Source organism: Pyxidicoccus trucidator, assembly GCF_010894435.1.
GTDB classification, from domain to species: domain Bacteria; phylum Myxococcota; class Myxococcia; order Myxococcales; family Myxococcaceae; genus Myxococcus; species Myxococcus trucidator.
Genome location: NZ_JAAIXZ010000028.1, coordinates 1 through 57,046, shown reverse-complemented (window position 1 = coordinate 57,046; position 57,046 = coordinate 1). Strand labels below are relative to the sequence as shown.

Sequence of the window (57,046 nt, the reverse complement as noted above, 5' to 3'; positions counted from 1 at the left end):
CGCCCCGCGCGCTCACTCGAACAGGAGGACGTGGGCGAGCCAGCGCGAGTTGCCCGGGTGCTCCTTCAGCCAGCGCGCACGGGCATCCCTCAGCGCCACCGAGGGCCGCGCCTTGCCGCGGATGAGCTCCCGCACCTCCTCGAAGAACTCGCCCGCCGTGTCGGGAATGTCCGTCGTGGAGGCCAGCACCACGCTCGCCCCTGCCTCGATGAAGGCCACCGGCAGGCTGAAGGGCTCGTGCAGGTAGGGCGCCGTCCGCGCGGCGCTACACGTGGCCAGCAACACCACCGGCGCGCGTGAAAGCCGGGCCTTCCGCACCCGGTCCGCGGTGAGCGCGTAGCGGCCGTCCAGGTCCGGCGACAGCACCACCAGCGAGGCGTCCGACACCGCGGAGCTGAACATCCCGTGCGCGTGCACCTCCACCTCGCTGGCGTCCGCCATGGCCGCCAGCACGCTCGACGGCGTGGCCTGGCTGCCCCGCAGCTCCGTGCGCCACGGGTCCGGTACCCGGGGCGGCTGCAGCACCTCGAGCGGCGGCAGCCTCAGCGACGCGGGGCCCGTCACGCCCGTCACCACGAGGTGGCGCGCGGGCGTCTGCGCCGGGGCCGCCCGCGGCGCCGCGCGACGGCCCACGCGGTAGCTCCAGGCCAGGTCCACGGGCAGCAGGCCGGTGAGGCCGTGCACGGGCGGCAGCGCCAGCACGTCCACGTGCTCGCAGCCGCGCAGCTCCGCCACCAGGTGCGGCGGCACCAGCCCGTCCGCCCCCCGCAGCGGCTCGGTGCGCGAGTCGCCATGCTGCCCCTGCAGCTTGCCACCAGGCCCCCGGGCGAGGACCACCGTGCGCTCGTGGTGCACGGACACCGCCAGCATGCACCGCTCCGGCACCAGCTCCATCCGGAGCTCGCGCCCCTGGAGTGCGAGCGCGTCGGACCAGTTCCCCGCCCTCGCCGCCTCGGCGATGAGGGCACCGTAGGCATAGGCCCGGGCCTTGCGCGCATCCACGTCGTCCGGCCGCCGCTCCGCCAGATCGATGGCGCTCCACAGCAGCACACTGCCCGCGGAACGGGAGCGGGCCAGCTCGAACTGTCCCTCGATGAAGAGCAGCAGCGCCTCGCGGCCGGGCGAGACGCCCGCGAGGCGCAGCTCGGCCAGCGCGCGACGCAGGTGGTCCCCATCCCGGGGCTCGGACCGGGAGCGCGCCAGGTCCGACAGCACGAAGGCCCCGGTCAGCCCCAGGGGCTGCTCACACGCCATGGCGCGGTCCAGCGCGCGGCGGGCGCTATCCGGGCGGAAGCCCTCCCACTCCACCGCGGCCAGGTTCCGGTGGATGTGCGTGCGCTGCACGCAGTCCTCCGGCATCCGCGCCAGCGACTCCTCCAGGTACGCGCGCGCGCTGGCGAAGGCGTGCTGGTAGCGGGCGATGTCCGCCAGCTGCAGGAGGAAGCCCTGCTCGGAGCGCCATTCGCGCGCCGCCTTCGCCCGGTTCCAGCCGCTCCACGCATGCGGGAGGGCCTCCGCCGGGCGGTGTTGCTCCAGGTACAGCTCCGTGAGCTCGCGCTCCAGGCGCAGGCAGCTGAAGACGAGCGCCGTGCCCTGGCAGGTGTCCAGGGCCGACTTCAGCCGCTGCTCCGCGTTCCACCACCGCCCCTCCCGTGCCTCGCTCGCGGCCCACTCACGCTCGGCCACGAGCTGCAGCCACGGGTCCCCCTGCGCCTCGGCCAGCCGAGCCAGCGCCTCCATGTCCACCGTGCGCCTCGCGACGCTCGCGAACACGAGCGCCCCGAAATAGATGTCCTCCTCGCCCGAGCGCCGGAGCGCCTCCAGCAGCGCCGCGTCGACGGGTACTTCCTCCCGGGCCACCTGCACATAGCGCCGCGCAGCAGGCTCCCGGCGGGTGAAGTCCCGCGCAGCCACGCGCCGCACGTAGTCGGACAGGACCTTGCCCGCGTACTCGCGGTCCAGCGCCTCCGCCAGCGGCGCCAGCCGCAGCACGTCCTCACGCGTGGGCGCCGCCCGCACCGCGTCGTAGAAGGCCAGCCGGACGATGCCCGGGTGCACGCGGGCCTCCGCCAGCGGCAGCCGCGCGCCCAGGTCCGTCATCAAGTCCCGCGTCGCGGCGTAGGTCTCCGTCCACTCGCGGCCGCGCGCCTGCGTGGCGTCGCGCAGCGTCCGCGCCTGCCCCCAGGCCTCCTCGCTCCAGCCCGGCTCCCCCTGCTTCGCCACCGCCTCGAACGCCTCCGCCGCCAGCAGCGTCAGCCCCATCTCCCTCAGCACCAGCGCCCGGTTCCACAGCGCCTGCGGATGCGCCGGCGCCTCGCGCAGCACGGCCTCCAGCAGCTCCAGCGCCTCATCCAGGTAGGTCTGCTTCAGCTGGGTGCCATCGGCCTTCGCGGGCTCGACGTCGCGGGCCCGCTCCAGCGCAATCACCGCCAGATCACAGGAGCGGTCCGCCGAGGGCGGCATCCGCTGCAGGAAGGCCCGGGCCTGCCAGGGCGCGCCATGCAGCAGGTACGCGGTGGCGATGCCATGGAAGTCCTTCCGGGCCTCCAGTCGCGACAGCGCGTGCAGGGGCAGCGCCGTCACGCGGGGCGCCCCGTCGGACTCGCTCCGGTCCGGCACGTAGCGCCGGTGGTTCCGGTCCACCACGCCGTACGTCAGCCGCGCCTCCAGGTGCCGGCCCTCCTCGGGGACCAGCCAGGTCACCTCTTCCGCGTCGCCCTGCCGCGGCCAGGGGAGCAGCAGCAGCGCCACCAGCCCCACCGCCAGCGCCCCGCTCCCGGACAGCCACACCCGCCAGTCCTTCCACCACCGCCTGCGCGGGGCCTGCTGCGCGCGGGCCTCCGGGGACGCGCGCAGCGGGCCCTCCTCCACCGTCGTCTGCCCCAGCAGCTCCAGTTGCAGCGTGTCGCGGAACTCCAGGGCGCACGGCTCACAGCCCGCCAGGTGCTCACGGAAGAGCACCTGCTCCTCGGAGGGCATCTCCCCATCCAGGAAGCGAGGCAGCTCGTTGCACCAGTCCATCGTCATCGTTTCCGCTCCTGCCTCCGCTGCTCCGCGGGCTCCTTCAGCAGCACTCGCAGCTCGCGGCGTGCACGGCTCAGCCGCGCGCCCACCGTGCCGGGCTTCTCCCCCGTGTCCCGGCCAATCTCCGCGTACGAGTGGCCTTGCAGGTACAGCTCGAACGTCCGGCGCAGCTTCGGGCTGCTGAGCTTGTCGATGGCCTGGAGCAGGTCGTCCGGGCCGACGAACTCCCACAGCTCCGGCTCCCACGTCTCATGGGGCTGCTCGAATTGCTCGTGGAGGTGCAGCAGCGCCGCCAACCGGTTGGACTCGCTTCCCTTCCGGCGGCACCTGTCCATGAAGCAGTTGTGGGCCACCCGCCCCGTCCACGCCCGCTGCGCATCCTCGTCCAGGTGCTTCACCTCCGACCAACGCAGCAGGGCCCGGAGCAACACATCATGCACCAGGTCCTCGAGGTCGTGCTCCATCCCGCCGCAATACCTGCCCAGCACAGAGAACAAGGTGGGTTGCACGCGCCAAGCGAAAGCCTCGAACCCACCCCCGGCTGGAGACTTCACCACCCACAGCCTTCTATTCGCTCTCACGGCCCCCTCCGTTTCAACCAACAGACGCGGCGGGTCTGGTTTCTTATCTTGAAACCAGCGCTCCCCCCGTACTCCTGTCGTAGTCATTATCGCGTGACGGGGCCGTGACCGGCTTCACAACGACTGTGTTTTTTTCGCGGGACCTGATGCGTCAGGAGACTGCGGCGGCAATGGAAACCGGCTGGGTGAAAGGCATTTCCAGCTCGAAGAGGGCTCCGCCGAGCGCTTCCGAGCGGCCCGCGCGAATGTTTCCTCCATGACGTTCGAGGATGCCGCGAGCAATCGCCAGCCCCAGGCCCGTGCCCGGCCGGGGCCCCTCCCGCTTGCGGCCCGTCACGAAGGGCTGAAACAGCCGTGGCAGCAGCTCCGGGGGAATGCCGGGCCCGCTGTCTTCCACGCGGACCCGGAGCGTGCGCTCCGCCCGCTCACAGCGCACCCGTAGCCGGGGGGTTGTCACATCTCTCAGCGCGAGCAGGGAATTCTCGATAAGAATGACAAACACCTGTGAGAGCTGTGCCTGGTCCGCCTCGACTTCCAATGACTCGCTTTCCGGCGGCTCGAACGAGACCTCCGGTGCGAGCGCACCCAACCCCTGACGTGCGGTGGAGTAGGACAGCGCGAGGGTGGCGGGAATGTCTACACGACGAAGGTCCAATGGCCGCGGGCGGCCGTAGCGGAGCAGCTCGTCGACGAAGTGGCTGGCCCGCTCAATCTGCTCGCGCATGGCGGCCACCGACTCCGGGTCTCCACCCCGGCGCTCCAGCAGCTTGAGGTGCGCGGCGAGCACGCCCAGCGGGTTGCGCACCTCGTGGGCTACCGCAGCGGTGAACTGGCCCAGCTCGGCCAGCCGCGCCGCCTGGTCCGCGCGGGCCTCCTGGGCGGCGAGCGCGGCGGCCAGCTCGCTGCCGCTGGCGCGGCCCTTGAGCAGCCGGCGGCCCAGCCACTCCTGGAGTCCCTGGCGCACCGGCTCGAAGGCGAGCGCCGCCAGGGCCAGCAGGAAGAAGGCGCCCGCGCGGTACTCGGCGAGGAAGGGCTGGCCGCTGCCCGCCATCAGCGTCAGCACGCCGAAGAGGAAGCCCGCGGACAGCACCGCGGCCATGGCCGAGTAGACGAGGCTGCGCTCCAGCAGCCGCCTGTCCCCGGGCGCCTGGTGCGCGTTGATGACGTGCACCAGCACCAGCAGCGCGGCCAGCACGAGGTACATGCCGAAGGGCAGCGCGTAGCCGGACGACAGCAGCAGGGCGTTGCCGATGGTGCCCGAGTACGCCAGCACGCCCGCGATGCCCAGGCTGCGAAGGATGGGTCGGCGCTCGGGGGCCTCGTGCCGGTACGAGCGCGCCAGGTGCACCAGGGGCACGGCGGCGGCGGCCACCGCCAGCAGCATGGACGGCCAGAACAGCGGCCCGCGCCCCAGCGCCACCGGGCCATAGAGGATGCTGGGGACGAAGACGCCCAGGCTCATCACCGCCACCGCCACCGCGTAGGCCAGCGCCACCAGCCGGTAGGAGCGCTGGCGCGTCACGTCATAGGCGGCATGCAGGTAGGTGGCGGAGATGAAGGCGCCAATGGTGACGAAGCGCTCGCCCACCCAGGCCAGGCGGGGGATGCAGAGCAGCAGCAGCGCGCCGCTCCACAGGGCGGTGGCCAGGCAGTAGAGCGCCAGGCCCCGGGCATTGCGACCCCGGAGCGCGGCGGTGAAGCACAGCAGCAGCGCCACGGACAGGACGGGCACGAGGCTGTAGGCGAACAGGGGCCCCATGCCCGCACTGTGACAGACCCGCCGCCCGGGCGCTCGAAGCACGAGGCCGGTGATTCCGTTGACGCCCGGCAGATGCCTGCATATACAGGCAATATGGGTCCAGCCTCCTCCGAAAGCCCGCTTCCGACGACGTGCCTCTGCGAGTCGCTGCGCCGTACCACGCGCATGGTGACGCGGCTGTACGACGATGCGTTGCGGCCCGTGAAGCTCCGCATCACCCAGTTCTCCATCCTGGCCCACCTCAACAGGAGGGGTGACGTGCGGGTGCGCGACCTGGCGGCGGGGCTGCAGCTCGAGGAGACGACGCTGACCCGCAACCTCCGCCTGCTCGAACAAGAGGGCCTGGTCGCCACCCGCGCCGGCGAGGACCGGCGTGAGAAGTACCTCTCCATCACCCGGGCCGGACAGGAGCTCCTCGCGAAGGCCATTCCCCACTGGCGCGCCGTCCAGGAGCGGCTCCAGGAGCGCATCTCCACGACGACCTGGGACGCGGCGTTTCGCACCCTGCCGAAGATTGCCGCGGGCGCCGCGCCAGACTGACAGCCCCCGAGGGCGGCCCGGCTTCACCCGGCCGCCCTCTTTTTTCGACTCAATACCTGCATCTACAGGCATTCCCCCACTTCAGCAGCAGCGCGGTTCCACAAGAAAGGACGCTTCCATGTCACGCATTCTGATCACAGGCAGTTCGAAGGGGCTGGGCAGGGCCACCGCCCTGGAGCTCGCGCGCCGCGGGCACGAGGTCATCGCGACGGCGCGCAAGGTGGAGACCCTCGCGGACCTGCCCGTCGCCGAGCGCCTGGCGCTCGATGTGACGAGCGAGACTTCGGTCCGGCGCGCCGTGGAGCAGGCCGGCCGGGTGGATGTCCTCATCAACAACGCGGCCGAAATCGCGGTGGCGCCGCTCGAGTCGATTCCCTTCGAGGAGGTCCGCAACCTCTATGAGATCAACGTCTTCGGGGCGCTTCGGATGATTCAGGCCTTCACCCCGGCGATGCGCGAGCGGCGCGCCGGCACGGTGCTCAACGTCTCGTCCGTGGTCGGCCGCATCTCGCTCCCCCTGACGGGCATCTACTGCTCCACCAAGTGGGCCCTGGAGGCGCTGAGCGAGTCGCTGCGCCTCGAACTGGGCCACTTCGGGGTCCGCGTCGTCGTCGTGGAGCCGGGGCAGATTGGCACCGGTGCGCTGGACGCCCCCCGCGCGTACTTCAGTGAGAAGGACCCGTATCTCCCGCTCGCGGCGTCGCGGAAGTACGGTCCCCGGGAGCAGATGACGCCGCCGGAGACCATCGCGCGCACCATCGCCGACGCGGTGGAGTCCCCCGAGCGCCAGTTCCGCTGGCCCGCCGGCCCGGACGCCGAGGCGCTCCTCGCCTCGCGCGCGAAGCTCGATGACCCGGCCTTCGACACCGCGCTCCGCTCGGCGCTCAATCTCCAATGGTAGCGGCCCAGCCCTCCGAGCCGACGGCCCATCCGGGCATCGTCCTCGCCATTCTCTGCTCCGCGGTGTTCATGGCCACCCTGGACATGTTCATCGTGAATGTCGCCCTCGGTGACATTGGCACCGACCTCGGGCAGTCCTCGCTGTCCCACCTGAGCTGGGTCCTCAACGGCTACACCATCTTCTACGGCGCGCTGCTGGTGCCCGCCGGCCGGCTGACGGACTCCTTCGGGCGGAAGGCCGGCTTCCAGGTCGGGCTCGCGCTGTTCACGCTCGCCAGCCTCGGCTGCGCGCTGAGCGGCAACCTCTGGGTGCTGGTCGCGTTCCGCTGCCTCCAGGCCGCTGGCGCGGCGGTGCTCACGCCCGCCAGCCTGGGCCTGGTCCTCACCGTCCTCCCCGCGGAGACGCGCACCCGCTCCACGCGAATCTGGGCCTCCAGCGGCGCGCTGGCGGGAGCGGCGGGGCCCGTGGTGGGAGGGCTGCTCGTCGACACCTCGTGGCGAGGCATCTTCCTCCTGAACCTGCCCATCGGCGTCGCGGCAATCCTGACGGCGGCGAGGTTCGTCCCCTCCGTGAAGCAGCAGCGGGCCCACCTGCCGGACTTCCTGGGCAGCGCGCTGCTCATCGTGGCCATCGCCACGCTCGCGCTCGGCCTCAGCGAGGCGCCCGGCTGGGGGTGGGGCTCGACGGCGGCCACGCTCTGCTGGGTCATCACCGTGGCCGCCCTGGGAGCCTTCGTCTTCAGCTCCGCGCGACACCCGAGTCCGGTGATTGAGCTGTCGCTGCTGAAGCACCGGACCTTCGCGTGGTCCAACCTGACGGTGCTGCTGCTCTCGGTGGCCTTCGCCGCCGAGCTGCTGTCGGGCATCCTGTTCATGCAGCAGCGGTGGCACTGGTCCGCGCTCCAGACAGGCCTCGCCGTGGCCCCCGGCCCCTGCATGGTTCCGCTCTTCGCCATGGTCGGCCAGCGCCTGGGCAGACGGTACTCGGTGGGCGTGGTCACCGGCCTGGGCGCGCTGATGATGGCGCTGGGCCCGGCCCTCATCCTCCTCGGCCTTGGCCCCGAGGCCGGGTACCTCACCGCCATTCTTCCGGGCTGGCTGCTGACGGGCGCCGGAGTCGGGCTGGCCTTTCCCACCGCCATCGCCTCGGCGACCGCGGAGCTGCCGCCACACCAGAGCTCCACCGGCAGCGCCGTGGTCAACATGGGCCGCCAGGTGGGAATGGCCCTCGGCACGAGCCTCCTCGTCGTCATCCTGGGCGAGGCCGGAGCGACAGGGCAGCTCGCCCCCTTCATCCATGGCTGGTGGTTCGCCATCCTCGTGGCGCTGGTCGCGGCCGTCAGCGCGCTCGGAATCACTCCCCGGCCACGGACGCGGGAGGTGCCGGGCGCGGCCGGGTGAGATGGACGCTCAGCGGACGGTGGCGAGGAACCCGTCCAGCAGGTCGTTCACCACGTCCGGAGCGTCGAGCTGCACCCAGTGGCCGGTGCCGTCCACCTTCCGGAACGGCAGCTCGGGGACGAGGCGCTGGTAGGAGCCGGGCTCCTCGTTGAACGCGGTGATGACGGAGAGGCGCGGCCCCGGGTAGCGCCGGAGCGCCGCGACGGGGTCGAAGGTCAGCAGCGCCCCCAGCCCCGCGCGCGCCCCCGCCTGGGACGTGGCCCGCATCTGCGAGAGCAGGCGCTCGCGCACCTCGGGCCGCGAGGCCGCGAGCATCGGCGTCCAGAACTCCTCGATGACCGCGCTCCACGCCTCCGTCGCCAGCACCTGCATGAGGCCCGCGGACTGCTCGGCCGGAATCGCGCGCGCGTCCGAGGCCGGGTCGAGCAGGAACAGGCCCGCGACACGGTCGGGATGTTGCCCCGCGTAGGCCGCGCAGATGGCCCCGCCCATGCTGTGCCCCACGAGCACGAAGCGCTGGAGCCCGAGCCCGTCCACCACCGCCGCGATGTCCCGGGCGAAGTCCTCCATGGTGATGTCCACGTCTTCCGGCGGCGCCGACTTCCCATGGCCGCGCAGGTCCAACGCCACCGCCCGCCGGTGCTTCCGGAGGTGCGCGAGCTGGGCCGCCCAGTGCGTCGTATTCCCGCAGCTCGAGTGGACGAACACCACCGGCACCCCACCCTTCCCTCCGTCGTCGACGTACAGCGCTCCAGCAGGTCCCTTCACCATGGCCGTCTCCTCTCGCTCTTGAAGATGCGCGCTCCCGCGCGTCATGACCCTTGGAGTACGGCCCATCCCTGTCAGAAACTGGCAGCAATGGCACGAGTCGAGCGGGTGATGCAGCTGCAGGACTTCCTCCGGGCCCACGAGGCCACCACCGTCGCGGAGATTGCCGCCGCGCTGGAGGTGAGCGTGCGCACGGTGCACAGAGACCTCGCCACGCTGAGGGACCAGGGCGTGCCCATCAGCAGCGACTCCGGGCCGGGAGGCGGCGTGCGGCTGGAGCGGGCCCGGGGGCTGACGGCGGTGCACCTCTCGCTGGAGGAGGTGGTGGCGCTGTGGCTCGCGGCGAACCTGTCGGCGACCGCCAGCTCGCTCCCCTGGGGGAGTGCCGCGCGCTCGGGGCTGGAGAAGCTCTTCGCCAGCGTCCCGAAAGAGCGGGCCCGGGGCATGCGCGAGCTCTGCCGCCGCGTGGTGGTGGGGCGGCCCGCCAGCGCCCGCGTCCTGGCGGAGGTGGGGACACCGCCCGAGGAGCTGCTCGCCGTGTTCGAGCGCGCCTTCCGCGAGCAGGTGTGCCTGTCCTTCGACTACCAGGACCGCCATGGCAAGGCGAGCCGGCGACTGGTCGAGCCCCATGGGCTGCTGGTGGAGGCGCCCGTCTGGTACGTGCTCGCGCGGGACGTGGAGAAGTCCGCCGCGCGCATCTTCCGCATGGACCGCATCCGCCGCGCCCGCGTCGTCCCCGAGCGCTCCTTCGTTCCCGACATGGAAGGGCTGAAGGCCCAGGCCGTCGCCCAGAAGCAGGAGGCCCAGAGCCCTTGATGTCCTTGGTGCCATGGCACGAACCGGGGTGACCGGCATGACACAACCATGACCAAGAGAAGGAGACGTCAAGGCCACGCACCGTGCCCGACTCCGTAGGTTGACCCTTGTAACTGCCCTTCCGACACAATGACTCTCAAGCCGCATGACAGCAGCGAGGCCCACGCCTCGCCGCGGATTGACACGCAGCTGCAAGGAGCTCCGATGACGACAGCAGGCAGCAGCAACGAAAGTGGGAGCATGACTCGCGGTCCGCAGGCGTTCCGGAGCCGGCTGCGCGAAGGCCTTGGGGCACTGTTGTGTGCCGCCGCCCTGCTCGTCTCGACCGCCTCCCCCGCCCAGATGGGGCGCGGCGCCGGCGAGCCGGTGGACGCCGCGATGCGCGCGAAGATCGTGGACCGTGTCTCGACGGCGCTGAATGAGACGTATGTCTTCCCGGACGTGGCCCGGAAGATGGAGGCGAACCTCCGCAAGAAGCTGAAGGCGGGCGCCTACGACAAGCTCGCCAACTCGGCCGAGCTCGCCGAAGCCCTGACCCGAGACCTTCAGGAGGTGAGCAAGGACAAGCACCTGAGCATCCACTACGCCCCCACGAGGCCCCCGGGCATGGGCCCCGATGGCCCCAGTCAGGAGGCCCGGGAGGAGCACCGCCGGGAGATGGCGTCGCGGAACTTCGGCTTCGAGAAGGTGGAGCGCCTCGCGGGGAATGTTGGCTACCTGGACCTGCGCGGCTTCATGGGAGCGGAGCTGGCGGGAGAGACCGCCATCGCCGCCATGGGATTCCTGGCCAACTCCGACGCGGTCATCATCGACCTGCGAAACAACGGCGGTGGGGATCCGTCGATGATTCAGCTCATCACCAGCTACTTCTTCGACGAGCCCAAGCACCTCAACAGCTTCTACATCCGCAAGGGCGACATCACCCAGCAGTTCTGGACCTCCGCCCATGTGGCCGGCAAGCGGATGACCGACGTGCCCATCTACATCCTCACCAGCCAGCGCACCTTCTCCGCGGCCGAGGAGTTCTCCTACAACCTGAAGAACCTCAAGCGGGCCACCCTCGTCGGCGAGACGACCGGCGGTGGCGCCCATCCGGTGAACGCCCAGTTCCTCGACGATGTGCACCTGCTGGTGCGCGTTCCCTTCGGCCGCGCGGTGAATCCCGTCACCGGCACCAACTGGGAAGGCACCGGCGTGGCGCCGGATATCAAGGTCCCCGCGGACAAGGCGCAGGAAACGGCCCACCTGGATGCGTTGAAGAAGCTGCGGGCCACGGTCAAGGACGACGGAAAGAAGAAGCGGCTCGAGTGGTCCATCCAGGGAGTGGAGGCACTCGCCAGGCCGGTGACACTGACCGCCGAGGTGCTGAAGAGCTTCGCGGGGAGCTATGGGCCTCGCACGCTCGTCTTCGAGAATGGCTCGCTCTGGTACGAGTGGCGGAAGGGCATCCCCAGGGTGCGGGCGGTTCCAATGACCGCGGACACCCTCACGCTCGACGGTGTGGAAGTCCTCCGCCTGCGCATCGAGAAGGATGCCTCGGGCAAGGTGACCGGGCTTACCCATCTGTACGAGGACGGCAACGTCGACAAGGCACCGCGCACCGGAAGCTGAGCAGCTCCACTGTGGACATCCGGCGGATGGGAGACGGGCGGGGAGCATCGTTGGACGCCTCGCCCGCGCTCAACTCAGGCCGGGACTCCGGCGTCGCCGGGGGGACGGCGAGCGAGGACGGCGTTGATCTCGGCACCCAGCATCAGCGCGAGCGACGAAATCCACATCCACAGCAGCAGGACGATGATGCCCCCCAGGGCGCCATAGGTGATGCCGAAGGTGCTGAAGTGGGAGACGTAGGCGGAGAAGCCCAGCGAGGCCGCGAGCCAGACGAGCACCCCCGCCACGGAGCCGGGCGTGAAGAACCTGAACTTCTGCCGCGCATCCGGGAGCACTGAATAGAGGGTCGCCCAGAGGACCATCATCAGCAGCGCCGCGAGGGGCAACCTCAGCCAGCCCGCGAGCATCGTCCAGGGCTGTCCGAGCCGGGTGGCAAGGGCTGGCGCGGCCACCGCGAGCAGCCCTGCGAGCAGGGCCAGGACGGCTCCCGCCAGCATCATCCCGAGTGCGACCCCGTAGACCTTCCAGCGCGGGCGGCTCTCCGTCACACCGTAGGCGGTGTTGAGGGCCGACATGAGACTCACCACCCCGGCGGTCGCGGACCACACCGCGGCCAGCGCGCTGATCGTGAGCAATTCCCTGCCTGGCCCGGAGGTGAGCTGCGCGAGCTGTGCATAGGGCAGCGCACCAAGCTCCGGAGGCACTTCGCGCCCCAGCGCACCGATGAGGGCCTGCACCTGCTCGGGTTGGACGACAACGCCCGCGAGGGCGACCATGAAGAGCAGGAAGGGAAAGAGGGCGAGGACTCCGTAGAACGTGAGGGCGGCCGCCGCGTCACTCAGCTTGTTGCGCTTCCACTCCTGGCGCAGCCTGCCCAGCAGCCCCTTCCACCGCGCCGCGCCGCCGGGCGTGCTTCTGTGTGCCACGACGGAGCCCTGGTCCGAACCAGGCGCTTCTCCGCCAACCCGTCCGCTGACCACGTCTCCCATGTTCACCTCTCATTCCCAAGGTAGCCTCGCCGCGCCTTTGGAGACTCCATAGATTGATGGAAGAGGCGGCTCGGGGCCTTCTCTCCGGGAGCTCCGCTCGCCGCCTCATACCGAGGAGACGAGCCATGGAACGCGTGGATGCTGACCGCTTGAAGGCAGTGCTCGCCAAGGTGATGGCCGTGCTGGTCATCATCGGCGCCATCAACTGGGGCCTGATTGGCTTCTTCAACTGGAACCTCGTGGACGCCATCTTCGGTGGCGGAGCGCGGGAGGAGACCAGCGCGGCGGGTCGCCTCGTCTATTCCGTCGTGGGGCTGGCGGGAGTGGCGCTCGCGCTCGTTTTCCCCTGGAGCCGGCCGGTGGATACGACGACCACGACCACGACGACCCGGACGACGGGGACTGGAGCCAACAGGCGCATCGACGTGCGGCCCTGACGCGGCAACAGGGTCCTCCCAGCGCCCCATGCGGCTGGACGGTGACTACCGTGATGCGTCGCGACGTGCGGCACGCGCAGCCGCGTTGAGTGGGAACGCGGACTGCGTGCGTCCCCGGAAGAACGTGTCCTGGCCGCGGGGGGAGCAGGCGGCAGCGCGCCGACGCGTCCGCCCCCACTGGTGTACGCTGCGCCCCCGCCGGAGCCTTGGGGCGCACCGGTGTCACCGGGAGTCAAAGCAGTGCGGTACTTCGCCATGGTCGCGGCCGGGGCCACCCTCTGGGGGTGCTGGGCCCTCTTCCTCCGGCCGGCGGGGCTGTCCGGGCCGCAGAATGCGCTGCTGGTGCTCACCGCCATGTCACTCCCCGCGCCCTTCCTGCTGCGGCGCGAAGCCCTGAGGGACAGGCGCGCCACGGCGGCGCTCGTCGTCATCGGCCTGGCGGACGCCGCCAACACGGCCCTCTTCTTCGCGGCGATACGGAACGGGCCGGTGTCAGTGGCGGTGCTGACGCACTACCTCGCCCCGCTGCTGCTCGCGCTGTCCGCACCGTGGGTGCTGCGCGAGCGCGTCTCCGCGCGGGCCCTGGTGGGCGTTCCCATCACCCTCTTCGGCCTGGCCCTGCTCATCATCCAGCCCGGCACCGCCTTCTCCGGGCTCACCGCGACGCTGGGCGCGGCGAGCGCCCTGTTCTACGCGGTCATCGTCCTGGGCTCGAAGGAAGCGGCGCGCGCCTACTCTCCACTCGCCGTCACCTCGCTGCACGCTCCCCTCTCCATGGCCGCGCTGCTGCTGTACTTCGGCGCCGAGGCCCTGCCCTCGGCGCTGGACGAAGCCACACTCCGAGTCCTCGTCGGCGGCGTGGCGTGTGGCCTCATTGGAAACATCCTCTTCAATGCCGGGCTGCGGCATGTGCCCACCGCGGCGGCGGGAGCCCTTACCTACCTGGAACCCCTTACTGCCTCGGTGGTGGGCATGGTCTTCTTCGCGGAGGCGCTGACGCCCGCTGGCATCGTAGGAGGACTGCTGGTGCTGGTGACGGGCGCCTGGGTGGCCGCCGAGCGCCGGGCCCCCGCGCGGCTCCTGCCGGAGCCGTCCGCCACACCCTGAACCCTCGTCCCAATTCCCCCCTTGCGTGTGCGGGGAGTCCTTTGGTCCTCTTGGGGCCCCGCACTCCGCGGACACCTTCTCTGTTCCTGGCGACGCCGTATGCCTATGGAAACCGCAGCCGACAGCCGTGAGTACCGCGTCGTCTTCTTCTGCCCCGCGTCGAGCGCCCGGCTCGAGCGGCTGGAGGCGCCCGTGCGGCGGCTGCTCTCTCGCATCCAGGCGCCGCCCGCGGAGCTGGCGCCGCTGCAGGAGGCGGGGCCCCTCACCGAGGCGGGCTGGCAGGTGTTCCTCGTCCGCTCGCTGACGGAGCGCTCCGCCGCCCAGGCCATGGCCGCCTACGTCAGCGAGGCCACCTGCGCGCTGGCCGCGGAGCTGGACGCGGAGGTGCTGGGCCTCTACGTGGACGTGTCGGGAGACTCGGCCCGCATCTGCCGCTGCGGCCCCGAGGACGGCCCGGAAACCTTCGCCGGTCGCCGGCAGGCCGCCCTCAACCGCACGGCCGAGTGGCTGGAAGTCACGCCCACGAGCCTGTCCGCCCTCTTCCACCTCGACCTGCCGGACGCCGACTACGAGCCGGACGCGGACGACCGCTTCGTCGAGGAGAAGCTGCGCGAGGCGCGCACCCTCATGGAGCGCTACCGTCAGGGGAAATGAGGTCTCGAACCCCGGAGGACCTCGCTGGCCGCTGCCCGCGTTGCTTCCTGCCCACCTACCTGTGTCTGTGCGCCGAGGTGCCGAGCATCGCCACGCGCACGGAGCTGCTTGTCATCCGCCACCACAAGGAGACGTTGAAGTCCACCAACACGGCGCGGATGGCGGCGCTCGCCCTGCCCCGCTGCCGCATCGTCTCCTATGGCTCGCCGGGCCAGCCCTTCGACACCTCCGTGCTGGAGGCGCCGGACACGTGGCTGCTCTTCCCGGACACGCAGCTGGAGACCACGCCGGACGCAACTCCGCCCGCGCGACTCATCGTCCTGGACGGAAGCTGGGGACAGGCGCGCCGCATGGTGCAGCGGGTGCCGGCGCTGCGACGGCTGCCGGGCCTGAAGCTGCCCCCACCGCTGCCGGACACACGCCGCCTGAGGCGGCCGCCGCACCCGGACGGCATGTCCACGCTGGAGGCCATCGCCGGAGCGCTGGCGCACCTGGAGGGCGAGCACGTGGCCAGCCCCCTCTACGCGCTGCACGAGGTGATGATCGACCGGGTGATGATGAGCCGTGGACGGCTGGCGACGCCCGGCTGTGACGCGGACGATGGGGACTGAAGTCCCCCGTCACGAGGCTCAGCAGGCGCCTTCGGACGAGCAGCGCGCCTTCTTCATCTCCTGGGCGAACGGGCTGGGCTCCAGGAAGCCGGTGATGCGCGGCTTCGTCAGCACCTCGCCTTGCGGCGACACGAAGGCCACGGTGGGCAGGCCCTCCACGCCGAAGCGCTCCAGCAGCGCATCCAGCGCGTCCTCGCTGTTCGTCGCATCAATCTTGATGTTGAGGAACTGGCCCTCCGACGACTGGGAGATGACCTCCGGCGCGGGGTACGTCTCGCGGTCCAGCTCCTTGCAGGCCGCGCACCAGTCCGCGAAGAAGTCGATGAGCACCGGGCGCCCGTCGGCCTTCGCCTGCGCGAGCACCTTCTCGAACTCCTCCGGGGAGAACGTCGCCTGCTTCGCGGGCATGACGTGGTGCCACCGCCAGGACGGCGCCACGGGCGGCTCGGCCAGGCCCAGGCTCACCCACAGCGTGCCCACCGGGCCCGCGTCCAGCGCGCCGCCGCGCAGCACCAGCGCCACCACCACCAGCGCCACGCCCAGCGCCTTCAGCGAGAAGTCGCGCGCGCCCTCCTTGAACGAGCGGTGCACCGCGCCCACCAGCACGCCCGCCACCGCCAGCACCGCGGCGATGGCCGCGCCCGGCAATTGCCCCACCTGCGCGCCCAGCCCCTTCACCACGTCACGCGCCCAGGGCATCGCGTCCTTGAGGTAGCTGAAGGCCAGCGCCACCAGCATGATGCCCAGCACGCTCTTCACCCACTCCATCCACACGCCGCCACGCGGCAGCCGCACGGTGAAGACGCCGATGAGGAAGAAGGGCACGCCGATGCCCAGCGCGTAGATGAACAGCAGCGTCGCGCCCAGCGTGGTGTTGGCCGTCTTCGCCACGAAGGCCAGCAGGCCCGTCAGCACCGGCCCGGTGCAGGGCGCCGCGAGGAAGCCCGACACGCTGCCCATGAGGAACGCGCCCGCCACGCCCGAGCCGCCCACCGACGTCAGCTTCGACTGCCAGTTGGACGGCAGCGCCAGCTCGAAGGCGCCGAACATGGACGTGGCCAGCAGCAGCAGGAACACCGCCAGCCCCGACACCACCGCCGGATGCCCCAGCAGCGCGCCGAAGGCCTGGCCCGTCTTCGCCGCCAGGATTCCCAGCGCGCTGAACACCACCCCCATGCCCACGATGTAGGCCGAGGTGAGGAGCAGCGCCTTGCCCCGCCCCTCCGCCTTCCGCGCACCGAAGACGGAGACGGTAATCGGGATGAGCGGGTAGACGCAGGGTGTCAGGGCGGTGAGCAGCCCGCCGGCGAACACCACCGCGGCGCCCACCGCCAGGCTGCCCGATTCGAGGAACCGGGCCGCGTCCAGGCCGGCAGTGGGGCCGGTGGGCAGCAGCCAGGGCACCACGGCCACCGCCACACCCGCCAGCACCGCCACCACTGCCAGTCTCTTCGCGTCCATGTGCGCTTCGCTCCGTCATTCCCCTGCGGGCCCACCCTCTATACGCAGGCCCGGGGAAACGGGCTACTGCGCCGGAGAGGCAGGCGAGGAGGCAGGCACCTTGAGGCCCGCGGAGCGCGCCAACCCCATGACACCTTCCACCGCGGCGGCGATGTAACCAAACGGGTTGGCCCCATCCACCGCCGTGACGTGCACCTCGCCCATCTTCTGCTGGAAGGCGGCGGCCACCTGCGGCAGCTGCTGCGCGAGCGTCATCTGGATGACCTCCGCGCTCACGCTGTTCTCGATGTCGCGCAGCGCCCGAGCCTTGACCAGCTCCAGCTCCTGGTGCGTCCGGTCCTTGCGCACGCGCAGCTCGGCGATGGCCACCTCCGTCTCGACGATGGACTTGCGCGCCTGCACCACCTGGAGCTCCGCGTGCAGCCGCTCCGCCTCCTGCTGGTGCTCGGCGAGCAGCGCCTCGTGCCGCGCCGTCGTCTGCTCCTGCTCGCGGCGCATGCGCTCCAGCACCAGGCGGCCCTTCTCGGCTTCCGCCTCCTGCTCGGCCCGAAGCCGCGCCAGCTCCACCTCCTGCTCGCGCTTCTGCTTCTGCAGCGACAGCTCCTGGTCGTGCTGCTGCGCCGCCAATTCGATTTCCTGCTCGCGCAGCTGCCGCGCCAGCTCCATGCGCGCCTTGGTGGACTCCGCCTCCTGCTCCCGCTGCAGCCGCGCCAGCTCCAGCTGCTGCTCGCGCTCCTGACGGGCCAGCTCCAGCTCCGCCTCGCGCTGCTGGCGGGCCAGCTCCAGCTGCGCCTTCGCGGCGTCCGCCTCCTGCACGCGCTGCAGGCGCACCAGCTCCACCTTCGCCTGCGCGGCCTCGGCCTCCTGCGCCAGCTTGAGCTTCTCCAGCTCCAGCTTCGCCTGGTGCACGTTCGTGTCCTGCTCGCGCTTGAGCGTCTCCAGCGCCATGCGCTGACGGGCGATTTCGTCCTCCTGCTCGCGCTGCAGCTTCTCCATCTCCACCTGCGCGCGGCTGATGGACAGCGTGCGCTCGGAGACAATCTTCGCCTCGGACAGGCGGGACTCTCCGGCCAGCGCCTCCAGCTTCGCCTGCTCGTCGGAGACCTGCTTCTTCTGGCGGACCTCCTGCTCGGCGGCCAGCCGGGTGAGCGCCACCTGACGCTCCACCGTGGCCTGCTCCTGCTTCAGCGTGCGCTCCTGGGCGAGCTTCGCCTCGGCGACGCGCGCCTCCACCGCCAGCGCATCCAGCCGGGCCTGCTCGTCGGCCACCTGCCGGCCCTGGCGCACCTCCTCCTCGGCCGCCAGCCGCTGCAGGCTGAGCTGCCGCTCGGCCTCCGTCTCCTCGCGGTGGACGAAGCGCTCCTTGGCCAGCTCCGCCTCGCGCGCCTGCCGCTCCTGCTCGCGGCGGAAGCGCGCCTGCATGTTCTCGAAGACGGTGGAGGACAGGACGCGCACGTCCTGGATTTCAATCGTGTCCAGGATGACGCCCCAGCCCGCGTCCACCTGGTCCTCCAGCTTGCCGTTGCCCGCCACCACCGGGGCAATCTCGCGCATCAGCTCCGCGGCGATGCCCTCCTTGCGCTTGGAGAAGCACTCCTCCACGGACATGTTCGCCACGAGTCGCCGCGCGGCGCCCACGAACATCTCCCGCAGCAGCTCCGCCAGCTTCTCCTGCGCCCGCTCCGGGAAGGAGAAGTTGAGCATCCGGAAGGCCACCAGCGGGTCCGCGATGCGGTACACCGCGAGGCCCGTCACCTGGACGCCCACCTTCTCGTTCGTCACCTGGTCCGCGGTGAACTGGAGCCGCTGGATGCTGGTGGGCACAATCGCCACCGAGTCGCCCGGCAGCTTGAAGCAGCTGGCGCCCTGGCCGCTGACGTCGCGCACCCGGCCGCGCCGCATGTGGACGAGGAACTCGCTGGGCCGCGCCGTGACGAGCCCCCAGCGCTTCATCTTCTCCGGGTCCTCCACCGGCTTGCCCGCGCGCCACCCTTCCGCATGGCGAATGTGGTGCTCTCCCCTCCCGCTGCCACCCCCGCCGCCGTCCACACGGACGAGCTGAGTCCTGCCACCTGCCTCACCGGACTCGGGGGACTCCTTCGCCTTGGCCGCCTGCTTCGTGTTCGCGCTCATGCCTGCCTCCCTTGCGACAGGGCCTCTGTGCAGGCAGTCGGCCAAGGCATGGCCTGCCGGGAAATCAGGCCTTTGGGCGAAGGGGCCGCGCCATTCCGGCGCACTCCGCTCCAGAACGGTGCACCCGGAGTGATCCACGGCGGCGCGGCGTTGAACCCGGACGGCGCAACTCCAGAGCCTGGGGCTGCGCCCGGGCGCCATTCCGGAGCACCTCCCACATCTCGCGTGCGCCTTATGTTCGCTTGACCCGGGGGCACTCCTTTTTATATTTGACCAGTCCGGTCCACATTCATGTGCGCTGGTGTAGGACCTCTGCGGCGCGCCACCTGCTGGCGCCGGGGCGCGGGGGCGGTAGAAGCCCCCTTACAGGAAGGTGTTGGAAGCAATGGTGAAGCTGCCGATCTACATGGACTACCACGCCACCACGCCGCTGGACCCGCGGGTGCTGGAGGTCATGCTGCCCTACCTGCGCGAGGACTTCGGCAACGCGGCCAGCCGCAACCACGTGTTCGGCTGGAAGGCCGAGGCAGCGGTGAAGAAGGCCCGCCAGCAGGTGGCCGAGCTCATCGGCGCGTCCGAGCAGGAAATCGTCTTCACCTCCGGCGCCACCGAGTCCGACAACCTGGCCATCAAGGGCGTCATCGAGTTCTACAAGTCCAAGGGTGACCACATCATCACCCTCAAGACGGAGCACAAGGCCGTCCTGGACACCTGCAAGCGCCTGGAGCGCATCCGCCAGGAGCGCCTGGACGAGCTGAAGGCGCTGCGCCTGGCGCAATTGGCCGAGCAGGACGTCACCGAGGACAACCTCGCCGAGCTGGCCGCGAAGTTCGACGTGGAGAACGACGCCACCTACAAGAAGTGGGCGGAGCTGCCCACCGGCGGCGCGCGCGTCACCTACCTGGACGTGGAGCAGGACGGCCGGGTGAGCCTGGAGAAGCTGGCCGCGGCGATGACGCCGAAGACGGTGCTGGTCTCCATCATGTTCGCCAACAACGAGATTGGCACCGTGCAGCCCGTCGCGGAGATTGGCGCCCTGTGCCGCTCCAAGAGCGTGCTCTTCCACTGCGACGCGGTGCAGGGCATCGGCAAGGTGCCCTTCGACGTGGAGGCCATGAAGGTGGACCTCGCGTCCATCACCGCGCACAAGATGTACGGCCCCAAGGGCGTCGGCGCCCTCTACGTGCGCCGCAAGCCGCGCGTGCGCATCGCCCCCATCATCGACGGCGGCGGCCACGAGCGCGGCATGCGCTCCGGCACGCTGAACGTGGCGGCCATCGTCGGCTTCGGCGCGGCGGCGGAGTTCGCCCGCAAGGAGCTGCCCGAGGAGTCCGCCCGCATCCTCCGGCTGCGCGAGAAGCTCCGGAAGGGGCTGACGGACGCGCTGGACATGACGGTCATCAACGGCTCCATGGAGCACCGGCTGCCGGGCAACCTCAACATCTCCTTCGCCCACGCCGAGGGTGAGTCCCTGATGATGGGCATCAAGGACGTGGCCGTGTCCTCGGGCTCCGCCTGCACGTCCGCCTCGCTGGAGCCGTCCTACGTGCTCCGGGCGCTGGGCGTGGACGAGGAGCTGGCGCACAGCTCCATCCGCTTCGGCCTGGGCCGCTTCACCACGGAAGAGGAAGTCGATTACGTGGTAGAGCTGGTCGTGGGCAAGGTCCGCAAGCTGCGGGAGATGAGCCCGCTCTACGAGATGGCCAAGGAAGGCATCGACCTGAAGTCGATTGAGTGGACGGCGCACTAGCGCCGCCCATCCGAGTGAACGGCGCATTAGCCCGTCTTTCCTGGCATACAGCGGAGCGCATGGCCCCTCGGATGGGGGGCATTGCCCTCCGGAACCTTTGGTGCGAAGCATCCGTTGAAGGAGTCGATATGGCTTACAGCGACAAGGTCATCGACCACTACGAGAACCCCCGTAACGTCGGGACGATGGACAAGGAAGACCCGAACGTGGGGACCGGTCTGGTGGGCGCCCCCGCCTGCGGCGACGTGATGCGCCTGCAGCTGAAGATCACCGAGGACGGGCGCATCGAAGATGCCCGCTTCAAGACCTTCGGCTGTGGCTCGGCCATCGCCTCCTCCTCGCTCGTCACCGAGTGGGTGAAGGGCAAGACGGTGGACGAGGCGATGACCATCTCCAACAAGGACGTGGCCCGCGAGCTGTCCCTGCCGCCGGTGAAGATCCACTGCTCCGTGCTGGCCGAGGACGCCATCAAGGCGGCCATCGAGGACTTCAAGAAGAAGCGCGCCGCGCGCCAGGCCAAGGCGTCCTGACGCGGCGGGACGGGAGAGGCAACCATGAGTGAGCAGGCGACCCAGGAGACGATGCAGAGCCAGCCGCCTGCCACCGCGCCCGCGGCGAAGCCCGCCCCCCCGAAGGGCATTGTCATCGCGGACAGCGCGGTGGGCCGGCTGAAGGAGCTGCTGGAGCAGCGCCAGACGCCCGAGGCGGGCCTGCGGCTGGCCGTGAAGGGCGGCGGCTGCTCGGGCCTCCAGTACTCCATGGAGTGGTCCGAGAAGTCCCGCGAGCGCGACAAGATTTTCGAGAAGGACGGCGTGCGCGTCTTCGTGGACCCGAAGAGCTACCTGTACCTCATCGGCACCACGCTGGTGTTCGAGCAGACGCTGATGGCCTCCGGCTTCAAGCTGGAGAACCCCAACGTGAAGGCCGCCTGCGGCTGCGGAGAGAGCTTCTCCGTCTGAAGCGGCCTCCGGTGCTCCGCCCCTTCCCGGGCGGGGCCACCGACACATGGGCCCGGCCAGCCGCCGGGCCCTTTTCGTTTGTCACCCCTTTGGAGAGCCCCCTGTGAGGACCCACTTCGACGTCTTCGGGCTGCCGCGCGCCTATGACGTGGACGTGCCGGCGCTGGAGAAGCAGTACCGCGAGCAGTCGCTGCGGCTCCACCCGGACCGGGTGGCGCAGGCCGACGCTCGCGAGCGCCTCAAGGCACTGGAGGGCACCACCGCGCTCAACGAGGCCTTCAAGACGCTGAAGGACCCGGTGCGCCGCGCCTTCTACCTCCTCAAGCTGCACGGCATCGACCTGGACCGCGAGGACGCGGGCGCCCAGAAGGACATGCCGCTGGAGTTCCTGGAGGAGGTCATGGAGCTGCGCGAGGCGCTGGATGGCGCCATGGCGAAGAAGGACCTCGCGCGCGCCCGGGTCATGGCCACCGACGTGGAGGCCCGGCGCATGGTGGCGCTCGCCGAGGCGGCCGGCATCCTGCGCACCCTGGAGGGCGGGGGGGCGGGAGCGAACGGGGAGGCGTTGGTGAAAAAGGCATCGCACGCGCTGGGGCGGGTGCGCTACTTCACGCGCTTCCTCGAGCAGGTGGACGCGTTCGAGGAGGAGAGTCTGTCGTGAGCAAGAACGGCTACCTGCAGATCCACGACCCGCTGAAGCCCAAGGGCTACGCGGTGGGCATCGACCTGGGCACCACCAACTCGCTCGTCGCGGCGGTGGTCCAGGACACGCCCCGCTGCGTCCCGGTGGACGAGGGGGACTCGCTGCTGCTGCCCTCCGTGGTGCACTACGCGAAGGACGGCGGCGTGGTGGTCGGCGCGCGGGCCCGGCGCCTGGCGCCCGAGCACCCCACCGACACCATTGCCTCCGTGAAGCGCTTCATGGGCCGCAGCCCGGACGACGCGGAGACGCGCAAGCTGGGGCACTACCGCTTCGTCCCCGGCGCCAAGGTGGTCCGCTTCGACGTGGCCGGCGGCACCCCGGTGACGCCGATTGAGGTGTCCGGCGAGGTGCTGCGCGCGCTCAAGCGCCGCGCGGAAGCGCACTTCTCCACCAAGGTCGAGCAGGCGGTCATCACCGTGCCCGCCTACTTCGACGACGCCCAGCGGCAGGCCACCAAGGACGCGGGCCGGCTGGCCGGGCTGGAGGTGCTGCGGCTGCTCAACGAGCCCACCGCCGCCGCGCTGGCCTACGGCCTGGACAAGGGCAGCCAGGGCACCTTCGCCGTCTACGACCTGGGCGGCGGCACCTTCGACGTCTCCATCCTCAAGCTGGTGGAGGGCATCTTCGAGGTGAAGTCCACCGGCGGCGACTCCGCGCTGGGGGGCGACGACTTCGACCGCGCCATTGCCCAGCAGGTGCTCCAGGCCATGGGCGCCGCGGAGCCCTCCCCTTCCCTGGTGGCCGAGGTGCTGGCGGCCTCGCGCAAGGCGAAGGAGGCGCTCACCGACGCGCCCGAGGTGCAGCTCACCGTGGGCGGCCACACGCAGACGGTGAAGCGCTCGGACATGGAGACCTGGATTCAGCCGTACGTGCAGAAGACGGGCGTGGTGTGCCGGCGGGCGCTGAAGGACGCGGGCGTGACGGCCGGGGAGCTGGACGGGGTGATCCTGGTCGGCGGCGCCACGCGCGTGCCGGCGGTGCGCCGCTTCGTTGCGGAGCTGTTTGGCCGCGAGCCGCTGGGCGACATCGACCCGGACCAGGTGGTGGCGCTGGGCGCGGCGGTGCTGGCCAACCTGCTCACCAGCGTGAATCGCCAGGACGACGTGCTGCTGCTGGACGTGATTCCGCTGTCGCTCGGGCTGGAGACGATGGGCGGCATTGTGGAGAAGCTCATTCCGCGCAACTCCACCATCCCCATGGCGGCGGCCCAGGTCTTCACCACCTTCAAGGATGGGCAGACGGGCCTCGACGTGCACGTGGTGCAGGGCGAGCGCGAGCTGGTGGAGGACAACCGCAGCCTGGCGCGCTTCACCCTCTCCGGGATTCCGCCGCTGGCGGCGGGCATCGCGCGGGTGGAGGTCCGCTTCAGTGTGGACGCGGACGGCATCCTCTCCGTCAGCGCGAAGGAGCAGAGCACCGGCGCCGCGCAGTCCATCACCGTCAAGCCGAGCCATGGCCTCACGGATGAGGAAATCGAGCAGATGCTGCTCGACTCCATCGACCATGCCGAGGACGACATCCAGGCCCGGCAGGTGCGCGAGCAGCGCGTGGACGCCGAGCGCGTCCTGGCCGAGGCCGACCGCCAGCTCCGCGAGCACGGCTCACTCCTCCAGGAGGGGGAGCGGGAGGCCATCGACGCGGGCCTGGCCCGGGTGCGCGAGCTGATGAAGGGCGAGGACCACCTGAAGCTGAAGGAGGCCGTGCACACGCTGGACGAGGCGTCGCGGCCCTTCATCGAGCGGGTGATGAACCAGGCCATCACCTCGGTGGTGGCCGGGCACTCCGTGGAGGAGTACTGACGTGCCGAAGGTGACCTTCAAGAGCCCCCTGGCCGAGGTCAGCGCCGACGTGCCCACGGGCACCACCCTGCTGGACGCGGCCGAGCACTGCGGCGCTCAGGTGGGGCACAGCTGTGGCGGCGTCTGTGCCTGCTCCACCTGCCATATCTGGGTGCGCAAGGGCCTCGACTCGCTGAGCGAGCAGACGGACGCGGAGGCGGACCGCCTGGACATGGGGTTCGACGTCCGCCCGTACTCCCGGTTGAGCTGCCAGACGGAGCTGGGCGGCGAGGACATCCTGGTGGAGATTACCGAGGAGTCCCTCACCGCCTTCATGGACGAGAACCCCGCCCTCCGCCGCACGCTGGAGGCCGAGGGGAAATGGCCGCTGAAGAAGTAGGGTTGTTACGTAGTGCTTGACGGGGCGAGGCAGGATCTTTATACGTCTCGCCCATCGCAGCACGGCAGCACAGCCCCACCCGCCCAGGTGGTGGAATTGGTAGACACACTAGATTCAGGGTCTAGCGCCTGCAAGGGCATGGAGGTTCGAGTCCTCTCCTGGGCATGAAGTTGATAAGGGGTCCCGGTTTCCGAACCGGGGCCCCTTTTCGCTTTTCAGGAGTCCTGCTTCGACGCCTCAGGGCGGCGCGGGCTCCACGGAGTCATGGGCCACGTGCTGCGCGGCCTCGCGCGCCAGGCTGCCTCCCTTGCGCAAATCCCGGATGCGGATCTTCCGCAGGTGCACGGAGACGGCGCCCACGCCCACCTGGCTGATGACGGTGCCCAGGTGGGTGAGCGTGGCGAAGGCCGCGGCGTCCTCCGGCGTGGCGCCCAGGCTGCGGGCGGCCCAGCTGGTGACGAAGTAGTAGAGCCCCAGGCCCGCCGGCACCCCGGGGAGCGACTGGCCCAGGGAGATGGCGCCCAGGACGACGGCTCCGGCGAAGAGTCCCCCGCTGATACCGATGCCGTGCAGGGCCAGGCCGTAGGCCAGCGCGGATGCCAGCACCGGGCCCACGGAGAAGGCGAACACCCGGGCCATGCCGATGAAGGAGCGGGCGGTGCCCAGGCCATCGCTGACGTGGTGGAGGAAGCCCTCCAGCCGGGGCAGCTTGTGGCGCCGGTGCAGCCAGTGCGCGAGCGGAGCGGACCAGTGCGCCAGCAGCACCACCAGGGCCACCAGCCCCACGCACAGGGAGACGGCCACCTTCAGCTCGCCCTCGAAGCGGGACAGCGTCGCGCCGAAGGGGCCCAGCAGGGACACGGAGACCAGCAGCATCAGCGCGGCGAACTCCATCAGCTTGCACACGCCCACCGAGCCCAGGCAGCGCAGGAAGGGGATGCGCTGGGTGCGCGACAGGAGGAACGAGCGCATGACGTCGCCCAGCTTCCCCGGCAGCGCGTTGTGGACGAAGGCGCCAATCGCCACCAGGTGGTAGCGCTCCTTCAGCGGCACCGGCCGGCGCAGGGTGCTCTGCCACTGCACCGCGCGCAGCGGAATCACGGACGCCTGCAGCAGGAAGAAGGGCAGCAGCCACACGAGGTGGCCGGGGAGGTCCCTCACGAACTCGTCCAGCGGGAAGCGCGGCTGGAGCAGCGGCCCCGTGCCTTGCAGGTTCCACTTGAAGAAGGCCGTGGACAGCAGGACGACGGACAGCCCCAGGCCGAACACCGCCAGCAGCACCTTGAGAAGGGCCCGCCCGCCCTGTCCGCGCCCCTTCACAGCACCAACCTGAGGGGGGGCGCCGGGTCCAGGTACGTCTCCGCCAGTCGCTCGTGGAGCTGCACGCAGTGGCTCAGCCCGGACAGGTCCACCGGAGCATTCGCGGGCCAGGCCACCAGGCTGTTGGCCTCCGTGCGCGTCACCCCACCGTGCGAGCCGAACTCCCAGGCGAAGCCCACGGTGCCGCCGCGCTGCACCGCCTCGCCGAAGAGCACCACGTCTCCCGCCGTCGTCATGGACGGCAGCACGCGGAGGAACTCCGCCACCGCGCGCCTGCTGAACTCAGGGGACAGCGGGGCGCGGTCCAGCTCATCCGGGCCGTACACGCCGCCCTTCACCAGCGCCACCGCCGAGCTGCCCCGCCTTACCGCGACGATTCCAATCTCCGGGCTCCGCGTCACACGTGCGAGCACGTCCGGGTGCCGCGCCAGCAGCTCCCGCGCCTCCAGCGGCTGGCGCTCTCCGGAGAGGTACACGTGGGCGAAGTTGCCGCACTCCATGACCACGGGAGTGAAGGGCGCGCGCGGCGTGGTGTCCGGCGCGGGGCGTGGGCGGCCGTCACAGAGTCCTCGCGCCAGGTCCTCGGACAGCGGCCCGGGGACTTCGCCCTCCAGCAGCCACTGCGCCAGGCGCCGGCCCTGGCGCTGCTCCAGGGGCAGGCTGTCCACGTGCCCGTGGTCGGAGAGGATGATGACGTCGTAGGGCCGCTCCACGGTGCGCGCCACCGCGTACAGCTCCGAGAGGTACGTGTCCACGCGGTGCAGCTCTTCGAGCGCCAGCGGCGAGCGGGGCCCGCGCCGGTGGGCCACCTCGTCGTAGTTGCCATAGACGAGGTAGATGGCGGGCACGCCCCGCACCATGTCCACCAGCGCCTTGGTGTGCGCGAAGCTCCAGCCCAACCGCTGGAGGAGCACGCGGCTCAAGAGGAAGCCCTGCTCGTGGCGCCAGTCCTGGAGGGAGCGCGCCCAGTGCCGCACCTCGCGCGCCGCGTGCCACGTGTCCATGCCCAGCGTGCGCAGATAGGAGAAGGTGCCTCGCGTGCGCGCCGCGGACACGCCCATCATCTCGTAGGAGAAGGAGCGCGCCATCTGCTTGAAGCTGGCCAGCGTGCTCATGCTGAGCGCGTTGTCCGCGCCTGCACGGAACAGCGAGAAGTACCCGTGTCCGCCGCCGTCCAGCAGGCTGGTGCGCCCCGCACCGCGCAGGCGCTCGTCGACTTCCCGCGCGTCCGAAGGAGCGTTCATCCGCACCTCGCGTCCCAGCTCGCGGTCGTACCAGGAGTACGCGGGCAGGTTGGAGTGGCGCATCCCGTACAGCAGCCCCGCCTGGAAGTAGGGCGTGGACGTGGGTGCACCCCAGAACGCGTCTTCCAGGTGAAAGGCGCCAGAGCGGACGAGGCTCGCGAAGAAGGGCATCCGCCCGGCAACAATCGCCTCGTCCAGGAGGGTCTTCGGGACACCATCGAGGTGGACGATGACCACGTTCCTGGGCCGGCGCTGTGATGCGGGCGGCACCTTCCGGCCAATCCGGCGCACGAGGCCATTGGCCCACATGTGCATCGCTGGGGTGATGACACCGCTCACGTTGACGCCTCCCCTCCCCCGCGAGCCAAGATGAGCACTCGGGAGGCCGCTCGCCTTCGCCGGCAGCCAGGTCTGCTGGTGGGTAGGCAGGCGGCCTGGGCCGCTCACACCCTCGGGATGTTTTTGCCCGGCTGAGACGTCAGAGCGGTCCCCAATGCTCATTCCCGCAGTCGTCCTGCTCGCCAGCCTGAGTGCTGCCCCGGTGGTGCCACCGCCGCAGCCCGCGCCCGGGCTTCCCCCCGCGAAGAAGGAATCCGGAGTCGACGCGATTGCCCTGCCGCTGGTGAGCTTCAACTCGGACCATGGGTTCGGTTACGGCGGCGTGGGAGGCATGTACCTGTACGCCCCGGGGAAGGCGCCGTACGCGCACGCCCTGGGCGCGCAGGTGTTCTTCAGCAGCCGCGGCGTGCAGAACCACTACCTGCGCTACGACGGGCCGCAGCTGCTGGGCCCGATGCGGCTGGAGGGCCGGCTGGAGTACCGACGGGAGATGCGCAGCCCGTTCTTCGGCGCGGGCAACAAGTCCGCCCCGGACTTCCGCGGCGACGAGAACGACCCCCGGTACAACTTCGACAAGGGCTCGCCGGGCTTCTGGGTGCGCCTGCGAGGGCGGCCCTGCGGCGACACGCATCCGCTCCAGTCGTATGTGGGGTACGGGTGGCGACACACGAGCGTGGACGCGTACGAGACGTCCAAGCTCGGGCAGGACAAGCCGCTCGGCATCGAAGGCGGCTCCACGGGGCAGCTGCTGGCGGGCGTGATGTGGGACACGCGTGACGACGAGTCGGACCCGACGGTGGGCGGCGTGGAGGAATTGGCGCTGCGCGTGTCTGGCACAGCGACGGGCAGCCGGTACCACTACGTGGGCATCACCCTGAGCGAGCGGCGCTACCTCAAGCTGTCCTCACGGCTGACGCTGGCGCACCGGCTGACGCTGGACATGCTGTTTGGCGACGTGCCGTTCTACGAGTGGAGCAACACGGGCGGCGTCAACGTGACGGAGGGCGTCGGCGGGATGAGCAGTGTGCGCGGGATTGAGCGCAACCGCTTCTCGGGGAACATCAAGGCGTTCAGCAACACGGAGCTGCGCTTCCAGGCGGCGAACCTGAAGGTGTTCGGCCAGGACATGCGGTTGGGCGCGGTGGTGTTCATGGACTTCGGGCGCGTGTGGCACCCGGGCGTGCCGGACGGCAAGTGGTACGAGTGGCACCCGGGCATCGGCGGCGGCGTGCGGCTGGCCCGGAGAGCCGCGGTGGTGCGCATCGACTACGCGCGCTCCACGGAGTCCGGGAAGCGGCGCCTGTATTTGACGTTCGGGCACATGTTCTGAGGAGCAACGGGCCAGGGGCCAGGCTCGTTACAGCTTTACGCCGTCCAGCCGGTCCAGCACGGCGCGGATGTCCTCTTCCGTGGTGCCGAACTCCCGGGCGAGCTTCGTCGCGGAGAACGTCACGGCCGCCGTGGACGATGGGTACTTGGAGAAGGTCCTCGCCACGACTCCGAGCTGACCTGGCCATTGCACGGCGGCCAGCTCGTGGCTCCTCTGCGCGGGGTTCAGGAGGGTGAAGCACGGCCACGCGGGGAACTTCAGGGAGCTTACGTCGCAGCCGATGAAGCGGCAGCCCTCCAGCTGCGCGCCCGTGAAGTCGCCACCTTCGATGCCACCCTCTTCCGAGTCGGGCCAGCGTCCGAAGTCGCAGCCGGTAAGCACGCCCGTGAAGCGACAGCCTTTCAAGAAGACTCCGTCCCAGGGGAAATGCTTCAGTTGTTTCTTCACCTCGATGGTGCAGTCGATGAGACGCGTCCTGGCAATGGTCAGCGCGCTCGCGGGCACTCCGATGACGAGGGTGCAGTTCCTTAGGGTGAGGTGATGACCGAGGTAATAGTGCTCGGTCTTGCTGTTCAGCTCGAGCCGCTCATTTTCGAGTTCCGTGTCGCGGTACTGAATCATCGTGTATCGGCTCGCAGATCTGCTCAGAACGTGACCATTCGGAACAAGGAGTCCGCCATGCGCTGCCCATGCAGGGCGAGGTTGGACTCGGTCCCGGAGAGAACTTCGTATCTGTACCCGGTGGCTGGATCAACGGCGTCGACTCCTGTCCGGCTCCAGCGGAGCTCCGGAAACTGCTTCCGAAGCTCTCTCTCCACGAAGCGTCCCCTGGACTGACGCTCCAACAAGCGCGCCAGCCACGCCTTACCTTGCGACGTGGCTTGCTCGATTGCCGCAAGCTCATCGCCCTCCGGCCCTCGCGACCTCCAACGCTCGGCTCCGCGAGCCGCTGCGGCCTGAAGCTGATCTCCCACCGGGTCTGTCGCCGGAATCTCCTTCAGCGACTTGTTCGCGGGCACGTGCCAGCGCTGATCGTTGATGACCACCTGCCGGTTTCCGCCCTGGTGCCGGATGACGGTAGTGGCTGCGACCTCTGCCTCCGCTGACGCCCCGGCGGCCTGACGCCCCGGGCTCCGGGTCAAGACCGAGAACGTGCCCTCGGACGAGGCCGCCACCGTCTCCACCTCGGCCAGCGTCGCGAGTCGCACCCCGCCCTGCGCCTCGGCCTGCACCGCCGCCTGCGTGAACCCAGGCAGCTTGGGCACCCTCTGCGCCAGCTTCGTCGCCGAGCCCCCCAGGGCCGCCGTGGCCACCAGCACCAGTACTCGTGCGGTGTTCTCTCCCATCACCCGGCCGAACTTCTCTCCGGCGGTGCTCAAGCCCTCGAAAGTGGTGGCACGGTCGGCCTCCTCCACCAGCCGCACCCAGCCCCGCATCAGGCTCCACACCGTGTCCACGCCCAGCCAGGCCAGCAGGGCCACCGTCAGCCCGGCCGCGAGTCCCTTCGAGAGCGGGTCGGGCAATGCCCACAGCAGCAGGTACACGGTGGCTGTCCAGACCAGCATGGACAGCACCGCGGAGGGCTGCACCATGCCCTTCAGCGCCTCCTTCGTCTCTCCCAGCACCGAGCCCAGGGAGATCGCCAGGGCCAGCGCGTACCTGTCGTCACCGCGCACCGTGGGGCCATCTACCAGCAGGCTCAGGCAGTCACCGCCGCCCTGAGTCCGGACGCACCAGCGCAGGTACTCGCGCGTCAGCTCCGCTTCCGACTGGGAGGCACGGCCTGCCACTTCCAGGGATGCCATCCGGATGAGGGGACCTCCCGTCTTGTGCGCTGGAAGCCCACCGTCCGCCTCCCGGGCGAACAGCCGCCTGGCGGATTCCCGCGGCAACGCCGTGGGGCGAGCCTCGCGCGTCAACCTCGCCACGGCCTCAGTGAAGTCGTCATCATCCAACTCCACCGGCTCGACGTGCGAGGTGCGTGGCGAGAAGATGCTCAGTGAGTACCGGGAAGCCTGGGGTCCTGCTTCGCGGTCGTCCCAGGCCTGGCGAGGAACATGCGAAGCGGCGCCGCAAGCGGTCAGCAGCACCATGAGAACGGCACCGACCCGGTGGAGTGTCACGCCCGGTTCCGCACTCATGAGAGCATCGTGACGCCAGAGAGGCACAGGCAAGCCGAGGACGACGCTTGGAGCTCCATTCACACCAACCTTGAAGGTGGAGGAATCACTCCTAACACGTCAGTCGAGAGGACCCACCCATCAAGGGCAGCGGCATGAAGCTCCCAGAGCCCCGCTTCCGGGTGGGCCAGAAGGTGCGCGTCATCCTCAACGAGCGCAACAGGACCCCACGTTCGACGAGGACCTGGAGCCCGTCGACGAGCCAGGCAGTGTGGCGACGCCAATACCTGCCCTCCGGACACGGCTCAGATGTACTCGTCGAACCAGTCGAACATGCGGTGGTTGGCCACGGCCTGCGCGGCTTCCTGGCAGTGCAGGAGCCCGGTGTCCTCCTCGGTGAAGAGCAGGTAGTCCTTGGGACACGTCAGGGCGTCGAAGAGCAGTCGCGCCTGTCCCACGGAGAACGCCTCGGCGGTGCCATCCACCACCAGCGTGCGGCAGCGGATGCGCTGGACGACGGACTCGTTGTTGAACTCACGGAGCTTGAACAACAGGTCCGACGGCGAGCTGGCACCGTGCTTGGACATCGAGTCCCGCATGTACCAGCGATACAGGAACACCGCGTCCATGAGCTGCGCCATCGCCGCGTCGAACGCCTGCGGGTCCGTATCGAGCAGCGGCATGATGTCCGGGAAGTACATGTTGAACTGGTCGAACGAGGACTGTCCCCAGTTCAGGACGCCGGGATTGGGAATGAGCAGCTTGATGCGCCGCTCGAATGCGGCGGCACGCGGCACGAGCGCGCCTCCCATGCTCCAGCCCAGCAGGGCGATTCGCCCCGAGTCCACACCCGAGATGCGCGTGGCGAAGTTGATGACCGGGGTGATGACCTTCTCCCAGTCGGGACGGAAGGTGAGCCCCTGCTCGCGGATGGCCATGCCCTGGCCGGGCGCGTGGACGATGAGGCAGTGGTAGCCCCGCTCCAGGGCGGCATCCATCACATACTTGGACTCCTCGGGACAGGCGTCGCGTCCCTGCTGGAAGATGAGCAGGGGCGCGCGGCCCCGGGCGCGGGGCGAGCGGAAGAAGTAGCCGGGGAGCGTCGTGCCCTCGTACGGAATCCGCACGGCGACCGCGGGCAACTCGAGCAGGGCAATGGCCTTGTTGTACGCATCCACGGCCTTGCGCCCCGTCTCGAGCACACTCGGGTGGCCCGGCTCGGGGTGGTGAATCAAGGCGGCGCGGTAGTAGTTGGCGGCTCGCAGGTAGGCATTGCCGGCACTGTACCGGCGTCCCCTGGCGCGACTCGCGTCACCCATTCCGCGCAGACGGTCGGCCGTGCTAACCCACTCGGTGGCCCAGCTCCAGTCATCATCCGGGACGATGCGGCTCGCGGTGTCGAGCACCTCGCCGATGTCCGCCTGGGCGCTGTAGGTCGCGGCCAGGAAGTGCAGGAGCTGGCTGTCCATGATGGGGTCGGCCATCAACCCCAGCTCGTACCAGGGCCTGCGCTCCGGCGCGGACGGCACGCCAGCCATGGGGCGCGGTGAGGCGTCAGCGGGCCTGGCGCGAAGCAGCGCGAGGCCACCGGTGAGACCCAGACTGGCTTGGAGCAGAGAGCGTCGGTCCAACGAAGAACCCATGGTCTGAAACCTCTCGAAAAAGGGCGTTCGGGACTCAAACGCCGGAGGCGCTCGAACCTGTCACTCGTTCCGGCGCCGCCGCACGGCGCCGGAGAGGACCCGCGGCCGAGTCCCTGTGGCTTCAGGAGCAACACGCCACCGCGCCTTGTAGCTCACGGGTCCTCGCGTCCTCCGGGGCCCTCCTCTGAAACAGGGGCTGAAACACAGTGGCACGCGCCCTGCTCAATGCGTGGGCAGGACCGCGCCCCGTGCCGGTCCCTCACACAACTCGGAGGAGGCATCACATGAAGCTAGGGAAACACATGCGCAAGCTGCGCTGGGCGGGGCTTTCCGTCACGGTGCTCGCGGCACCCGCGGGCTTCGCGGCGGACTGCCCCAAGCCCGTGCTGGACCAGTGCGCGAACGTCGACTACCGCGCGAGCAGCTGTGGCCAGACTCACGACGCGTATTGCCAGGGGCTCGTGGAGACGGAGTGGAAGGCGCGGTGGGAGGCTGGACCCAAGCGCACGGCCCTGCTGCCCAAGGAGATGGGCGGGAAGACGGCCACGGTGGCCTATGAGACCCACCAGCCGAAGGAGACGCAGTTCGAGGGCATGAACCAGACGCTCGCGGGCCAGGTGCTCAAGGGCCAGGTGCTCTACCGCAAGAAGATGGAGAACCTGACGGAGGACGAGAAGAAGTACCAGGAGCAGCTCAACGCTTGGGACGGCAACGGCACCCAGCTCACCTCCTGCCAGGAGTTCGTGCACGAGAAGTACTACGACTTCAGCCGCTTCGAGCTGCGCGCGGGCGAGCACGGGGACGACTACCGCGCCCTCATCACCGCGGCGTACGGCAAGGACGGCATCGCCTACCGCACCCTCTACGCGAGAGACCAGGCGAAGCTGGCCCCTCTCTGGGACGGAAAGGCCGTAGCGAAGAACGCGTACTTCCGCTTCACGCCGGGCCCCTATCCCACGGGCGCCAACGGCTACGTCTTCAAGTCCGAAGCCGCCAAGCTGGCCAACAACGCCACCGCGCGTCAGTGGGCCGCCCCGTCGGACTCGTGGCACGAGGCCCAGGCCAAGCAGCTGGCCAACGTGCCGGACGACGTGCTCAACGAGTATCAGCAGGAGCAGGAGTCCTTCGCCGCCCTGCTGCGCCAGCGCGAGACTGTCTACAGCGAGTGGTACCAGAACTCGAAGCTCTACAAGTCCCGAGACCACTCCACGGAGGAGCTCGACAAGCGCGCCGCCGAGCAGCTCTACAGCCTGGACAAGGCGCTCGAGTCCTCGCTCGTCAACGCGCAGAAGCAGGGCTGCCTCGACAGCCAGAAGCTGACGGCCTGTGACTGGAGCCCGCGCCGGTACCTGAAGATGGTGGAGGAGGCGATGGGACCGCGCCGCGAGGCGGACCTGCAGGCCTGCCTCTTCCTCACGGGCAACGACTTCAGCGAGAAGAGCTTCGTGCGCAACGCGGACCTGCTGAAGGTCAAGGGACTGGAGCAGAAGGACTACACGCTCAGCACGACGCTGCTCTCGCAGTACATCGTCGCCTACGGCCTGCACATCCGGAACCTGGACCTGCCGGTGGACCCGAGCTCGGGAGAGGTGCGGCACGGCGGCGAGTCCAGCGACAGCGGCTACTCGGGCGACGCCACGTTCGGCGGCGGCTACGACTACACGGCGGGCTGGGAAGTCACGCAGGCCGGCGGCACCGCGAAGATGCTGGGCGCCTGGTGTGACACCAACGCGCGGCTCTACGGAGAGTTCAACGCGTACGTCAACGTCTTCAGCCCCACGCGCTTCGAGGTGGCCCACGTCAACGGCGAGGCCGCCACGGAGGGCAACGGCATCCGCCTCAAGCTTGGCGCCCGCGTCCTGGGGCTGACCGTCTACACCCACGACCAGAACTACCCGCTCCGCGTCACGTTCGCGGAGGGCAGGCCCTTCTTCCAGAGCGACGCCGCGCGGGCCTCCGCGACCTTCATGGTGTGGTTCATCCCCGTCACCGTGTCGGGCGGCATCTCCGCGGAGGCGGGCGTGCGGATGAGCATCGGTGGCGCCATCACCCGCAACTGCACCGAGGACCTGCTCGGGCTGGACCTGTTCGGCACCATCACCCCGTACGCCTCCATCAACGGCTTCGCCTCCGTGGGCATTGGCGTGCCCGGCCTCCAGGTCGCCGTGCGTGGCACGGTGGTCATCGCCCGGGTGAACGTGCCGCTCTATGGCGACATCGGCATCTACCTGAGCTCGCCGTCGCACCCGACGGACCCCAACACCCTGTTCCTCCGCCTCTCGTCGAAGCTCGACATCGAGATGCGGTTCCTGGACGGGCGCATCTCGCTCTACGGGGAGCTGGGTCCGCTCCACGGTGAGTTCCCCATCTTCAGCTGGTCCGGCTTCGGCGGCAGGGTGAACCTGTACAACGAGTCGAAGAGCTTCCCGCTGGCCCGCCTCTACTAGCCACACCCGCCACCGCGGTGTGCACACGCCGCGGTGGCCCCTTCCCTCATTCGTTCCGGAGTCCTTCATGTCTCGCTCGAGGCTCGCCCTCCTTCCGGCCGCGCTGGTCACCCTGCTGCTCGCGGGCTCCCTGCTCGCCTGGAACGCCTTCCGTCCCTCCCTGTCCGGGGCCGTCACCGGAGTCTTCGCGGAGCGCGCCTCCCGGCTGCCGCTCACCCGGTGGGAGCCAGGCGAGGAGCGCACGTACCGCTTCGTCTGGGACGACCTGCAGCGCGTGGAGCTTCCGGTGCCCACCTCCGGCGAGGACTCGGCGCTCACCGGAACGCTGCACCTGGAGGGGGAGCTGACGCTCCAGGCGCTCGAGGTCCGCGACACCGGCACCCGGCTGCGCCTGGGCCTGAAGCGGCTGGACCGGCACGAGGCCCTCGTCTCGGGCCAGGCCCTCTTCCCGGATGACGCGTCCGTGCGGGCCCAGCTTCCCGCGTCCGCTTCCGCCTGGCTGGAGCTGGACGCCCGGGGTGCGCTCCTGGCCGCCCGCTTCTCCGAGTCCGAGCCGCCCATGTTCCGGCAGCTCGCGCAGACGCTGGCCGCGGAGCTCTTTCCCACCGAGCTGCGCGACGCCGCCGAGTGGCAGGCCGTGGAGTCCACGCAGACGGGCGAGGTCGAGGCAGACTTCCGCTTCGAGGGCGACGACGCCTCGCGGCTGACGCGCCGCCGTACGCGCTACCAGAGCCTGCGGGCGGCCGGGGAGGTGAAGGCCTTCCGGCAGAAGCTCAGCTCGCTCACGCACTTCGAGCGAGACCCGGACGGCCACCTGGCCGCGGTGTCCCATGACGAAAGCCTGGAGGCCACGCGCACCGACGGCAGGCCGTTGCTGTCGCGGCTCATGCGCCTGCGCGTGACGTTCTCCACGCGCGAGCAGAAGCCGCTCCCGATGCAGGGCGAGGACAAGCCCATCGTCCGCACGCCGGCGCAGATTGCCTTCGAGGGTGACCCCGAGCTGGCCCTGCTCACCAGCCAGGCGGATGGCCTGACGGTGGACGAGGCGCTCGAGGTCCTCGCGACCGCTGGAGACCCCGACGCGATTCCGGAGCTCGGCCGCTTCGCCCGGAGGGCCATCGCCGCGCTCAAGCTGGAGCCCGAGCGCGCCAACGAGCTGGCCCGTGTGTTCCGGCTCAAGGACGCGCGCCCCGCGCTGCGCGAGCTGATGCTCGACCTGCTGGTGGGGGCCGGCCATGCAGAGGCGCAGGCCACGCTGCGCGAGCTGATTCAGTCCCCCGAGGCGCGCGAGCATGAAGCGGCGCATGCGCTGATGGTGCAGCGCGCGGGCTTCCTGGAGAACCCGGAGCCCGAGACGGGCCGGATGCTGGCGGACCTGCACGCCCGGGCCCGGACGTCCGGGGATATCGGCGGGGAGCGCGCGTCCTCATATGCCCTGGGCTCCCTTGTTTCCCACCTGCCCCCGGACGCTCCGGAGGTGTCGGAGTACGTGGGCGTGCTGGAGGACTCGCTCGCCCGTGCGAAGAGCGCCGAGGAGCGTCTGCACTCCCTGCGCGCCCTGGGCAACACCGGCGCGGAGCGCGTGCTGGAGCTGAGCGCCCCGCACCTTCGCGCGGACGAGGCGGACGTGCGCTCCGCCGCCGCCGAGGCCCTCCGCCGCTCGCCCCAGGAAGTCGCCACCCGCATGCTGCTGGATGCGCTGGAGACGGAGCGCGAGCGCGCCGTGCAGTCCGCGCTGCTCGACGCGCTCGACGCGCGCTCCCTCGGGATGCCGGAGCTGGAGCGGCTGCGCGCCTGGGTCGTGGCGGGGCGGCTCGCGCCCGGCGCCGAGGCCACCCTCCTCAACGTCCTCTCGCACCGGCTGGATGGCAGCGCGCCCATCGTCCAGATGCTGCAGGCCCTCTCGCTCCGTCCCGGCCAGCAGCCCGCCACCCGCGCCCGGGTGATGGCGCTGATGGCCCAGGCCTCCGCCCGCCGGGGCGGCTGACCCGCTTCGCTCACCTTCAACCCACAAACCGCAGTCGAGGTCCTCATGACACGCAGTCTCAACGGGCTCTGCTCCCTGGCCCTGCTCGGCTTCCTGCTGGCGAGCACCGCCCACGCCGACGTCGTGGACGACGTGTGGCGGGGCACGAACATCCGCCTCAACGCCGCGCGCATCCACGTGCGCGGCAATGACTACTCCACGGGCTACTGGCTCCTGCCCAAGGCGGCCAACACGTTCAACTTCAACGTCCCGGCACGCCAGTTCGGCATCGACTCGGACCTGGTGCTGCACCTGTACGGCTCGCGCTCGGGCAACGTCATCACCTGGACCTTCAACGATGCCCTGCCGCGCCCCTACTACCTGGGCGACGCCAACAGCGTGACGCGCGTGCGGGGCACGCTGAAGGCCCGGGCCCGGCAGGTGCGCGGAGCCGATGACCCGTATTGCGACCACGCCGCCTGCCCCCACAACGTCGAGCTGGTCCTGGAGCCCGGCACGCGCGCCTGGGTGGACGGATACACGGACGTCGTGTTCCAGTTCGACTGGACGGAGGAGGTCTCCTTCCGCCAGTTCATCGCCTACGCGGGAGTGCCGCGGCCCCGGCTCGCCTCGGTCCGCGTCACGATGCCGGCCAGCCGCTGCGCGACCGAGAGCCCCACGGAGCTGTCGGGCGAGGTGACGCTCAGCAGCCGCGCGCCCACGGGCGGCATCCTGGTGGACCTGATGAGCGTGGACGCCAGCGTCGGCGTGCTCCCGGTGCGCGTCCCCGAGGCCCAATCCTCCGCGCGCTTCGCCGTCCGGCTGCCCGCGGGCTGGAGCGGGCCCACCGTCATCTATGCAGCCTCCGGCGGCGTCCGGCAGATCGTGAAGGTCGCCCTCACCAAGTGCGTCACCACCTTCTTCACGTTCACGAAGTGGCACTCCCTCGCGTCGAACTTCCTGCCCCGATGGGTGCTTCCCGGAGGAATCGTGGTGGCGTCGGCGGAAGGCTACGCGACGGACGCCCTCATCACCCCGGCCTCCGAGGTGTACTGGCTGCACGAGGTGCTCGACGCGAAATGGGTGCAGGTGAAGGGCGTCCAGGCAACGGGGGACGTGTTCGGCACGGCGTACTCGGACAAGGGGCCCAGCGCGTTCCGGCTGCGGGCGTCCAAGGTGAAGTCCGGGGCGGAGTTGCGACTCGACGGGTGGGAGGCCGTGGCCGCCAACTCGCACGGCACCCTCCTGGTGAGGACCCCCGAGGACGAGACGCAGATCTACCGCGTCGACGAGGTGGGGCCGGCGAAGCATCCGGGCCTGGAGGGGCTGTACCCCAGCCGCACCCTCTTCAATTCGCTGGGCCAGGTGGCGGTCACCCTCAAGACGGAGCAGGGGAACCGGGTCGTGCTCGTCCAGGGCAAGGAAGTGAAGTGGCTGCTGGACGTCGAGTCCGCGGTCACCGCCTTCAATGACGTGGGCGTGCTCGCGGGAGTGGCCCTCGTCGAGGACAAGGCGCTCAGGGCTTTCCGCTGGTCGGAGAAGGCGGGGCTTCAGTGGCTCCCCCTGCCGGAGGGGCTGGCGTCCTCCCGGGCCACGGCCATCAACGACGGTGGATGGGTCGTCGGTACCGCCACCTCGTGGGATGGGAAGACGCAGACGGCCTTCATCACCACCCCGGACGGCAAGAGCACCCTGCCGCTCGACAAGCTCCTCCCCCCGGAGCTGGCCAAGGCCGGCTTCCGTATCCAGGAGGCCCTCTCGCTCTCCGAGGACTTCAGCGTCCTGGTCCGTGCGGTGAACGGCCAGGGCCAGCGCGTGCACCTGGTGCTGAGCCCATGAGCCGCGCTCCGGCCAGCCCGCCTTCCACTCTTCGAGCAAGGACGTTCATCGTGAATACGAAATCACCCCTGAGGGGGTTCCTGATGTTGTGCATGGTCATCCTGGCGGGCTGCGACGGCTGCCAGGGCGGCGGCGGTGGCGCGAACGCGTGCCGGACGACGGCGCCCATCTGCGACCCCGGCCTGGTCTGCAGCAGTGGAAGCTGCGTGCCGTGTGGTGGCGACGGAGCGGCCTGCTGTGTCAACGGCGCCACCACCAGTTGCAATGGCACCCTGATGTGCGTGATGGAATCGGCGGGAGAGCGCTGCCGGAACTGCGGTGACGTCGGTGAGGCGTGCTGCAACTCTTCCGGGAGCCTGCTGTGCAACTCGAACGCCGTCTGCGTGAGCGGGAGCTGCCAGTCGGTGGCTGCCCTCACCTGCGACCCCGGCGGGAGCCTCTTCAGCGTGGGCGTCCAGGATGAGAACCTGTGCGCCCTCCGGGTGGTGGACGTCCGGGCGTCGTCCGCGGCGAATGCCCTGAGCTGCGCGGCCAGCAGCGGCATGCTGGCCATGGGCGAGCAGGTCTACGAGATACCGAACACCCCCATCACCGACTACGAGCTGTGCGTGGAGACCGAGAGCGAGGGTCGCCGCACGTCGACTGTGCGGGCCTTCGACGAGTTCGAGGCCCTCCGGTGTGCTCGCTGGACGCGGTGTGGTGATGCGGGCTGCACCAGTGTCACGCACGGAGCCTGCGGCCCCTGAACCGGAGCTGGCGCGGGGCGGAGGGAAGCGAATGCTCCGTCCCGCGCGTCAGCCCAATGGGCGCCACGGCGCTCAGCTGAGCGCGTCCAGCCAGTTGCGCAGCCGCGGGTCCACCTGTGCCTCACCGCGCACGCCGGGCTCCGGGTCCAGCGGAAGTGTGTGGAACCCACGCGACTCCAGGCCCTTGCACAGCTCCGTCCGCACCTGGACATCCGGAGCGAACAGGATGCACCCGTCCCCGCCGCCAGCGCCGGACAGCTTCCCCGCGCAGCCGTAGGCCGCCGCCAGCGCGAGCACCCGCCGCATGCCCTCCGTCTCCAGCGGGCCCAATTCCAGCAGCAGGTCGTGCTGCGCCTTCACCGCCTCGGAGAACGCGCGGAAGTCGCCGCCCCCCAGGCCGTCTTCAATCACCTGCCCCAGCGCATCCGAGCGCGCCACGAAGGCCCGCCGCCCCGCCTCCTCCAGCCGTGCCTCCACCTGCGCAATCAGCACCCGCGTGGAGGCGCTCTCGCCCGTGAAGGCGTACGCCATGGACACGCGCGGCACCGCCAGCCGCCACACGTCCACCGACGGTGACTCCGCCAGCGCCGCGCGCAGCCGCCCCGCGTTGCTCGCCTCGATGAGCGGCGCCACGTCATAGCGCCGGTAGCGCAGCAGCCCTCCGGCGAAGCTCGCCGCCACGTCCCCGCCGCTCCCCTTGCCACCCTGCCCCAGCGCGTGCGCCGCCAGCGCCAGCTTCAGCGCGTCGTAGCGCTCCTCCAGCACGTAGCGCGCACCTTCCGCCGCCAGCACCGCCGCGCAGGCGCTGCCGCCCATGCCCAGCTTCTGGCCATTCGGCCCCACCGCGGACGGCGCCACCGCCAGGTCGAAGCCCGGGCTCGCCCGGCCGTGCGCACGCAGGGCCTCGTCCAGCGTGCGCGCCACGAAGGAGAACCCCGCCGGCACCTCACGCTCCCACCGCACCCCCAGCGGGGTGGTGCTGCCACCCAGCGCCCCCTCCTCCAGGCACACGTGCACGCGGGCATCCGCGCGGCGCCGCACGTAGGCCGCCGTGCGAGGCGCCACCGCGGCCACCCGCGCCACCCCGCCCCACAGCACCGCGTACTCACCGGAGACGAACAGCTTGCCCGGCGCGGAGAGGGCGCGCTCCATCAGAACAGGTGCTCCGACTTCAGCTCCGCGTCACCGCCCGGCACGCAGCGAATCACGTCCACCGCGCCGCATGCGCGCGCCAGCGCCTCCGCCGCGACTTCATGGGCCGCGTCCGTCAGCAACACCGGGTTGGGCCCCGCGTCCAGCGTGAACCACACCGGCATGCCCTTCTTCCGCTGCTCGCGCAGGTGCTGGATGACCGCCAGCGTCCCCGAGTTCAGGTAGCAGAGCGGCGGGTCCGCCGCGAAGGCCGTCGCATGCATCCGCCACGCGTTGCGCTCGCACAGCTCTCCCAGCGCCTGCAAATCCCTGCGGGCGATGTGCTCGCGCGCCTGGACAATCTCCTTCTCCGCGTCCTGCACCCAGGCCGGGTAGTAGGGGCTGGTGTCCACGGTGTGCTTCATCCCGTCCCGCGACTTCACCTCCTTCTCGCCGCGGTCGAGGATGGCCACCACCATGCGCAGGTCCGACCAGTGGGTCGCGTTGAAGCGCTGCACCGCGAAGCTGTCCTCGCCGTCCGGACGCTCGCCACGCTGCCACTCGCAGAAGCCGCCCTGCACGCTGCGGCACGCCGAGCCGCTGCCCAGGCGCGCCAGGATGCTCGCCGCACGGGGCTCCGCCGACTGCCCCGCCGCCGCGCGCCCCGCCACCGCCAGCGCCGCGAAGCCCGCCGCGCTGCTCGCCAGCCCCGCCGCCATCGGGAAGTCTCCGCGCGACACCACCTTCGCGGGCCCCAGCTCATTCTTCGAAGCCGCGCGCACCGACTCGAGCAGGCGGAGCACGCGCTCGCGCTCGCTGCCCTTCGCGATGTGGCCGTTGAGCTCCACGTGGTCATGGCCCACGCCGAACTCCACCGTCGTCGTCACCGACAGCGGCGACAGCGTCAGGGACAGGCTGGACTGGTGAGGGAGGATGAGCGCTTCGTCCCGCTTTCCCCAGTACTTCACCAGGGCGATGTTGGGGTGCGCCAGGGCTGTGGCTTTCATGGGAGGACTCACAACGCCCGCGGGCCCGCGAGCTGGCTGCTGAAGCAGCGCACGCCCAGGGCGGTGAGCTGCTTCACCGCGGGCGCAGGTTCGAGGAACAGGCCGATGACGGCCCCACCATCTCCGCCAGCCCCGGTGAGCTTGGCGCCCAGCGCCCCCAGCTCCCGCAGCCGGTACACCATCTCTTCCAGCGGCGGCGACGACAAACCCAGCGCCGCCAGCAGGCCCTGGTTGACGTTCATCGCGTCGCCCAGCGCCTCCAGGTCTCCCGCCTCCACGGCCTTCGCACCCTCGGAGGCCACCCGCCCCATCTCCTTGAACAGGCGCTGGTAGCGCTCCGGCCAGCGGGCCTGCCGCGCCCGCAGCGCCCCCACCGTCGCCTTCGTCGGGCTGCGCTCACCGGCCAGCGCCACCACGACGTGCAGGGGCCTGGGGCTTCCCACCACCCGCCCCGTCCCCAGCGTGTCCGTGGCCGGCTTGCGCCGGTAGAGGACGAGCCGCTCCTCCGCGCTGGTGGTGTGGTCCACGCCCGAGGGCGTGCCGTGGAACTCCTGCTCCATCGCCCACGCCACGCGCGCCGCTTCCTTCGGCGTGGGCTCCTTCCCCGCCGCCTTCAGGAGCAGGCGCGCGCACGCCACCGACAGCGCCGCGGAGCTGCCCAGCCCCACCGCCAGCGGCAGGTCCGCCTCCAGCGACACCTTCACCAGCGGCGAGCCGGTGGCCTCCGCCGCGCGAGCGAAGGCCGCGGTGAGCTGCGCGCGCTGCGCCCGGCTGAGGTGCGCAGGCAGCGACAACTGGCAGCGCTTCGCGGGCACCCCGCGCGCCGTCACACCCTGGGACAGCGGACCGGCAAGCGCCGGGTGGCCGTACACCACGCTGTGCTCGCCGAGCAGGATGACCTTGCCGGCGCCAAAGGCTGTCAGGGGTGGAGCGCGCGGGGCCACGGCTCAGCCGTTGGTGCCGGTGGCGGCCGCGGCGTCCTCGGCCGCCAGGCTGGCGAGCAGCTCGCGGGCCTTCTCCACCTTCACGTGCCCGGCCGTCACCAGGAGGTTGGCGATCTTCTCCACCCAGTGGCCGCGCGCGCCCGCCGTCACCGCCACGCAGCGCGCGTGCAGCGCCATGTGGCCCTTCTGGATGCCCACGCTGCCCAGCGCCCGCAGCGCCGCGAAGTTCTGCGCCAGTCCCACCGCCGCGAACACCATGGCCAGCTCGCGCACGCTGTTGGTGCGCATCAGCTTGAGCGACATCTGCACGCCCGGGTGCACCTTGATGGGGCCTCCCACCGTGCCCAGCGCCATGGGCAGTTCAATCCGGCCCACCAGGTGCCCTTCCTCCAGGTACCAGGTGGACAGCGGCCGGTACTGCCCGCCGCGGCAGGCGAACGCGTGCGCGCCGGCCTCAATCGCGCGCCAGTCCTGACCCGTGGCGATGGCCACCGAGTCGATGCCGTTCATCACGCCCTTGTTGTGCGTGGCCGCGCGGTACGGGTCCGCCTCGGCGAAGCGGCTGGCCTGGGCGATGCCCTCGGCAATCTCCTCGCCGGGCATGTTGAAGTCCGCCAGCTGCGCCAGGGGGATGCGGCACATGGCGCGCGCCAGCCGGCGGTCCGCCAGGTTGGAGAGGATGCGCAGGTACACCTTGCCGCCGGTGATCTGCTCGATGAGCGGGGCGATGCCCTCGGCCACGGTGTTGATGAGGTTGGCCCCCATCGCCTCCTGCGTGTCGATGAGGATGTGGACGATGAGCAGCGGCTCACCGCGCGGCCCTTCCGGAGCCGGGAGCACGCGCACCTCCACGTCCCGGGCGCCGCCACCGCGCGCCAGCATGGACGGGTGGAAGCTGTTGGCCAGCGCGAGGAGCTGCTCCTTGTGCTCGAGGATGCGCTCGGTGGCCACCGTCGGGTCCCCGAACCGCGTCACCTGCACCTGGCCAATCATCATCGAGTCGTCGGCCTCGGCGGTGAAGCCACCCGCCTCGCGGACGATCTTCGCGGCGAAGGACACCGCGGCGACGACGGACGGCTCCTCCACGGCCATGGGCACGAGGTAGTCGCGCCCGTTGACCTGCATGTTGAGGCCAATCCCCAGCGGCAGGGAGAACGTCCCCACCGCGTTCTCGATCATCTGGTTCGCGAGCACGGGCTGCAGCGACTCCGCGCCGCTCAGTTGCTGCAGGTCCTCGGGCGTGAGCCGGAACATCCGGGCGAGCTGCGCGTGGCGCTCCTCCATCGGCAGCTTGTGGAACCCGGAAAGCCGGGACGTCACGGTCTCAGACATGTTCTTCCTTCCCCACTACGGCGCGGACTCCTACAGAGCCGCCAGCCAATCCTTCAACTCTCCAGTCACCACCCGGGGCCGCTGCCGCAGTTCAGCGCAGCTTCTACTCCCCGTCAGGACAAGCGCCTGCCGCAGCCCCGCCAGGATGACTCCCAGCGCGGCCTCCGCCCCCTCGATGCCACCGGTCTGCTGCGCGCGGAACAGCGGCAGCGCCATGCCTGCCAGGTCCGCGCCCAGCGCGAGCACCTTGGCCGCCTCCAGCCCCGTCCGGATGCCACCGCTGGCCACCAGCCGGGGGTCCGGGCCCACGGCCTTCCGCACGCTGGCGATGGCCGCGGCGGTGGGGATGCCCCACGCGCTGAACTCGGCCCCCAGCTGCGCCTGCAGGCCCGACGCACGCAGTTGCTCCACTCGCACCCACGAGGTGCCGCCCAGGCCGGACACGTCCAGGTTGCGTACGCCCAGCTCCACCAGGCGCCGCGCCACGTCCGGGCCGATGCCGCACCCTGTCTCCTTCACCAGCAGCCGGTCTCCGAAGGCGCGCACCAGCGCCTCCACCACCGGGTAGCCGCCCCGGAAGTCCCGGTCACCCTCCGGCTGCGTCAGCTCCTGGCCCGCGTTGAGGTGCAGCGCCAGCCCGTCCGCGCCAATGGCGTCCACCAGCCGCCGCGCCCCGTCCACGCCCAGCCGCACCGCCTGGTACAGGCCGATGTTGCCCAGCAGCGCCACCGTGGGCGCCACCTGCCGCACCTGGTACGAGGCCGTCCGCGAGGCGTCCTCCGCCATGGCCCGCTGACTGCCCACGCCGAAGGCCAGGCCGTGGCGTTCGGCCAGCAGCGCCAGGTCCCGGTTGACGACGCCGGCACGCTCGGTGCCCCCCGTCATGCCCGTGACGAGCAGCGGGTAGCGCAGCCGCTTGCCGAGGAAGGGCGTGGTCAGGTCCACGTCCTCCACCGCCATCTCCGGCATGGCGCAGTGGACCAGGCGGACACACTCCAGCAGGGTGCTGTTCGCCCCGGGCTCGACGTCGCCAGTGGCGCAAAGGTCCAGATGGGAATCCTTGCGCCTGGCTGTGATGTCCTCGCCCATGGTGCTCAAACCTGGTCCGCCAAAACGCCCAAAGCGTGTAAGTACCTGAATGGCCGTGGGTTTCCTAGCAAGCGGTGGGGGCGGGGCGCAAGCCAAAGGACCCCGAGCGGTCGCCCCTGGGTGTGAATGGACGACGCCGGCTTGTGGGCGGTATGAGGCCCGGGTGAGTACGCCTCCGGCCAAGGTGGTCGTCTTCCTGCACAGCGGCGACTACGACCGCGTACACCAGGGCCTGTCCATCGCCGCGGCGGCGGTGGCTTCCGGACGGAAGGCCGAGGTGTACCTCTTCTGGTGGGCCCTGGAGCGTTTCCTGAAGGACGCCCTGGACGAGCCGGACTTCGCGGGGCGCCCCGACGTGACGGACCGCTTCGAGTCGCGCGGCATGCCCACACTCCGAGTGCTGCTGGAGCATCTGAGGGACTCCGGCCTGTGCACCCTCGCGGGCTGCACGGGCTCGCTCGGCGCGCTGGGCGGAGAGCCCGCCGCCGGGCAGAGCGGCATCGACGTGTGGCTGGGCTGGAGCGCCATCCTCCAGCGCACGGCTGGCGTGACGGACCGCTTCTACCTCTGAAGCCCCGCCCGTCCGTCCCGTCGTGGGCGGGCCGCGCGAGGCCCCCGCGTCACATGTTCAGCTTGAACCCGAGGATGACCGTCCGGGGCGCGTTGGGGCGGGCGCCGTAGGGCCGGCGGGACACGATGGCCTGGGTGTCCAGCACGTTGCGCGCGCTCAGGTAGAGCTGGCCCCAGCGCGAGAAGTTCCAGTTCGCGTTGACGTCGAACGTCAGGACGGAGTCCGTCAGCTGCCCCTCGGGCACCTCGCCCTGCCCCGCCTCCTCGCGCATGGTGTCCACGAAGAGCGTGCTGATGGCGACGCCGCCGAGCCGGCCCTCCACCCCCGCCGTGGCGAAGAGCTGGTGCCGGGGCACGTAGGGCAGCTCGTCGCCCGCGCGCACGTCGCCGAACTGCGGGTCCGCCGACTGGAAGTCCTCCAGCAGCTCCGTCTTCGTCAGGGTGTAGGACAGGGAGATGGGGAACGTCAGGCCGCCGCCGGGACGGAAGGTCTTCTCCGCGAAGGCCTCCAGGCCGTAGATGCGCGCCTGTCCCGCATCCGTCTGCCGGTCCAGGTCCTGGTCCAGGCAGCCGCTGGAGAAGGTGCAGATGTCGGTGAGGTTCGAGTAGTCGTTGAAGAAGCCCACCACCTCGAAGCGCTCGCCCCGGCGCGTCCACCGCACGCCGGCCTCGGAGTTGACGCTCCGCTCGGGCAGCACCGAGTCGGGCTGGCCCGGCGCGGGGGGCGAGAAGCCCCGGTACACACCCGCGAAGAGGCCCAGCTCGCGCGTGACGCCGCCATAGATGCCCACGCCGGGCATCAGCGCCTCCAGCGCACCCGTCGTCGCCTCGCCAGTCAACCGGTCCACCGAGCGGGAGCGGATGAGCTCCAGCCGGACGCCGGGCGTCAGCACCACCGGGCCCCAGGCGATGGCGTCCGTCACATGCAGCGCGACGGCGTTGGTGGAGTCCTTGTTGTTGGCGGTAGTGGCCGTGGGCTCGCCGGCCTCGACGAGCTCGCCGCCCACCGTGAGGAAGGCGTCCTCGGTGTGGAGCCGGTCGATGCTGTCGAAGTGGTAGCGCGCGCCGACCTCCAGGCTGTGGCGCAGGGGGCCGGTGAGGGCGCTCCACCGCGCGACGCTCTGGATGCCCTGGGACACGAAGGTGCGGTCATTGGGACCGATGAGCAGCGCCTCCTGCGCCGAGGAGCTGTCCAGCTCCCCCGTGAGGACGCCGTAGTAGATGGCGTTGCGCGCGCTCGTCGGGTCCGCGAGCACGCTGGCGATGGAGGTGCCCCGGAACCGGTTCACCTTGCGCCACACGCGGGCGAAGTCCTGGCGGTAGGCCGTGGTCGTCACCGCCAGGGAGCCGGCCTCCAGCACGTGGCTGAGGGCCACCTGCGTGCGGTGGTTCTCCATGCGGTCCAGGCGGCTCGCGCCGTAGCGGCGCAGCGGGTTGGCGTCGAAGTCCGCGTCGCTCAGGCCGAGGTACGTCTCGTTGGAGAGCTCGTCGGAGTAGCCCAGCTTGAGCTGGAGGCTCTGCCGCGCCGGGCCCTCGGGGACGAGCTGGTAGCGGCCCTTGGCCATCCACTCGTTGCGGCGGAAGCCGGTGTGGCCGCCACCGTCCAGCTCCTTGAAGCCGCTGCTGCGCAGGTGGACGCCTTCCAGCAGGAAGCCCGCGCGCTCGGTGCTCGCGCCGAAGACGCCGTGCGCCTTGCCGTACAGGTAGCCGCCGCCGGCCACGTCCAGCCACACCGACTCGGCCACCGGAATGTCGCGGGTGATGAACTCCACCGAGCCGCCCACCGTCTGCGGGCCGTGCTGGATGGCGGAGGGGCCCTTCAGGATGCGCACGGACTGCATGCGGGTGATGAGCGGGAAGTAGTACGCCGCCGGCGCGGAGTACGGCGCGGGGCCGAAGAGGACGCCATCCTCCAGCAGCGTCACCTTCTTGCTGCGGTCGGGGTTGACGCCGCGCAGGCCCACGTTGGGCCGGAGCCCGTAGCCATCCTCGCCTCGGGCATACACACCGGGGACGGACTGCAGCACCGCGTTGGGGTCGTCCTGCTCGAAGCGCTCCAACTGGCCCGGCTTCAGCACATGCACCGAGCCGCTCGTGCGCGTCTCCGACGTCCCCACCACCACGCTCTCGAACTTCTTGTAGCCCGGGTCCGAGGCCACGGGCTCCAACGCCGGAGCGGTGACGCCCTCGGAGTCCACGGGCGTCGTGGACTCCACGAGCGGCGCGTCGGCCGCCGGGGCGGTGGGCGCCGCGTCCGCAGGCACCTGCGCGGCCTCGGCGGGCGTTGCCTCCGCGGGCACCTGCACGGCCTCGGCGGGAGCAGCGGGCGCCGCATCCGACGGAACCTGCGCGGAGTCGGAGGCGGGCACTGCCGACCCTGGCTCCGTGGGCGCCGGGGCGGCATGGTTCTGAGGCGCGGCCTCGGGAACCTCGGGCGCCGGGGTGTCGCGCGGGGGCACCGGGACGCCCGTCTCGGCGGCGCCGGGGACGACGCTCTGCGCCTCCGCTGACGACGCGCCCACCAGCAAGAGCGCCGGAACCAGCCACGCCCGCGCCCGCATCAGACTCTCGTCGAAGAACAGTGCCATCTGAGGCGTTTCGCCTTTGTTGTCGCTACCGGAGGTGTCTCTACCGGAATTTCCTGCCCCCAGATGCCAGAAGCCGGGGAGGCGGCCCACACATGGCCCGCCCACCCCGGCTCTCACGTCTGGTTCTACTTATCGAAGCGCGGGCTACAGCTTCTCGATGGGGCCCGCCACCACGATCTTGCCGTTCTTCTGCACGACGATGCCGCGCACGGTCTCCTCGGTCTTCGCGACGGCGATGTTCAGCTTCGCGATGCCGCCAGTGCCGAAGGACGTGTCGAGCGTGCCATTCGTGTTGAAGCGCGCGACGACCATCCGGTTGTCGCCGCCCTCGGTGACGAAGCCCGCGCCGTAGACCTTGTTGCCCGCGTCGAAGGCGACGGCCCAGAAGCGGTCATCCTCCGTCTCGGAGATGGGCGTGGCCTTGGAGACCTCCAGGCCGACGGTGTCCCCCACCGGGATGATGGCGAGGACGGCGTCCGCGTCCTGGCTGTCTCCGGAGCGGTAGCCCGCCGCGGCGGCCCAGGTGCCATCCGGCGAGGTGGCCGCGCCGAAGAAGGCCGACTCCGAGCGATCGTACTCGTAAAGCCTGTAGCCTTCCGCGGCGAAGGCCGTGTCCCGCGCGCCACCCTTGTCGAGCATCATCACCATGGCGGAGATCTTCGACGTCGTGGGCTTCGCGCTGCCCACCATGCACACGTTGTCGTTCTTCAGGACCACCAGGTTGCGGCCGCGGTCATCCGCGCCCACCAGGTCGAGCAGCGCGACGCCGCTGGTGTTCCACTGCGAGTCCAGCGTGCCAGCGCCCGAGTACCGGAAGGAGACCAGGTCCACCGTGCCCGAGGACGCGGTGCGGCCATAGCCGGTGGTGACGTAGCTGCCGTCGGACTGGACGCCCACGGCGTAGGCCTCGACCATGCCCCACTCCGGGTTCGAGGCGCTCTGGGCCTGGAACGGCGCCGAGGACAGCACGCCCTTGAAGCCGAACGTCTCGTCCGGCTGGCCATTGGCGTTCAGCCGCTGCAGCACGATGCGGTTGGCCGACTGCGTCCCCACGCCCGTGGGCTGGGACATGTAGCCGGAGGCGACAATCTTCCCGTCGGCCTGGACGATGCCATTGCGCGCGTTGTCACCCAGGTTGCCGATGTTGAGGACGGTCAGCCCGTCGGTGCCGAACGTCGTGTCCAGCGCGCCGTTCGCCGTCAGCCGCGCGACGACCCGGTCCGCGTCGACGCGGGTGCCATCGCCCCGCTTGGAGCCGAACAGGACGAGGCGGTCGTCACCGTCCACCGCGAGGCCCCACAGGGAGTCACGCGTGCCACCCGCCACCGTGCTCCAATCCAGCCGGGAGATGCCGCTGGCGCCGAAGGTCGTGTCCAGCGTGCCGTCCGCGTTGAAGCGCGCCACCGCGATGTCGCTGTCCAGCACCGCACCGGCATCCGTGCCCGCGTCCGTTCCAGCATCCGTGCCCGCGTCGGTCTCGGTGCCCGAGTCGGGGGTGAGAATCGGGTCGTCGGTGTCGTCGCCACAGGCCGGCAGGACCGCCAGCGCCAGAGCAAGGAATGCCGCGCGCGCCAGGAAACCCCGGTGCTCCCTCGTGTTCCGCATGATGTCCATCCCCTTTTGCGATGCCTGCAAATCTGCAAACGATAATCGTTATCAGAATAAAGTCGCGGCGCCTCAATAGGCGGGACGTGCAGGCGAGTCAAGGCGGGTCATTTGCCGCCCTGGGAGATGTGCGATTTTGACGTTGATTGTCATTAACAACATCGGCGTGGTAGCGAGGGGCGCCATGAACACCGTGTCCACGCCCCCCCTCCGCCGAGTGAGCGCGCTCGCGCTCGTGCTTCCCGTCCTCCTGTGCCTGTCGGCCTGCAAGGAGGACGGTGGCGGCAAGGTGGACGCGGGGACCGACGTGCCCGACGCGACGGCGGCTTCGCGCCAGGCGCTGCTCACGGCGACCGGCACGTGCGTGCTGTCCTCGGCGCGTGAGTTCCTCACCGCGGCCACGGCGCTGGAGACGGCGGCGGCGGCCCACGCGGCCCAGCCGGACGCCACCACCCGCGACGCGGCGCGCTCGGCATTCCATGACGCCATGGACCGGTGGCAGGTGCTGGAGGTGATGCAGCTTGGCCCGGCGGCGCCGCGGAATCTGCCCGGCGGCGCGGAGCTGCGCGACAACGTCTACTCCTGGCCCCTGGTCAGCCGCTGCGCCGTGGAGGAGCAGGTTGTCGCCAGGGGGTACGAGGCGTCGGGCTTCCCCACCACGCTGGTGAGCCGCCGGGGCCTCGCCGCGCTCGAGTACCTGCTGTTCTTCGAGGGTGCGGACACCGCCTGCCAGTCGACCTCCCCCATCGTGTCGCAGGGCACGTGGGCGGCGCTGTCCCAGGAGGAGCGGGAGTCGCGCAAGCGGGCCTATGCCGTGGCGGCGGCCGCCGACGTGAAGGCCCGTGCGACGCAGCTGGCGGAGGCGTGGGAGGCGGACAAGGGTGCCTTCGCGCGCACCCTGGAGACGGCCGGCTCGGGAAACACCGTCTACCCGACGAGCCAGGCGGCGCTGAACTCGGTGAGCGACGCGCTCTTCTACCTGGAGCGCGAGGTCAAGGACATGAAGCTGGCGCGGCCGCTCGGGCTGAGGGAGTGCTCCACCGCGACGTGCCCGGAGGCCCTGGAGTCGCTCTTCGCGAAGCGCTCGAAGGCGAACGTGCGCGCCAACCTGATGGGCTTCCGGCGCCTCGTCCAGGGCTGCGGCACGGACTACGCGGGCACCGGGTTCGACGACTTGCTGGAGGCGTCCGGCGCCGGGGAGCTGGCGGGACGGCTCCGCGAGCGGCTGGTCTTCGCCGAGGCCGGCATCGCCGCCGTCGAGGAGGAGGACCTGGCGGTGGCCCTCGCCCAGGACAAGGCCTCGGTGCGCGCGCTCTACGACTCGATGAAGGGCGTGACGGACATCCTCAAGACGGAGCTGGTCACCACGCTGGACCTGGAGCTGCCCCAGTCCGTCGAGGGGGACAATGACTGAGTCGGGCCCCGCTCCCCGCGGACGTGCCGAGCGACTCTGGGCGTACCTGCTGGCGCCCCGGGACATCGCCGCGCTGGCGGCGTTCCGGGTGGCGCTCGGACTGCTGATTACCGTCTCGGCGGTGCGCTTCCTCGCCTTCGGGTGGGTGGACACGCTGTTCACCCAGCCCCGGTTCCACTTCACCTACTGGGGCTTCAGCTGGGTGCCCGCGCTGCCCGCACCGTGGATGCACGCCGTCTTCGCGGCGCTCGCGGTGCTGGGCCTGTGCCTGGCGGCGGGCCTGCTCTACCGCGCGGTGGTGGCGCTGCTGTTCGTCGCCTTCACCTACGTCCAGCTCGTGGACGTCAGCAACTACCTCAACCACTACTACCTGGTGAGCCTGCTGCTCGGGCTGATGTGCTTCGTGCCGGCGCACCGGGCGTTCTCCGTGGACGCGTGGCGGAGACCGGCGCTCCGGAGTGACTGGCTGCCCGCGTGGTGCACGCTGCTGCTGCGCTTCCAGGTGGCCGTGGTCTACGTGTTCGCCGGGCTGGCCAAGCTCACCACCGACTGGCTGGTGCACGCACAGCCGCTCAACATCTGGCTGTCCGCGCGGACCAGCCTTCCGCTCGTGGGCCCGCTACTGGAGCAGCGCTGGGCGGCGTACGCGGCGGCCTGGTCCGGCTTCCTCTTCGACACCACCATCGTCGCGTTCCTGCTGTCGCGGCGGCTCCGCCCGTTCGCGTACGTCGTGGTGCTGGGGTTCCATGCGGGCACGTCCGCGCTGTTCCCCATCGGCATGTTCCCCGCCATCATGGTCACCGCGGCGCTCGTCTTCTTCGAGCCCTCGTGGCCGCGGCGACTGGCCACGCGCGTGGCGGCACTCTTCGCGAAGCGCGACACCCCGGCGGAGCCTGCGCGGGTGCCTGTTCCCTCTTCGAGTGTTCCAGGCCGGAGGGCATGGTTGGCACTCGGACTGGCTGCGGCATACGCGGTGGTGCAGGTGGGCGTTCCGCTCCGCACCCACCTCTATGGAGGCAACGTCCTCTGGCACGAGCAGGGCATGCGCTTCTCGTGGCGGGTGATGGCGCGCGAGAAGAACGGCAGCGTGACCTTCATGGTCCGGGACCCGGTCACCGACCGCGAGTGGCACGTGTCTCCCAGCCAGTACCTCACGCGGTTGCAGGAGCGGGAGATGTCGGTGCAGCCGGACCTCATCCTGCAGCTCGCGCGGCGCATCGCCCGCGACTTCGAGGCGCGAACGGGAAGCCCCGTCGAGGTGCGGGCCGACGCGCGCGCGTCGCTCAACGGGCGGGCGGCGGAGCTGCTCGTGGACCCGGCGGTGGACCTCGCGCGGGAGGTGGACGGGCTCGCGGCGAAGCCGTGGATCCTCCCCGCTCCGGAGTCGCCGCCCATCCGGCTGCGGCCCACGATGAACCCGGCACGCGCCGCGCGCCCCTGAGCCTCGCGAGCGTCAGCCCTCCCGCTCGCTCCCCTGCTCGCCCTGCTGTCGAGAGCGACTCCGAGCAGCCTCAGTCGGGGCGCGCCCGCTTTCGTTGACGCCCCTGCCTCCCTGTTTACGTTTCTGAAGCCCCTGCACGGGGGAAAGGAACGAGACAGTCATGGCCTCCACCGGCACCCACATTCCTTCGCGAAGCAGCGGCGGCCCGTCCGGCCTGAGCGGCGGTGGGTGGCACCGCCTGGGCAATGCCCTCAAGACGACGGTGCTGCTCGCCGGACTGACGGCCCTGGTGCTGGTCATCGGCCAGCGGCTCGGCGGTGCGCAGGGCCTGATGTTCGCCGGCATCTTCGCCGTGGTGATGAACTTCGGCTCCTTCTGGTTCAGCGACAAGATTGCCCTGGCCATCCATGGCGCGAAGCCGCTGCCGTACGAGCAGGCTCCCTGGCTCCATCAGATGGTGGAGCGGCTGGCGACCCGGGCGGGCATGCCCAAGCCGAAGGTCTACATCCTGCCCACGCGCTCACCCAATGCGTTCGCCACGGGCCGCAGCCCGAAGCACGCCGCAGTGGCGGTGACGGTGGGGCTGATGGACATCCTCGACCGGCGCGAGCTGGAGGGCGTGCTCGCGCATGAAATCGGCCACGTGCGCAACCGGGACACGCTCATCGGCACGGTGGCGGCGACGCTCGCGGGCATCATCAGCTACGCGGCGCAGATGCTGTTCTGGTTCGGCGGCTCCATGCTCGGCCGGAGCGACGACGACGAGGGCGGTGGCATCGCCGATACGTTCGCCAACCTGGGCCTGCTGCTGGTGGCGCCCATCGCCGCCACGCTGCTCCAGCTCGCGGTGAGCCGCTCGCGCGAGTACGGCGCGGACGTGACGGGCGCCGAGCTGTGCGGCGACCCGGACGCGCTGGCGGATGCGCTGCTGAAGCTGGAGCAAGGCGCGGAGCTGATGCCGTACGACAAGGCGCCGGCCACCTCGCACCTGTTCATCGTCAACCCGCTGCACCGTGGCGGTGTCATGAAGCTGTTCTCCACGCACCCGCCCATCCCGGAGCGCGTGCGCAGGCTGCGTGAGCTGGGCGCCCGCCCGGGCGGCTCCCGTGTTCGCGGCTGGGAGTACGCGTACTGACGCGGCACCGTCGCAGGAGCCCTCCTGGATGCCCGCTACTCCACCGCCTCGGGCAGGCCGAAGGCGGTGAACGGGTCCTCGAGCATCTCCCGCACCGTGCCGGCCAGCACTCCGGCGTGGTAGCCGTCGATGAAGCGGTGGTCGATGGACGCATTCACGCTCATCACCTTCCCCACCACCACGCGCTCGCCCTCCACCACCGCCGTCTCGCGCACCGCGCCGGGCGAGAGGAACACGGGCACCCGCGTGAAGGGCACCAGCGGCAGGTACGCGATGTCCAACCCCAGCGTCCCCACGTCCGTGACGACGGCCGCGCCAAAGGCGTCCTTCGGCAGGCCGAAGCGTCCCAGGTCCAGGTTCAGCGTCACCGCGAGGAACGACACCACCCGCGTGAAGAGGTGGAGCAGCGGCGAGGGAACGCGCTCCACCAACCGCCAGCCGCGCAGCGCGTCCGGCTCCGTGCGCACCGCCGCATCCAGCTCCGCCGCCAGCTCCCGCAGACTCTTCTTGTCCGCGTCCTCCACCCTCACGGGCACGAGCCGCGTCCCGCCGGGCCTCATCACCAGCGCGGACACCGTGACTCGCTGGCGCAGGTAGATGCGACTGAAGCGGAGGACGGCGTTGGCGTCCGGGCAGCGGCGCAGCGCCTCCGCCAGCGCCTTGAGCACCAGGTGCGTCACCGTGAGCCTCACCCCCGTGCGCGCCTGGAAGGCCTCCATGTAGGCCAGCGCCCGGTCCATCCGCACCGTGAGCGTGCCGTAGACCGTGGGGTCATACGCCGTCTCCCAGCTGCCGATGGCCAGCTTGCGGAAGCTCGACACGTGCGTCTTGGGGACCAGCTCCAGGTGCGCCATGGCGCGCTTGCTCCTCGGGGTGCGCGGGGACACCCAGCATCGCGGCTCCCCGGGGGCTGGGGAAGGCCCTGCCCTGCTCGGGCGCCAGGCCCGGCGGAACGGCCATTTCCGGGGTGCAGGGGCCCCCAAGGGAGGGCATAGAACCCGGATGGGGAGCCCCGGCTGGCAGTGGACCCTTGACGCGCCAGTGCCTGACGGTAGGCTGCCCCGCTTTTTGCATCTCCCGTGGAGGTCGTCCCCGTGCTGGTTGCACTCATCCTTGTATCGATCGGGTTTGCCGTGACGCTCGGCATCCTGCTCTTTGGCGGCTCGAACCGAGCCGCGCTCTCGTCCTCCCCCTCTTCGCCCTCGTTCCGCAACGAGCTGGAGTCCGAGACCCAGAAGCGCGCGAAGGTGGAGACGGAGCTCCAGCGGAAGCAGAAGGAGCTGGACGAGCAGCGCACCCAGTTGCAGGACGTGAAGGACCAGCTCAAGCAGGCCAAGCGCAAGATCTTCGAGCAGAAGGAGACGGACAAGGGCCCGCAGGACCTGGCCAAGGCCCGCGCCGAGGCCGAGCGCGCCGCGTCCATCCAGCTGGAGCAGACCCGCGAGGAGCTGTCGCACGCGCTGACCGAGAACCAGCGCCTGAAGACGGAGATGGAGTCGCGCGGCCGTCGCCCGCAGCCCGCTCCGGCCGTCGCGCCCGTCGCCGCGCCCGTGGCGGCTCCGCAGATCTCCGCCCCCGCCAAGGAGGGTGAGTCCGTGGTGTCCGCCACCGTGGCGGTGGCCCCCGCGGCCGACGCCGCGCAGCAGGACCGCGGCCAGCGCCGCTTCCGCGAGCTGAACGACGCGGACCGCGAGAAGATGGAGCGGCTGGAGCAGCTGGCCAACAAGGAGCGCTCGCGCGCGGTGGAGCTGGAGAAGGAGCTGCGCCGCATCAAGGGCCGCAACGAGACGCAGCAGCGCGTCTACGCCACCGCCAAGAGCGACCTGGACCTGATGCGGGACAAGTACAAGGCGCTGGAGAAGCGCCTGAACCGCACGCTCCTGGAGCGCGACCTGATGCGCCGGGCCATCAAGGACCTGGAGAAGAAGACGGGCATCCTGGCCGACCGCACCGAGCTGACGCCGGAGGAGATGGCCGCCAGCGACCAGCGCACCGAGGAGACCTCTCGCGTCCGCGCCGAGTCCGAGGCCCAGGCCGCCGCCCAGCAGGCCCCCGCCGCCGCTCCGGCCGAGGCGCCCGCCGCCGAGTCCGCCGCTCCGGCCGACTCCGACTCCAAGCCCGCGCCCGTCTAGAGCACCGGCTGGCGCCGTAGAGCCTGAAGGGCTCGGTCTCCTGGGAGCAATCCCCAGGGCCGGGCCCTTCGCCGTTTCAGGGGCTCCCCTCCTCCGACCCGCAGCCGCCCGGCGTGGGGCCCCGATCCTCCAGCAAGCCGCTCTGAAGCTTGTCGAGGAGGCGCTTCAGCTCCGTCACCTCGGAGGCCAGCAGGTACTTCTGAAGCTCGCCATCCGCCCAGTCGAGCGCGGAGCGCAGCTGCTCCAGCTCGCCGGCCCCCTTCTCGCTCAGCTCCAGCTTCACGCAGCGGCGATTCTCCCCCGCGCGCCGGCTCACCAGCCCGTCTTCTTCGAGGCGGTCCACCAGCCGGCTTGCCGCGGGCGCATCCACCAACAGCCGCTCCGCGAGCGCAGCCTGGCTGCGCACACCTTCGGCGATGGCCTTCACGGCGAGAAGTTGCATGAAGGGCCTGCCCGTCTGCTCCCCAAGCCGCTCAGTCAGCAACCGGCGAAGAGAGCGACGCAGAGAGCCCAGTTGCTCCGCGAGCGTCATTTCCCGTAAACATTGTTGCGAAGTGCAACTGTTGTCAATTACATCGGTGCGCCGCGGTACGTCGTCATACGGGGGGAGTCCGGGCAGAACCAGCAGTCACCCCCTTTCTTCCTCACGTCTGACGTATGGCCTCCCCTTCCGTTCTCCTCCTGGCATTCGTCGCAGCCGCGGCGCAGTCCGAACCGACCCCCTCGGCCTCCCTTCCCGTTCCCACCGAGCCCAGGGTGGAGGACGCGATGCTCACGCCCGTCCCGCCCGCCCCGCGTCTGGTGAAGACCTGGGACGAGGCGCTGACCCTGGTGCGTGAGCGGTCCACGGACCTGCGCAGCGTGGAGGCCGGCGTGCAGCGCGCCAGTGGCCGGTGGCGCCAGGCCCTGTCGGCGCTGCTGCCCAACGCGCGCGCCCAGGCCAGCGTGGCCATTGACGTGCTCAACCCCGACACCCCCGCGTTGGGTAACGCGGGCGTCGGCGCGGGTGCGGGTGGCGGCACGAGCGGGCGTACGCCCACGGCGCCGCTGGGCACCGTCACCGCGACGCTGACGCAGTCGGTGGTGGACCTGGGCGCGTGGCGCGGGCTGTCGTCGGCCCGGGCCGCGGAGACGGGCGCGGTGGCGAGCCTCCACGACGCGCGCCGCCGCCTCACCCTGGGACTGGCGCAGGTGCTGGTGGCCACCGTGGCCGCCGAGCGCGCCGCCGAAATCAACCGCGTCGGCCTGCAGCGGGCCCTGGAGCGCGAGGCCCTCACCCGGC

Annotated in this window: 46 protein-coding genes, 1 tRNA gene and 1 pseudogene; 27 read left to right on the top strand and 21 right to left on the bottom strand. The window is 70.6% G+C overall.

All coding sequences use genetic code 11. The annotated features are described in order from the left end of the window. Positions 1 to 12 precede the first annotated feature (12 nt). The 3 genes from G4D85_RS44905 to G4D85_RS44895 form a co-directional block, all read right to left on the bottom strand. Positions 13 to 3,027, bottom strand: coding sequence for a zf-HC2 domain-containing protein (locus tag G4D85_RS44905; protein WP_164020614.1), 3,015 nt, complete (start codon positions 3,025 to 3,027; stop codon positions 13 to 15). Continuing rightward, positions 3,024 to 3,692 carry an RNA polymerase sigma factor gene (locus G4D85_RS44900; RefSeq protein WP_240359890.1) on the bottom strand — a complete coding sequence of 223 codons (669 nt, stop codon included), beginning with the start codon at positions 3,690 to 3,692 and terminating at the stop codon, positions 3,024 to 3,026. Before G4D85_RS44900 ends, G4D85_RS44905 begins: the two co-directional genes overlap by 4 nt. A gap of 64 nt (positions 3,693 to 3,756) precedes the next feature. Further along, a complete protein-coding gene (locus G4D85_RS44895; RefSeq protein WP_164020609.1) occupies positions 3,757 to 5,364 on the bottom strand; it encodes a sensor histidine kinase in 1,608 nt (535 codons plus the stop codon). Positions 5,365 to 5,457: 93 nt separating this feature from the next. Between G4D85_RS44895 and G4D85_RS44890 the strand changes: the two genes are divergently transcribed. The 3 genes from G4D85_RS44890 to G4D85_RS44880 all read left to right on the top strand — a co-directional run bounded on the left by G4D85_RS44890 (position 5,458) and on the right by G4D85_RS44880 (position 8,205). Next, positions 5,458 to 5,904, top strand: a complete 447-nt coding sequence (locus G4D85_RS44890; RefSeq protein WP_164020607.1) for a MarR family winged helix-turn-helix transcriptional regulator — start codon at positions 5,458 to 5,460, stop codon at positions 5,902 to 5,904. Positions 5,905 to 6,022: 118 nt separating this feature from the next. Continuing rightward, the gene (locus G4D85_RS44885; protein WP_164020605.1) at positions 6,023 to 6,805 is read left to right on the top strand and encodes an SDR family oxidoreductase; all 783 of its coding nucleotides are present in this window, start codon (positions 6,023 to 6,025) and stop codon (positions 6,803 to 6,805) included. Next, positions 6,799 to 8,205 carry an MFS transporter gene (locus G4D85_RS44880; RefSeq protein ID WP_164020603.1) on the top strand — a complete coding sequence of 469 codons (1,407 nt, stop codon included), beginning with the start codon at positions 6,799 to 6,801 and terminating at the stop codon, positions 8,203 to 8,205. The genes G4D85_RS44885 and G4D85_RS44880 overlap by 7 nt, the downstream gene beginning before the upstream one ends. 9 nt (positions 8,206 to 8,214) lie before the next feature. Here the strand turns inward: G4D85_RS44880 and G4D85_RS44875 are convergent, their stop codons facing one another. Beyond that, on the bottom strand, positions 8,215 to 8,976 hold the full coding sequence (locus tag G4D85_RS44875; protein WP_164020601.1) for an alpha/beta fold hydrolase: 762 nt from the start codon (positions 8,974 to 8,976) through the stop codon (positions 8,215 to 8,217). An 87-nt stretch (positions 8,977 to 9,063) separates the two neighbouring features. Here G4D85_RS44875 and G4D85_RS44870 point away from each other — a divergent pair, with 87 nt between their 5' ends. Then, positions 9,064 to 9,789 carry a helix-turn-helix transcriptional regulator gene (locus tag G4D85_RS44870; protein ID WP_164020599.1) on the top strand — a complete coding sequence of 242 codons (726 nt, stop codon included), beginning with the start codon at positions 9,064 to 9,066 and terminating at the stop codon, positions 9,787 to 9,789. Between the two features lie 240 nt (positions 9,790 to 10,029). Further along, the gene (locus tag G4D85_RS44865) at positions 10,030 to 11,400 is read left to right on the top strand and encodes a S41 family peptidase (protein WP_205525994.1); all 1,371 of its coding nucleotides are present in this window, start codon (positions 10,030 to 10,032) and stop codon (positions 11,398 to 11,400) included. Between the two features lie 74 nt (positions 11,401 to 11,474). Here G4D85_RS44865 and G4D85_RS44860 read toward each other — a convergent pair whose 3' ends face one another. Next, entirely contained in the window at positions 11,475 to 12,326 is an 852-nt protein-coding gene (locus G4D85_RS44860) for a YihY/virulence factor BrkB family protein (RefSeq protein WP_240359889.1), read from the bottom strand. A gap of 188 nt (positions 12,327 to 12,514) precedes the next feature. On the opposite strand from G4D85_RS44860, the gene G4D85_RS44855 reads away from it, so the two are divergent. From G4D85_RS44855 to G4D85_RS44840, 4 genes are all read left to right on the top strand, one after another. Then, complete coding sequence (locus G4D85_RS44855) at positions 12,515 to 12,826, top strand: DUF378 domain-containing protein (RefSeq protein ID WP_164020596.1); 312 nt, start codon at positions 12,515 to 12,517, stop codon at positions 12,824 to 12,826. 240 nt (positions 12,827 to 13,066) lie between these two features. Further along, positions 13,067 to 13,933, top strand: a complete 867-nt coding sequence (locus tag G4D85_RS44850) for a DMT family transporter (RefSeq protein ID WP_205525993.1) — start codon at positions 13,067 to 13,069, stop codon at positions 13,931 to 13,933. Between the two features lie 105 nt (positions 13,934 to 14,038). Then, entirely contained in the window at positions 14,039 to 14,587 is a 549-nt protein-coding gene (locus G4D85_RS44845; protein ID WP_164020594.1) for a hypothetical protein, read from the top strand. After that, on the top strand, positions 14,584 to 15,198 hold the full coding sequence (locus tag G4D85_RS44840; RefSeq protein ID WP_164020592.1) for a tRNA-uridine aminocarboxypropyltransferase: 615 nt from the start codon (positions 14,584 to 14,586) through the stop codon (positions 15,196 to 15,198). Before G4D85_RS44845 ends, G4D85_RS44840 begins: the two co-directional genes overlap by 4 nt. A gap of 18 nt (positions 15,199 to 15,216) precedes the next feature. On the opposite strand, the gene G4D85_RS44835 is transcribed toward G4D85_RS44840, so the two are convergent. Together G4D85_RS44835 and G4D85_RS44830 are read right to left on the bottom strand one after the other, a co-directional pair. Continuing rightward, entirely contained in the window at positions 15,217 to 16,659 is a 1,443-nt protein-coding gene (locus G4D85_RS44835; RefSeq protein ID WP_164020590.1) for a protein-disulfide reductase DsbD family protein, read from the bottom strand. Between the two features lie 63 nt (positions 16,660 to 16,722). Next, positions 16,723 to 18,792: an SPFH domain-containing protein gene (locus G4D85_RS44830; RefSeq protein ID WP_205525992.1), complete on the bottom strand. Its 2,070-nt coding sequence runs from the start codon at positions 18,790 to 18,792 to the stop codon at positions 16,723 to 16,725. A 388-nt stretch (positions 18,793 to 19,180) separates the two neighbouring features. On the opposite strand from G4D85_RS44830, the gene G4D85_RS44825 reads away from it, so the two are divergent. The 7 genes from G4D85_RS44825 to G4D85_RS44795 all read left to right on the top strand — a co-directional run bounded on the left by G4D85_RS44825 (position 19,181) and on the right by G4D85_RS44795 (position 24,547). Next, positions 19,181 to 20,542: an IscS subfamily cysteine desulfurase gene (locus G4D85_RS44825; protein WP_205525997.1), complete on the top strand. Its 1,362-nt coding sequence runs from the start codon at positions 19,181 to 19,183 to the stop codon at positions 20,540 to 20,542. Positions 20,543 to 20,670: 128 nt separating this feature from the next. Beyond that, a complete protein-coding gene (iscU, locus tag G4D85_RS44820) occupies positions 20,671 to 21,072 on the top strand; it encodes a Fe-S cluster assembly scaffold IscU (protein WP_164020587.1) in 402 nt (133 codons plus the stop codon). A gap of 24 nt (positions 21,073 to 21,096) precedes the next feature. Next, on the top strand, positions 21,097 to 21,501 hold the full coding sequence (locus G4D85_RS44815; protein WP_164020585.1) for a HesB/IscA family protein: 405 nt from the start codon (positions 21,097 to 21,099) through the stop codon (positions 21,499 to 21,501). Between the two features lie 103 nt (positions 21,502 to 21,604). Next, the gene (hscB, locus tag G4D85_RS44810) at positions 21,605 to 22,162 is read left to right on the top strand and encodes a Fe-S protein assembly co-chaperone HscB (RefSeq protein ID WP_205525991.1); all 558 of its coding nucleotides are present in this window, start codon (positions 21,605 to 21,607) and stop codon (positions 22,160 to 22,162) included. Then, positions 22,159 to 24,003 (top strand): Fe-S protein assembly chaperone HscA, encoded by a 1,845-nt coding sequence (gene hscA / locus G4D85_RS44805; RefSeq protein ID WP_164020582.1) that lies wholly within the window; start codon positions 22,159 to 22,161, stop codon positions 24,001 to 24,003. The genes hscB and hscA overlap by 4 nt, the downstream gene beginning before the upstream one ends. Before the next feature lies 1 nt (position 24,004). Further along, complete coding sequence (locus G4D85_RS44800) at positions 24,005 to 24,382, top strand: 2Fe-2S iron-sulfur cluster-binding protein (protein ID WP_164020580.1); 378 nt, start codon at positions 24,005 to 24,007, stop codon at positions 24,380 to 24,382. 81 nt (positions 24,383 to 24,463) lie between these two features. Further along, positions 24,464 to 24,547 (top strand) — tRNA-Leu (locus G4D85_RS44795). 72 nt (positions 24,548 to 24,619) lie between these two features. On the opposite strand, the gene G4D85_RS44790 is transcribed toward G4D85_RS44795, so the two are convergent. Together G4D85_RS44790 and G4D85_RS44785 are read right to left on the bottom strand one after the other, a co-directional pair. After that, a complete protein-coding gene (locus G4D85_RS44790) occupies positions 24,620 to 25,702 on the bottom strand; it encodes a lysylphosphatidylglycerol synthase transmembrane domain-containing protein (protein ID WP_164020578.1) in 1,083 nt (360 codons plus the stop codon). Continuing rightward, positions 25,699 to 27,261, bottom strand: a complete 1,563-nt coding sequence (locus tag G4D85_RS44785; RefSeq protein ID WP_240359897.1) for an alkaline phosphatase family protein — start codon at positions 27,259 to 27,261, stop codon at positions 25,699 to 25,701. The genes G4D85_RS44790 and G4D85_RS44785 overlap by 4 nt, the downstream gene beginning before the upstream one ends. Before the next feature lie 178 nt (positions 27,262 to 27,439). Here G4D85_RS44785 and omp85 point away from each other — a divergent pair, with 178 nt between their 5' ends. Further along, the gene (omp85, locus tag G4D85_RS44780; protein ID WP_205525990.1) at positions 27,440 to 28,615 is read left to right on the top strand and encodes an Omp85 family outer membrane protein; all 1,176 of its coding nucleotides are present in this window, start codon (positions 27,440 to 27,442) and stop codon (positions 28,613 to 28,615) included. 27 nt (positions 28,616 to 28,642) lie between these two features. Here omp85 and G4D85_RS44775 read toward each other — a convergent pair whose 3' ends face one another. The 3 genes from G4D85_RS44775 to G4D85_RS44765 form a co-directional block, all read right to left on the bottom strand. Further along, entirely contained in the window at positions 28,643 to 29,236 is a 594-nt protein-coding gene (locus G4D85_RS44775) for a pentapeptide repeat-containing protein (protein WP_164020576.1), read from the bottom strand. 23 nt (positions 29,237 to 29,259) lie between these two features. Further along, complete coding sequence (gene sitA5, locus G4D85_RS44770) at positions 29,260 to 30,738, bottom strand: SitA5 family polymorphic toxin (protein WP_476705377.1); 1,479 nt, start codon at positions 30,736 to 30,738, stop codon at positions 29,260 to 29,262. Between the two features lie 302 nt (positions 30,739 to 31,040). Beyond that, complete coding sequence (locus G4D85_RS44765) at positions 31,041 to 32,273, bottom strand: alpha/beta hydrolase family protein (protein ID WP_240359888.1); 1,233 nt, start codon at positions 32,271 to 32,273, stop codon at positions 31,041 to 31,043. 389 nt (positions 32,274 to 32,662) lie between these two features. On the opposite strand from G4D85_RS44765, the gene G4D85_RS44760 reads away from it, so the two are divergent. From G4D85_RS44760 to G4D85_RS44745, 4 genes are all read left to right on the top strand, one after another. Next, complete coding sequence (locus G4D85_RS44760; protein WP_164020571.1) at positions 32,663 to 34,825, top strand: hypothetical protein; 2,163 nt, start codon at positions 32,663 to 32,665, stop codon at positions 34,823 to 34,825. Positions 34,826 to 34,892: 67 nt separating this feature from the next. Beyond that, positions 34,893 to 36,812: a HEAT repeat domain-containing protein gene (locus G4D85_RS44755; RefSeq protein WP_164020568.1), complete on the top strand. Its 1,920-nt coding sequence runs from the start codon at positions 34,893 to 34,895 to the stop codon at positions 36,810 to 36,812. A 45-nt stretch (positions 36,813 to 36,857) separates the two neighbouring features. Then, a complete protein-coding gene (locus tag G4D85_RS44750; RefSeq protein WP_164020566.1) occupies positions 36,858 to 38,630 on the top strand; it encodes a hypothetical protein in 1,773 nt (590 codons plus the stop codon). A gap of 83 nt (positions 38,631 to 38,713) precedes the next feature. Then, entirely contained in the window at positions 38,714 to 39,376 is a 663-nt protein-coding gene (locus G4D85_RS44745) for a hypothetical protein (RefSeq protein ID WP_240359887.1), read from the top strand. 72 nt (positions 39,377 to 39,448) lie between these two features. Here the strand turns inward: G4D85_RS44745 and G4D85_RS44740 are convergent, their stop codons facing one another. The 5 genes from G4D85_RS44740 to fni are packed head-to-tail and all read right to left on the bottom strand — an operon-like array spanning position 39,449 to position 44,879. Beyond that, positions 39,449 to 40,528 carry a mevalonate kinase family protein gene (locus tag G4D85_RS44740; RefSeq protein WP_164020562.1) on the bottom strand — a complete coding sequence of 360 codons (1,080 nt, stop codon included), beginning with the start codon at positions 40,526 to 40,528 and terminating at the stop codon, positions 39,449 to 39,451. Further along, positions 40,528 to 41,514 carry a diphosphomevalonate decarboxylase gene (gene mvaD, locus G4D85_RS44735; RefSeq protein ID WP_164020560.1) on the bottom strand — a complete coding sequence of 329 codons (987 nt, stop codon included), beginning with the start codon at positions 41,512 to 41,514 and terminating at the stop codon, positions 40,528 to 40,530. The genes G4D85_RS44740 and mvaD overlap by 1 nt, the downstream gene beginning before the upstream one ends. Positions 41,515 to 41,522: 8 nt before the next feature. Beyond that, positions 41,523 to 42,458, bottom strand: coding sequence for a mevalonate kinase (gene mvk / locus G4D85_RS44730; RefSeq protein WP_164020558.1), 936 nt, complete (start codon positions 42,456 to 42,458; stop codon positions 41,523 to 41,525). 3 nt (positions 42,459 to 42,461) lie between these two features. Continuing rightward, the gene (locus G4D85_RS44725) at positions 42,462 to 43,790 is read right to left on the bottom strand and encodes a hydroxymethylglutaryl-CoA reductase, degradative (RefSeq protein ID WP_164020556.1); all 1,329 of its coding nucleotides are present in this window, start codon (positions 43,788 to 43,790) and stop codon (positions 42,462 to 42,464) included. Positions 43,791 to 43,820: 30 nt separating this feature from the next. Beyond that, positions 43,821 to 44,879, bottom strand: coding sequence for a type 2 isopentenyl-diphosphate Delta-isomerase (fni, locus tag G4D85_RS44720; RefSeq protein WP_164020553.1), 1,059 nt, complete (start codon positions 44,877 to 44,879; stop codon positions 43,821 to 43,823). Between the two features lie 184 nt (positions 44,880 to 45,063). On the opposite strand from fni, the gene G4D85_RS44715 reads away from it, so the two are divergent. Further along, a complete protein-coding gene (locus G4D85_RS44715; protein ID WP_164020767.1) occupies positions 45,064 to 45,450 on the top strand; it encodes a hypothetical protein in 387 nt (128 codons plus the stop codon). A gap of 49 nt (positions 45,451 to 45,499) precedes the next feature. Here the strand turns inward: G4D85_RS44715 and G4D85_RS44710 are convergent, their stop codons facing one another. Together G4D85_RS44710 and G4D85_RS44705 are read right to left on the bottom strand one after the other, a co-directional pair. Next, a complete protein-coding gene (locus G4D85_RS44710; protein ID WP_164020551.1) occupies positions 45,500 to 48,037 on the bottom strand; it encodes a TonB-dependent receptor family protein in 2,538 nt (845 codons plus the stop codon). 144 nt (positions 48,038 to 48,181) lie between these two features. Continuing rightward, the gene (locus tag G4D85_RS44705; RefSeq protein WP_164020550.1) at positions 48,182 to 49,642 is read right to left on the bottom strand and encodes a hypothetical protein; all 1,461 of its coding nucleotides are present in this window, start codon (positions 49,640 to 49,642) and stop codon (positions 48,182 to 48,184) included. Positions 49,643 to 49,826: 184 nt separating this feature from the next. Between G4D85_RS44705 and G4D85_RS44700 the strand changes: the two genes are divergently transcribed. The 3 genes from G4D85_RS44700 (at position 49,827) to G4D85_RS44690 (ending at position 53,632) form a co-directional block, all read left to right on the top strand. After that, entirely contained in the window at positions 49,827 to 51,056 is a 1,230-nt protein-coding gene (locus tag G4D85_RS44700) for an imelysin family protein (protein WP_164020549.1), read from the top strand. Beyond that, entirely contained in the window at positions 51,049 to 52,497 is a 1,449-nt protein-coding gene (locus tag G4D85_RS44695) for an HTTM domain-containing protein (RefSeq protein WP_164020547.1), read from the top strand. Before G4D85_RS44700 ends, G4D85_RS44695 begins: the two co-directional genes overlap by 8 nt. Positions 52,498 to 52,657: 160 nt before the next feature. Then, positions 52,658 to 53,632: a zinc metalloprotease HtpX gene (locus G4D85_RS44690; protein WP_164020545.1), complete on the top strand. Its 975-nt coding sequence runs from the start codon at positions 52,658 to 52,660 to the stop codon at positions 53,630 to 53,632. 35 nt (positions 53,633 to 53,667) lie between these two features. Here the strand turns inward: G4D85_RS44690 and G4D85_RS44685 are convergent, their stop codons facing one another. Next, the gene (locus tag G4D85_RS44685; protein WP_338052949.1) at positions 53,668 to 54,519 is read right to left on the bottom strand and encodes a 2-oxo acid dehydrogenase subunit E2; all 852 of its coding nucleotides are present in this window, start codon (positions 54,517 to 54,519) and stop codon (positions 53,668 to 53,670) included. Positions 54,520 to 54,726: 207 nt separating this feature from the next. Here G4D85_RS44685 and G4D85_RS44680 point away from each other — a divergent pair, with 207 nt between their 5' ends. Next, the gene (locus G4D85_RS44680; RefSeq protein WP_205525989.1) at positions 54,727 to 55,764 is read left to right on the top strand and encodes a coiled-coil domain-containing protein; all 1,038 of its coding nucleotides are present in this window, start codon (positions 54,727 to 54,729) and stop codon (positions 55,762 to 55,764) included. 76 nt (positions 55,765 to 55,840) lie between these two features. Here G4D85_RS44680 and G4D85_RS44675 read toward each other — a convergent pair whose 3' ends face one another. Then, positions 55,841 to 56,206: a MarR family winged helix-turn-helix transcriptional regulator gene (locus G4D85_RS44675; RefSeq protein WP_240359885.1), complete on the bottom strand. Its 366-nt coding sequence runs from the start codon at positions 56,204 to 56,206 to the stop codon at positions 55,841 to 55,843. Between the two features lie 326 nt (positions 56,207 to 56,532). On the opposite strand from G4D85_RS44675, the pseudogene G4D85_RS44670 reads away from it, so the two are divergent. Further along, positions 56,533 to 57,046, top strand: a pseudogene (locus tag G4D85_RS44670) (TolC family protein); the annotation flags it as partial.

Coding starts and splice junctions, on each gene's coding strand:
- G4D85_RS44815 (WP_164020585.1), top strand. CDS start 21,097: ATGAGTGAGCAGGCGACCCAGGAGACGATGCAGAGCCAGCCGCCTGCC.
- G4D85_RS44875 (WP_164020601.1), bottom strand. CDS start 8,976: ATGGTGAAGGGACCTGCTGGAGCGCTGTACGTCGACGACGGAGGGAAG.
- G4D85_RS44900 (WP_240359890.1), bottom strand. CDS start 3,692: ATGACTACGACAGGAGTACGGGGGGAGCGCTGGTTTCAAGATAAGAAA.
- G4D85_RS44775 (WP_164020576.1), bottom strand. CDS start 29,236: ATGATTCAGTACCGCGACACGGAACTCGAAAATGAGCGGCTCGAGCTG.
- G4D85_RS44675 (WP_240359885.1), bottom strand. CDS start 56,206: ATGCAACTTCTCGCCGTGAAGGCCATCGCCGAAGGTGTGCGCAGCCAG.
- omp85 (WP_205525990.1), top strand. CDS start 27,440: ATGCTCATTCCCGCAGTCGTCCTGCTCGCCAGCCTGAGTGCTGCCCCG.
- G4D85_RS44890 (WP_164020607.1), top strand. CDS start 5,458: ATGGGTCCAGCCTCCTCCGAAAGCCCGCTTCCGACGACGTGCCTCTGC.
- G4D85_RS44755 (WP_164020568.1), top strand. CDS start 34,893: ATGTCTCGCTCGAGGCTCGCCCTCCTTCCGGCCGCGCTGGTCACCCTG.
- G4D85_RS44700 (WP_164020549.1), top strand. CDS start 49,827: ATGAACACCGTGTCCACGCCCCCCCTCCGCCGAGTGAGCGCGCTCGCG.
- G4D85_RS44725 (WP_164020556.1), bottom strand. CDS start 43,790: ATGTCTGAGACCGTGACGTCCCGGCTTTCCGGGTTCCACAAGCTGCCG.
- G4D85_RS44855 (WP_164020596.1), top strand. CDS start 12,515: ATGGAACGCGTGGATGCTGACCGCTTGAAGGCAGTGCTCGCCAAGGTG.
- G4D85_RS44690 (WP_164020545.1), top strand. CDS start 52,658: ATGGCCTCCACCGGCACCCACATTCCTTCGCGAAGCAGCGGCGGCCCG.
- G4D85_RS44845 (WP_164020594.1), top strand. CDS start 14,039: ATGGAAACCGCAGCCGACAGCCGTGAGTACCGCGTCGTCTTCTTCTGC.
- G4D85_RS44765 (WP_240359888.1), bottom strand. CDS start 32,273: ATGGCTGGCGTGCCGTCCGCGCCGGAGCGCAGGCCCTGGTACGAGCTG.
- G4D85_RS44710 (WP_164020551.1), bottom strand. CDS start 48,037: ATGGCACTGTTCTTCGACGAGAGTCTGATGCGGGCGCGGGCGTGGCTG.
- mvaD (WP_164020560.1), bottom strand. CDS start 41,514: ATGAAAGCCACAGCCCTGGCGCACCCCAACATCGCCCTGGTGAAGTAC.
- fni (WP_164020553.1), bottom strand. CDS start 44,879: ATGGGCGAGGACATCACAGCCAGGCGCAAGGATTCCCATCTGGACCTT.
- G4D85_RS44695 (WP_164020547.1), top strand. CDS start 51,049: ATGACTGAGTCGGGCCCCGCTCCCCGCGGACGTGCCGAGCGACTCTGG.
- G4D85_RS44840 (WP_164020592.1), top strand. CDS start 14,584: ATGAGGTCTCGAACCCCGGAGGACCTCGCTGGCCGCTGCCCGCGTTGC.
- G4D85_RS44760 (WP_164020571.1), top strand. CDS start 32,663: ATGAAGCTAGGGAAACACATGCGCAAGCTGCGCTGGGCGGGGCTTTCC.
- G4D85_RS44750 (WP_164020566.1), top strand. CDS start 36,858: ATGACACGCAGTCTCAACGGGCTCTGCTCCCTGGCCCTGCTCGGCTTC.
- G4D85_RS44785 (WP_240359897.1), bottom strand. CDS start 27,261: ATGCACATGTGGGCCAATGGCCTCGTGCGCCGGATTGGCCGGAAGGTG.
- G4D85_RS44705 (WP_164020550.1), bottom strand. CDS start 49,642: ATGCGGAACACGAGGGAGCACCGGGGTTTCCTGGCGCGCGCGGCATTC.
- G4D85_RS44830 (WP_205525992.1), bottom strand. CDS start 18,792: ATGAGCGCGAACACGAAGCAGGCGGCCAAGGCGAAGGAGTCCCCCGAG.
- G4D85_RS44870 (WP_164020599.1), top strand. CDS start 9,064: ATGGCACGAGTCGAGCGGGTGATGCAGCTGCAGGACTTCCTCCGGGCC.
- iscU (WP_164020587.1), top strand. CDS start 20,671: ATGGCTTACAGCGACAAGGTCATCGACCACTACGAGAACCCCCGTAAC.
- G4D85_RS44835 (WP_164020590.1), bottom strand. CDS start 16,659: ATGGACGCGAAGAGACTGGCAGTGGTGGCGGTGCTGGCGGGTGTGGCG.
- G4D85_RS44745 (WP_240359887.1), top strand. CDS start 38,714: ATGTTGTGCATGGTCATCCTGGCGGGCTGCGACGGCTGCCAGGGCGGC.
- G4D85_RS44895 (WP_164020609.1), bottom strand. CDS start 5,364: ATGGGGCCCCTGTTCGCCTACAGCCTCGTGCCCGTCCTGTCCGTGGCG.
- G4D85_RS44885 (WP_164020605.1), top strand. CDS start 6,023: ATGTCACGCATTCTGATCACAGGCAGTTCGAAGGGGCTGGGCAGGGCC.
- G4D85_RS44905 (WP_164020614.1), bottom strand. CDS start 3,027: ATGACGATGGACTGGTGCAACGAGCTGCCTCGCTTCCTGGATGGGGAG.
- G4D85_RS44740 (WP_164020562.1), bottom strand. CDS start 40,528: ATGGAGCGCGCCCTCTCCGCGCCGGGCAAGCTGTTCGTCTCCGGTGAG.
- G4D85_RS44880 (WP_164020603.1), top strand. CDS start 6,799: ATGGTAGCGGCCCAGCCCTCCGAGCCGACGGCCCATCCGGGCATCGTC.
- G4D85_RS44865 (WP_205525994.1), top strand. CDS start 10,030: ATGACTCGCGGTCCGCAGGCGTTCCGGAGCCGGCTGCGCGAAGGCCTT.